Annotated in this window: 46 protein-coding genes, 2 tRNA genes, 3 rRNA genes and 4 pseudogenes (1 of these 55 running past the window's edge); 28 read left to right on the forward strand and 27 right to left on the reverse strand. The window is 59.1% G+C overall.

The genetic code is table 11. From position 1 onward, the window contains the following. Positions 1-36: 36 nt before the first annotated feature. The 7 genes from rrf to ABH909_RS00035 all read right to left on the reverse strand — a co-directional run bounded on the left by rrf (position 37) and on the right by ABH909_RS00035 (position 8,805). A 5S ribosomal RNA gene (gene rrf, locus ABH909_RS00005) occupies positions 37-152 on the reverse strand. Between the two features lie 154 nt (positions 153-306). Then, positions 307-3,198: ribosomal RNA gene (locus ABH909_RS00010) — 23S ribosomal RNA — on the reverse strand. Between the two features lie 249 nt (positions 3,199-3,447). Next, positions 3,448-3,523, reverse strand: a tRNA-Ala gene (locus ABH909_RS00015). Positions 3,524-3,553: 30 nt separating this feature from the next. Further along, positions 3,554-3,630 (reverse strand) — tRNA-Ile (locus tag ABH909_RS00020). A gap of 82 nt (positions 3,631-3,712) precedes the next feature. Beyond that, positions 3,713-5,249: ribosomal RNA gene (locus ABH909_RS00025) — 16S ribosomal RNA — on the reverse strand. Together the 16S, 23S and 5S rRNA genes with 2 tRNA genes alongside form the textbook arrangement of a ribosomal RNA operon. A gap of 636 nt (positions 5,250-5,885) precedes the next feature. Beyond that, complete coding sequence (locus ABH909_RS00030; protein WP_429429520.1) at positions 5,886-7,379, reverse strand: CoA-acylating methylmalonate-semialdehyde dehydrogenase; 1,494 nt, start codon at positions 7,377-7,379, stop codon at positions 5,886-5,888. 76 nt (positions 7,380-7,455) lie between these two features. Then, positions 7,456-8,805 (reverse strand): aspartate aminotransferase family protein, encoded by a 1,350-nt coding sequence (locus ABH909_RS00035; RefSeq protein WP_429429522.1) that lies wholly within the window; start codon positions 8,803-8,805, stop codon positions 7,456-7,458. Between the two features lie 139 nt (positions 8,806-8,944). Here ABH909_RS00035 and ABH909_RS00040 point away from each other — a divergent pair, with 139 nt between their 5' ends. The 3 genes from ABH909_RS00040 to ABH909_RS00050 all read left to right on the forward strand — a co-directional run bounded on the left by ABH909_RS00040 (position 8,945) and on the right by ABH909_RS00050 (position 11,301). After that, entirely contained in the window at positions 8,945-9,865 is a 921-nt protein-coding gene (locus ABH909_RS00040; protein ID WP_008006295.1) for a LysR family transcriptional regulator, read from the forward strand. Positions 9,866-10,061: 196 nt separating this feature from the next. After that, positions 10,062-10,712, forward strand: coding sequence for a TetR/AcrR family transcriptional regulator (locus tag ABH909_RS00045; RefSeq protein ID WP_429375370.1), 651 nt, complete (start codon positions 10,062-10,064; stop codon positions 10,710-10,712). Positions 10,713-10,719: 7 nt separating this feature from the next. Continuing rightward, positions 10,720-11,301: an IMPACT family protein gene (locus ABH909_RS00050; RefSeq protein WP_429429525.1), complete on the forward strand. Its 582-nt coding sequence runs from the start codon at positions 10,720-10,722 to the stop codon at positions 11,299-11,301. Positions 11,302-11,711: 410 nt separating this feature from the next. On the opposite strand, the gene ABH909_RS00055 is transcribed toward ABH909_RS00050, so the two are convergent. After that, positions 11,712-11,888: a hypothetical protein gene (locus tag ABH909_RS00055; protein ID WP_429429527.1), complete on the reverse strand. Its 177-nt coding sequence runs from the start codon at positions 11,886-11,888 to the stop codon at positions 11,712-11,714. A 30-nt stretch (positions 11,889-11,918) separates the two neighbouring features. Here ABH909_RS00055 and ABH909_RS00060 point away from each other — a divergent pair, with 30 nt between their 5' ends. The 3 genes from ABH909_RS00060 to ABH909_RS00070 are packed head-to-tail and all read left to right on the forward strand — an operon-like array spanning position 11,919 to position 15,528. Further along, entirely contained in the window at positions 11,919-13,484 is a 1,566-nt protein-coding gene (locus tag ABH909_RS00060) for an ABC transporter ATP-binding protein (protein WP_429429529.1), read from the forward strand. Positions 13,485-13,495: 11 nt separating this feature from the next. Further along, on the forward strand, positions 13,496-14,602 hold the full coding sequence (locus ABH909_RS00065) for an ABC transporter permease (protein ID WP_429429531.1): 1,107 nt from the start codon (positions 13,496-13,498) through the stop codon (positions 14,600-14,602). Beyond that, the gene (locus ABH909_RS00070; RefSeq protein ID WP_429429533.1) at positions 14,602-15,528 is read left to right on the forward strand and encodes an ABC transporter permease; all 927 of its coding nucleotides are present in this window, start codon (positions 14,602-14,604) and stop codon (positions 15,526-15,528) included. Before ABH909_RS00065 ends, ABH909_RS00070 begins: the two co-directional genes overlap by 1 nt. An 80-nt stretch (positions 15,529-15,608) precedes the next feature. Here the strand turns inward: ABH909_RS00070 and ABH909_RS00075 are convergent, their stop codons facing one another. Beyond that, complete coding sequence (locus ABH909_RS00075; RefSeq protein ID WP_429429535.1) at positions 15,609-16,031, reverse strand: hypothetical protein; 423 nt, start codon at positions 16,029-16,031, stop codon at positions 15,609-15,611. 82 nt (positions 16,032-16,113) lie between these two features. Here ABH909_RS00075 and ABH909_RS00080 point away from each other — a divergent pair, with 82 nt between their 5' ends. The 6 genes from ABH909_RS00080 to ABH909_RS00105 all read left to right on the forward strand — a co-directional run bounded on the left by ABH909_RS00080 (position 16,114) and on the right by ABH909_RS00105 (position 22,446). Further along, the gene (locus tag ABH909_RS00080) at positions 16,114-16,479 is read left to right on the forward strand and encodes a MerR family transcriptional regulator (protein ID WP_429429537.1); all 366 of its coding nucleotides are present in this window, start codon (positions 16,114-16,116) and stop codon (positions 16,477-16,479) included. 25 nt (positions 16,480-16,504) lie between these two features. Further along, entirely contained in the window at positions 16,505-17,191 is a 687-nt protein-coding gene (locus ABH909_RS00085; RefSeq protein WP_429429538.1) for an SDR family oxidoreductase, read from the forward strand. A gap of 303 nt (positions 17,192-17,494) precedes the next feature. Next, positions 17,495-18,853, forward strand: a complete 1,359-nt coding sequence (locus tag ABH909_RS00090; protein ID WP_429429539.1) for an 8-oxoguanine deaminase — start codon at positions 17,495-17,497, stop codon at positions 18,851-18,853. A 357-nt stretch (positions 18,854-19,210) separates the two neighbouring features. Then, positions 19,211-20,293: a BMP family ABC transporter substrate-binding protein gene (locus ABH909_RS00095; RefSeq protein ID WP_429429541.1), complete on the forward strand. Its 1,083-nt coding sequence runs from the start codon at positions 19,211-19,213 to the stop codon at positions 20,291-20,293. Positions 20,294-20,445: 152 nt separating this feature from the next. Beyond that, positions 20,446-21,411, forward strand: coding sequence for a 2-oxoglutarate and iron-dependent oxygenase domain-containing protein (locus ABH909_RS00100; protein WP_429429543.1), 966 nt, complete (start codon positions 20,446-20,448; stop codon positions 21,409-21,411). 81 nt (positions 21,412-21,492) lie between these two features. After that, the gene (locus tag ABH909_RS00105; protein ID WP_429429545.1) at positions 21,493-22,446 is read left to right on the forward strand and encodes an adenosine deaminase; all 954 of its coding nucleotides are present in this window, start codon (positions 21,493-21,495) and stop codon (positions 22,444-22,446) included. Between the two features lie 104 nt (positions 22,447-22,550). Here the strand turns inward: ABH909_RS00105 and ABH909_RS00110 are convergent, their stop codons facing one another. The 4 genes and pseudogenes from ABH909_RS00110 to ABH909_RS00125 all read right to left on the reverse strand — a co-directional run bounded on the left by ABH909_RS00110 (position 22,551) and on the right by ABH909_RS00125 (position 26,049). After that, a complete protein-coding gene (locus tag ABH909_RS00110; RefSeq protein WP_429429547.1) occupies positions 22,551-23,123 on the reverse strand; it encodes an MFS transporter in 573 nt (190 codons plus the stop codon). Continuing rightward, positions 23,063-23,935 (reverse strand): annotated as a pseudogene (locus ABH909_RS00115) (MFS transporter); the annotation flags it as partial. The pseudogene ABH909_RS00115 and the gene ABH909_RS00110, both read right to left, overlap by 61 nt. Positions 23,936-24,068: 133 nt before the next feature. After that, a complete protein-coding gene (locus ABH909_RS00120) occupies positions 24,069-24,803 on the reverse strand; it encodes an ArsR/SmtB family transcription factor (RefSeq protein ID WP_429429549.1) in 735 nt (244 codons plus the stop codon). Positions 24,804-25,119: 316 nt separating this feature from the next. Beyond that, a complete protein-coding gene (locus ABH909_RS00125) occupies positions 25,120-26,049 on the reverse strand; it encodes a LysR family transcriptional regulator (protein ID WP_429439690.1) in 930 nt (309 codons plus the stop codon). A 117-nt stretch (positions 26,050-26,166) separates the two neighbouring features. Between ABH909_RS00125 and ABH909_RS00130 the strand changes: the two genes are divergently transcribed. Then, positions 26,167-27,180 (forward strand): zinc-binding alcohol dehydrogenase family protein, encoded by a 1,014-nt coding sequence (locus ABH909_RS00130; protein ID WP_429429551.1) that lies wholly within the window; start codon positions 26,167-26,169, stop codon positions 27,178-27,180. Positions 27,181-27,465: 285 nt separating this feature from the next. Then, a complete protein-coding gene (locus ABH909_RS00135; protein WP_168185126.1) occupies positions 27,466-27,636 on the forward strand; it encodes a hypothetical protein in 171 nt (56 codons plus the stop codon). 8 nt (positions 27,637-27,644) lie between these two features. Here ABH909_RS00135 and ABH909_RS00140 read toward each other — a convergent pair whose 3' ends face one another. Together ABH909_RS00140 and ABH909_RS00145 are read right to left on the reverse strand one after the other, a co-directional pair. Beyond that, the gene (locus tag ABH909_RS00140; protein ID WP_429429553.1) at positions 27,645-28,841 is read right to left on the reverse strand and encodes a multidrug effflux MFS transporter; all 1,197 of its coding nucleotides are present in this window, start codon (positions 28,839-28,841) and stop codon (positions 27,645-27,647) included. 106 nt (positions 28,842-28,947) lie between these two features. Next, positions 28,948-29,145 carry a heavy-metal-associated domain-containing protein gene (locus ABH909_RS00145; RefSeq protein ID WP_429429555.1) on the reverse strand — a complete coding sequence of 66 codons (198 nt, stop codon included), beginning with the start codon at positions 29,143-29,145 and terminating at the stop codon, positions 28,948-28,950. Positions 29,146-29,306: 161 nt separating this feature from the next. Between ABH909_RS00145 and ABH909_RS00150 the strand changes: the two genes are divergently transcribed. The 3 genes from ABH909_RS00150 to cueR all read left to right on the forward strand — a co-directional run bounded on the left by ABH909_RS00150 (position 29,307) and on the right by cueR (position 32,664). Next, on the forward strand, positions 29,307-29,690 hold the full coding sequence (locus ABH909_RS00150) for a hypothetical protein (protein WP_429429557.1): 384 nt from the start codon (positions 29,307-29,309) through the stop codon (positions 29,688-29,690). A gap of 170 nt (positions 29,691-29,860) precedes the next feature. Beyond that, positions 29,861-32,254 carry a heavy metal translocating P-type ATPase gene (locus ABH909_RS00155; protein ID WP_429429559.1) on the forward strand — a complete coding sequence of 798 codons (2,394 nt, stop codon included), beginning with the start codon at positions 29,861-29,863 and terminating at the stop codon, positions 32,252-32,254. After that, positions 32,251-32,664, forward strand: a complete 414-nt coding sequence (gene cueR / locus ABH909_RS00160; protein WP_007907120.1) for a Cu(I)-responsive transcriptional regulator — start codon at positions 32,251-32,253, stop codon at positions 32,662-32,664. The genes ABH909_RS00155 and cueR overlap by 4 nt, the downstream gene beginning before the upstream one ends. Here the strand turns inward: cueR and ABH909_RS00165 are convergent. Together ABH909_RS00165 and ABH909_RS00170 are read right to left on the reverse strand one after the other, a co-directional pair. After that, positions 32,618-32,839: pseudogene (locus ABH909_RS00165) on the reverse strand (MFS transporter); the annotation flags it as partial. The gene cueR and the pseudogene ABH909_RS00165 overlap by 47 nt on opposite strands. Positions 32,840-33,661: 822 nt before the next feature. Continuing rightward, a complete protein-coding gene (locus tag ABH909_RS00170; RefSeq protein WP_429429562.1) occupies positions 33,662-34,555 on the reverse strand; it encodes a PA4780 family RIO1-like protein kinase in 894 nt (297 codons plus the stop codon). Between the two features lie 446 nt (positions 34,556-35,001). Here ABH909_RS00170 and ABH909_RS00175 point away from each other — a divergent pair. Together ABH909_RS00175 and ABH909_RS00180 are read left to right on the forward strand one after the other, a co-directional pair. Continuing rightward, positions 35,002-36,090 (forward strand): annotated as a pseudogene (locus ABH909_RS00175) (HAMP domain-containing protein); the annotation flags it as partial. A gap of 129 nt (positions 36,091-36,219) precedes the next feature. Continuing rightward, a complete protein-coding gene (locus ABH909_RS00180; RefSeq protein WP_429439693.1) occupies positions 36,220-36,948 on the forward strand; it encodes a methyl-accepting chemotaxis protein in 729 nt (242 codons plus the stop codon). Between the two features lie 164 nt (positions 36,949-37,112). On the opposite strand, the pseudogene ABH909_RS00185 reads toward ABH909_RS00180, so the two are convergent. Together ABH909_RS00185 and ABH909_RS00190 are read right to left on the reverse strand one after the other, a co-directional pair. After that, positions 37,113-37,271: pseudogene (locus tag ABH909_RS00185) on the reverse strand (helix-turn-helix domain-containing protein); the annotation flags it as partial. Positions 37,272-37,356: 85 nt separating this feature from the next. Beyond that, entirely contained in the window at positions 37,357-38,634 is a 1,278-nt protein-coding gene (locus ABH909_RS00190) for an acetyl-CoA C-acetyltransferase (RefSeq protein WP_429429564.1), read from the reverse strand. A 277-nt stretch (positions 38,635-38,911) separates the two neighbouring features. Here ABH909_RS00190 and ABH909_RS00195 point away from each other — a divergent pair, with 277 nt between their 5' ends. Both ABH909_RS00195 and ABH909_RS00200 read left to right on the forward strand, forming a co-directional pair. Then, positions 38,912-40,264, forward strand: coding sequence for a 3-oxoacyl-ACP reductase (locus ABH909_RS00195; RefSeq protein WP_429429566.1), 1,353 nt, complete (start codon positions 38,912-38,914; stop codon positions 40,262-40,264). 2 nt (positions 40,265-40,266) lie between these two features. Then, positions 40,267-41,121: a MaoC family dehydratase gene (locus ABH909_RS00200; protein ID WP_429429568.1), complete on the forward strand. Its 855-nt coding sequence runs from the start codon at positions 40,267-40,269 to the stop codon at positions 41,119-41,121. A gap of 122 nt (positions 41,122-41,243) precedes the next feature. Here ABH909_RS00200 and ABH909_RS00205 read toward each other — a convergent pair whose 3' ends face one another. Together ABH909_RS00205 and ABH909_RS00210 are read right to left on the reverse strand one after the other, a co-directional pair. Next, positions 41,244-41,654, reverse strand: a complete 411-nt coding sequence (locus ABH909_RS00205) for a response regulator (protein WP_429429569.1) — start codon at positions 41,652-41,654, stop codon at positions 41,244-41,246. A gap of 70 nt (positions 41,655-41,724) precedes the next feature. Continuing rightward, a complete protein-coding gene (locus ABH909_RS00210) occupies positions 41,725-41,943 on the reverse strand; it encodes a Flp family type IVb pilin (RefSeq protein ID WP_429429571.1) in 219 nt (72 codons plus the stop codon). Between the two features lie 323 nt (positions 41,944-42,266). On the opposite strand from ABH909_RS00210, the gene cpaB reads away from it, so the two are divergent. The 5 genes from cpaB (at position 42,267) to ABH909_RS00235 (ending at position 47,554) form a co-directional block, all read left to right on the forward strand. Then, on the forward strand, positions 42,267-43,196 hold the full coding sequence (cpaB, locus tag ABH909_RS00215; protein WP_429429573.1) for a Flp pilus assembly protein CpaB: 930 nt from the start codon (positions 42,267-42,269) through the stop codon (positions 43,194-43,196). Between the two features lie 89 nt (positions 43,197-43,285). Next, on the forward strand, positions 43,286-44,491 hold the full coding sequence (locus ABH909_RS00220) for an AAA family ATPase (protein WP_429429574.1): 1,206 nt from the start codon (positions 43,286-43,288) through the stop codon (positions 44,489-44,491). Then, the gene (locus ABH909_RS00225; RefSeq protein WP_429429576.1) at positions 44,488-45,768 is read left to right on the forward strand and encodes a CpaF family protein; all 1,281 of its coding nucleotides are present in this window, start codon (positions 44,488-44,490) and stop codon (positions 45,766-45,768) included. Before ABH909_RS00220 ends, ABH909_RS00225 begins: the two co-directional genes overlap by 4 nt. 11 nt (positions 45,769-45,779) lie before the next feature. Beyond that, the gene (locus ABH909_RS00230; protein ID WP_429429578.1) at positions 45,780-46,664 is read left to right on the forward strand and encodes a type II secretion system F family protein; all 885 of its coding nucleotides are present in this window, start codon (positions 45,780-45,782) and stop codon (positions 46,662-46,664) included. Beyond that, complete coding sequence (locus ABH909_RS00235) at positions 46,661-47,554, forward strand: type II secretion system F family protein (protein WP_429429580.1); 894 nt, start codon at positions 46,661-46,663, stop codon at positions 47,552-47,554. The genes ABH909_RS00230 and ABH909_RS00235 overlap by 4 nt, the downstream gene beginning before the upstream one ends. Positions 47,555-47,693: 139 nt before the next feature. On the opposite strand, the gene ABH909_RS00240 is transcribed toward ABH909_RS00235, so the two are convergent. From ABH909_RS00240 to ABH909_RS00250, 3 genes are all read right to left on the reverse strand, one after another. Continuing rightward, positions 47,694-48,071: a DUF6124 family protein gene (locus ABH909_RS00240; protein WP_429429582.1), complete on the reverse strand. Its 378-nt coding sequence runs from the start codon at positions 48,069-48,071 to the stop codon at positions 47,694-47,696. Between the two features lie 1,024 nt (positions 48,072-49,095). After that, positions 49,096-49,884 (reverse strand): response regulator transcription factor, encoded by a 789-nt coding sequence (locus ABH909_RS00245; RefSeq protein WP_429429584.1) that lies wholly within the window; start codon positions 49,882-49,884, stop codon positions 49,096-49,098. A 113-nt stretch (positions 49,885-49,997) separates the two neighbouring features. Next, complete coding sequence (locus ABH909_RS00250; RefSeq protein ID WP_429429586.1) at positions 49,998-50,468, reverse strand: prepilin peptidase; 471 nt, start codon at positions 50,466-50,468, stop codon at positions 49,998-50,000. Between the two features lie 75 nt (positions 50,469-50,543). Between ABH909_RS00250 and ABH909_RS00255 the strand changes: the two genes are divergently transcribed. Both ABH909_RS00255 and ABH909_RS00260 read left to right on the forward strand, forming a co-directional pair. After that, positions 50,544-50,984, forward strand: coding sequence for a TadE/TadG family type IV pilus assembly protein (locus ABH909_RS00255; RefSeq protein ID WP_429429588.1), 441 nt, complete (start codon positions 50,544-50,546; stop codon positions 50,982-50,984). Then, positions 50,981-53,749 carry an ATP-binding protein gene (locus tag ABH909_RS00260; protein ID WP_429429590.1) on the forward strand — a complete coding sequence of 923 codons (2,769 nt, stop codon included), beginning with the start codon at positions 50,981-50,983 and terminating at the stop codon, positions 53,747-53,749. The genes ABH909_RS00255 and ABH909_RS00260 overlap by 4 nt, the downstream gene beginning before the upstream one ends. Here ABH909_RS00260 and ABH909_RS00265 read toward each other — a convergent pair. The 3 genes from ABH909_RS00265 to ABH909_RS00275 form a co-directional block, all read right to left on the reverse strand. Beyond that, on the reverse strand, positions 53,719-55,701 hold the full coding sequence (locus tag ABH909_RS00265; protein ID WP_429429592.1) for a pilus assembly protein TadG-related protein: 1,983 nt from the start codon (positions 55,699-55,701) through the stop codon (positions 53,719-53,721). The genes ABH909_RS00260 and ABH909_RS00265 overlap by 31 nt on opposite strands. A gap of 311 nt (positions 55,702-56,012) precedes the next feature. Further along, entirely contained in the window at positions 56,013-56,570 is a 558-nt protein-coding gene (locus ABH909_RS00270) for a DUF4136 domain-containing protein (RefSeq protein ID WP_429429594.1), read from the reverse strand. A 53-nt stretch (positions 56,571-56,623) separates the two neighbouring features. Next, positions 56,624-57,083, reverse strand: the 3' portion of a protein-coding gene (locus tag ABH909_RS00275) for a DUF4136 domain-containing protein (RefSeq protein WP_429429596.1). It continues 167 nt past the right edge of the window; only the last 460 of its 627 coding nucleotides appear in the window; its start codon lies beyond the right edge, outside the window; its stop codon occupies positions 56,624-56,626.

The raw sequence follows: 57,083 nt of genomic DNA on the forward strand, positions 1-57,083 counted from the left end.
CTACCTGCATCTGCAGATAGGGGTTTCGGAATTTGATCTTGACGATGACCTACTCTCACATGGGGAAACCCCACACTACCATCGGCGATGCATCGTTTCACTGCTGAGTTCGGGATGGGATCAGGTGGTTCCAATGCTCTATGGTCGTCAAGAAATTCGGGTACCGAGTCGTGGCCTGGTGGCCGCGCTTCAGCAAATTGGGTAGGTGATAGCCTGGTGTTTTGTGAATATCGAACTTTCGGTTCTTGCGTCTTCACACACCGCAATCTGGTGCCTCTTCAGGTCAGCAAATTGCTTGGGTGTTATATGGTCAAGCCTCACGGGCAATTAGTATTGGTTAGCTCAACGCCTCACAGCGCTTACACACCCAACCTATCAACGTCGTAGTCTTCGACGGCCCTTCAGGGGACTCAAGGTCCCAGTGAGATCTCATCTTGAGGCTAGTTTCCCGCTTAGATGCTTTCAGCGGTTATCTATTCCGAACATAGCTACCCGGCAATGCCACTGGCGTGACAACCGGAACACCAGAGGTTCGTCCACTCCGGTCCTCTCGTACTAGGAGCAGCCCCTCTCAAATCTCAAACGTCCACGGCAGATAGGGACCGAACTGTCTCACGACGTTCTAAACCCAGCTCGCGTACCACTTTAAATGGCGAACAGCCATACCCTTGGGACCGGCTTCAGCCCCAGGATGTGATGAGCCGACATCGAGGTGCCAAACACCGCCGTCGATATGAACTCTTGGGCGGTATCAGCCTGTTATCCCCGGAGTACCTTTTATCCGTTGAGCGATGGCCCTTCCATACAGAACCACCGGATCACTAAGACCTACTTTCGTACCTGCTCGACGTGTCTGTCTCGCAGTCAAGCGCGCTTTTGCCTTTATACTCTACGACCGATTTCCGACCGGTCTGAGCGCACCTTCGTACTCCTCCGTTACTCTTTAGGAGGAGACCGCCCCAGTCAAACTACCCACCATACACTGTCCTCGATCCGGATAACGGACCTGAGTTAGAACCTCAAAGTTGCCAGGGTGGTATTTCAAGGTTGGCTCCACGCGAACTGGCGTCCACGCTTCAAAGCCTCCCACCTATCCTACACAAGCAAATTCAAAGTCCAGTGCAAAGCTATAGTAAAGGTTCACGGGGTCTTTCCGTCTAGCCGCGGATACACTGCATCTTCACAGCGATTTCAATTTCACTGAGTCTCGGGTGGAGACAGCGCCGCCATCGTTACGCCATTCGTGCAGGTCGGAACTTACCCGACAAGGAATTTCGCTACCTTAGGACCGTTATAGTTACGGCCGCCGTTTACCGGGGCTTCGATCAAGAGCTTCGCGTTAGCTAACCCCATCAATTAACCTTCCGGCACCGGGCAGGCGTCACACCCTATACGTCCACTTTCGTGTTTGCAGAGTGCTGTGTTTTTAATAAACAGTCGCAGCGGCCTGGTATCTTCGACCGGCGTGGGCTTACGCAGTAAATGCTTCACCCTCACCGGCGCACCTTCTCCCGAAGTTACGGTGCCATTTTGCCTAGTTCCTTCACCCGAGTTCTCTCAAGCGCCTTGGTATTCTCTACCCAACCACCTGTGTCGGTTTGGGGTACGGTTCCTGGTTACCTGAAGCTTAGAAGCTTTTCTTGGAAGCATGGCATCAACCACTTCGTGTTCTAAAAGAACACTCGTCATCAGCTCTCGGCCTTGGAATCCCGGATTTACCTAAGATTCCAGCCTACCACCTTAAACTTGGACAACCAACGCCAAGCTGGCCTAGCCTTCTCCGTCCCTCCATCGCAATAACCAGAAGTACAGGAATATTAACCTGTTTTCCATCGACTACGCTTTTCAGCCTCGCCTTAGGGACCGACTAACCCTGCGTCGATTAACGTTGCGCAGGAAACCTTGGTCTTTCGGCGTGGGTGTTTTTCACACCCATTGTCGTTACTCATGTCAGCATTCGCACTTCTGATACCTCCAGCAAGCTTCTCAACTCACCTTCACAGGCTTACAGAACGCTCCTCTACCGCATCACCTAAGTGATACCCGTAGCTTCGGTGTATGGTTTGAGCCCCGTTACATCTTCCGCGCAGGCCGACTCGACTAGTGAGCTATTACGCTTTCTTTAAAGGGTGGCTGCTTCTAAGCCAACCTCCTAGCTGTCTAAGCCTTCCCACATCGTTTCCCACTTAACCATAACTTTGGGACCTTAGCTGACGGTCTGGGTTGTTTCCCTTTTCACGACGGACGTTAGCACCCGCCGTGTGTCTCCCATGCTCGGCACTTGTAGGTATTCGGAGTTTGCATCGGTTTGGTAAGTCGGGATGACCCCCTAGCCGAAACAGTGCTCTACCCCCTACAGTGATACATGAGGCGCTACCTAAATAGCTTTCGAGGAGAACCAGCTATCTCCGAGCTTGATTAGCCTTTCACTCCGATCCACAGGTCATCCGCTAACTTTTCAACGGTAGTCGGTTCGGTCCTCCAGTTAGTGTTACCCAACCTTCAACCTGCCCATGGATAGATCGCCCGGTTTCGGGTCTATTCCCAGCGACTAGACGCCCTATTAAGACTCGCTTTCGCTACGCCTCCCCTATTCGGTTAAGCTCGCCACTGAAAATAAGTCGCTGACCCATTATACAAAAGGTACGCAGTCACCCAACAAAGTGGGCTCCCACTGCTTGTACGCATACGGTTTCAGGATCTATTTCACTCCCCTCTCCGGGGTTCTTTTCGCCTTTCCCTCACGGTACTAGTTCACTATCGGTCAGTCAGTAGTATTTAGCCTTGGAGGATGGTCCCCCCATATTCAGACAAAGTTTCTCGTGCTCCGTCCTACTCGATTTCATGGCCAAGAGATTTTCGCGTACAGGGCTATCACCCACTATGGCCGCACTTTCCAGAGCGTTCCGCTAATCTCAAAGCCACTTAAGGGCTAGTCCCCGTTCGCTCGCCACTACTAAGGGAATCTCGGTTGATTTCTTTTCCTCAGGGTACTTAGATGTTTCAGTTCCCCTGGTTCGCTTCTTAAGCCTATGTATTCAGCTTAAGATACCTAACTTATGTTAGGTGGGTTCCCCCATTCAGACATCTCCGGATCAAAGTCTGTTTGCCGACTCCCCGAAGCTTTTCGCAGGCTACCACGTCTTTCATCGCCTCTGACTGCCAAGGCATCCACCGTATGCGCTTCTTCACTTGACCATATAACCCCAAGCAATCTGGTTATACTGTGAAGACGACATTCGCCGAAAATTCGATGCTTGCTCATAAAGAGCAACTCACAAATTTTACCTTAGCCTGATCCACTACCAGTGAAAGTAGTGTTCAGTCTATCTTTCTATCACATACCCAAATTTTTAAAGAACGATCTAGCCAAAGACTAGAAATCAACATTCACCATCACCAGGATGGAATGCTCATTTCTAAGCTTTCAACAAACAGAAGCAGTAGTGGTGGAGCCAAACGGGATCGAACCGTTGACCTCCTGCGTGCAAGGCAGGCGCTCTCCCAGCTGAGCTATGGCCCCGTATTTCTACAGGCGTTTCCCACACAAAATTGGTGGGTCTGGGCAGATTCGAACTGCCGACCTCACCCTTATCAGGGGTGCGCTCTAACCAACTGAGCTACAGACCCAATTTCGGGCTGCTTCTTATCGTCTTCTTCAATGAATCAAGCAATTCGTGTGGGAACTTATGGAGCAGCTGATGTCGTCGATTAAGGAGGTGATCCAGCCGCAGGTTCCCCTACGGCTACCTTGTTACGACTTCACCCCAGTCATGAATCACACCGTGGTAACCGTCCTCCCGAAGGTTAGACTAGCTACTTCTGGTGCAACCCACTCCCATGGTGTGACGGGCGGTGTGTACAAGGCCCGGGAACGTATTCACCGCGACATTCTGATTCGCGATTACTAGCGATTCCGACTTCACGCAGTCGAGTTGCAGACTGCGATCCGGACTACGATCGGTTTTCTGGGATTAGCTCCACCTCGCGGCTTGGCAACCCTCTGTACCGACCATTGTAGCACGTGTGTAGCCCAGGCCGTAAGGGCCATGATGACTTGACGTCATCCCCACCTTCCTCCGGTTTGTCACCGGCAGTCTCCTTAGAGTGCCCACCATGACGTGCTGGTAACTAAGGACAAGGGTTGCGCTCGTTACGGGACTTAACCCAACATCTCACGACACGAGCTGACGACAGCCATGCAGCACCTGTCTCAATGTTCCCGAAGGCACCCATCCATCTCTGGAAAGTTCATTGGATGTCAAGGCCTGGTAAGGTTCTTCGCGTTGCTTCGAATTAAACCACATGCTCCACCGCTTGTGCGGGCCCCCGTCAATTCATTTGAGTTTTAACCTTGCGGCCGTACTCCCCAGGCGGTCAACTTAATGCGTTAGCTGCGCCACTAAGAGCTCAAGGCTCCCAACGGCTAGTTGACATCGTTTACGGCGTGGACTACCAGGGTATCTAATCCTGTTTGCTCCCCACGCTTTCGCACCTCAGTGTCAGTATCAGTCCAGGTGGTCGCCTTCGCCACTGGTGTTCCTTCCTATATCTACGCATTTCACCGCTACACAGGAAATTCCACCACCCTCTACCATACTCTAGCTCGTCAGTTTTGAATGCAGTTCCCAGGTTGAGCCCGGGGCTTTCACATCCAACTTAACGAACCACCTACGCGCGCTTTACGCCCAGTAATTCCGATTAACGCTTGCACCCTCTGTATTACCGCGGCTGCTGGCACAGAGTTAGCCGGTGCTTATTCTGTCGGTAACGTCAAAACAATTACGTATTAGGTAACTGCCCTTCCTCCCAACTTAAAGTGCTTTACAATCCGAAGACCTTCTTCACACACGCGGCATGGCTGGATCAGGCTTTCGCCCATTGTCCAATATTCCCCACTGCTGCCTCCCGTAGGAGTCTGGACCGTGTCTCAGTTCCAGTGTGACTGATCATCCTCTCAGACCAGTTACGGATCGTCGCCTTGGTGAGCCATTACCTCACCAACTAGCTAATCCGACCTAGGCTCATCTGATAGCGCAAGGCCCGAAGGTCCCCTGCTTTCTCCCGTAGGACGTATGCGGTATTAGCGTCCGTTTCCGAGCGTTATCCCCCACTACCAGGCAGATTCCTAGGCATTACTCACCCGTCCGCCGCTCTCAAGAGGTGCAAGCACCTCTCTACCGCTCGACTTGCATGTGTTAGGCCTGCCGCCAGCGTTCAATCTGAGCCATGATCAAACTCTTCAGTTCAAACATCTTTGGGTTTTTAAGAAACCCTAAACTTGGCTCAGCAATCGTTGGTTACATCTTTGATTTCTCGCGGAGCAACTTGTGATGCTGATAATCTTGTTGACTATCAGTCTGACTCCACAAGCACCCACACGAATTGCTTGATTCAGTTGTTAAAGAGCGGTTGGTTAAGATCTTTCGTCTCAACCGAGGCGCGCATTCTACAGCAGCCTCTGTTGCTGTCAAGCGGTTATTTTCGGAAGTTTTCAAAGTTTCGCTTGGGAATCTTCAACAACTTCAACCACTTGCGCTTCCGATCTCTCGTTAGCGGGAGGCGAATTCTACAGCGTTACTCGCTGCTGTCAACACCTCTTTTTCTCCGCTTTCGACCGAGAAGATCGAACCGTCAAAAGAGCCAAACATCACTGCCCTTTCAACTCCTTCTGGCTTCGATGAACTGAAGCGTAACCGCTGCCGAAAACCGCATAACTCATTGTTTAGCAAGGAGTTTTCCGTTTCGACTGCGCCGGAAGTGGGGCGAATTATAGGCTTTCAGAATCTGCCGTCAACACCAATTTTCACATTTCCGTCATATAAATCCAAAAAGCCCGAAAACACGAAGGCCGACCTCTACAGGTCGGCCTTCTGCCCTTCTATTTACAAGCTAGGAAATGCGAATTGCGAAGCCTCATGGCTCGCCCGTTGCGGCCAGCGCTGGGTAATCGCCTTGCGACGGGTATAGAACCGTACGCCATCCGGACCATACGCATGCAGATCGCCAAACAGCGAACGCTTCCAGCCGCCAAAGCTGTGATAAGCCACTGGCACCGGCAATGGCACGTTGACGCCAACCATACCCACTTCAATCTCATCGCAGAACAACCGCGCCGCTTCCCCATCACGCGTGAAGATACAGGTGCCATTGCCATACTCGTGATCGTTGATCAGTTGCATTGCCTCCTCCAGGCTATTGACCCGAACGACGCACAGCACCGGCCCGAAGATCTCTTCTTTATAGATGCGCATCTCTGGCGTGACGTTATCGAACAGGCAACCGCCCAGGAAGAACCCTTCCTCATGACCGGTCACGCTCAGGCCACGACCATCCACCACCAACGTCGCACCCGCTGAAACACCGTCTTCTATATAGCCACTGACTTTATCGCGAGCCTGACCGGAAACCAGCGGCCCCATGTCCAGGCCACAGGTCGTACCGGCACCGATTTTCAACGCTTTGACCTGCGGTACCAGTTTGGCCACCAACGCATCGGCCACTTGATCGCCGACGCATACAGCCACCGAGATCGCCATGCAGCGCTCACCGCACGAACCGTACGCCGCGCCCATCAGTGCGCTGACTGCGTTATCCAGATCCGCATCCGGCATCAATACCGCGTGGTTCTTCGCCCCGCCCAGCGCCTGGACGCGTTTGCCGCGCTTGGTGCCTTCGGCGTAAATGTATTCGGCAATTGGCGTTGAACCGACGAAACTCAGCGCTTTGACTTCCGGCGCTTCAATCAAGGCATCCACCGCAGCCTTATCGCCATGCACCACACTCAGCACGCCTTTCGGCAGGCCGGCTTCCAACAGCAACTGAGCAATCAGCAGCGTCGAGCTTGGATCGCGCTCGGAAGGCTTGAGAATAAAGCAGTTGCCGCAGACGATCGCCAGCGGATACATCCACAGCGGCACCATGGCCGGGAAGTTGAACGGGGTAATACCGGCCACCACGCCCAATGGCTGGAAATCCGACCAGGCATCGATGTTCGGGCCGACATTACGGCTGTACTCGCCCTTGAGAATTTCCGGTGCAGCACAGGCGAACTCGACGTTCTCGATCCCGCGCTTCAATTCACCGGCCGCATCTTCCAGGGTCTTGCCGTGTTCTTCACTGATCAGTTGAGCGATGCGAGCTTCGTTCTGCTCCAGCAATTGCTTGAAGCGGAACATCACCTGAGCGCGCTTGGCCGGCGGAGTGTTACGCCAGGCCGGGAACGCAGCTTTGGCCGCGTCGATGGCTTTTTGAATGGTTTCACGGCTGGCCAATGGCAGCTTGTGGATCGCCTGACCGGTGGACGGGTTGAACACGTCGGCCGTACGACCGTCTTCGGTCACCAGTTCGCCATTGATCAAATGCGGGATAAGGCTCATGCAGGGCTCCTGAAAAAGTTGTCCACAGGCGCCCTTCAAAGGACGCCTTTCTTTCTATTAGAGGGAGAGGGAAAAATCAGTCGATCTTGTTCAGCACTTCGCCGACCGCGTCGAACAGACGATCAAGGTCTTGCGGCTTGCTGTTGAAGGTTGGGCCAAACTGCAGAGTGTCGCCGCCGAAGCGCACGTAGAACCCGGCTTTCCACAAGGCCATGCCGGCCTCGAACGGACGCACGATGGCATCGCCGTCGCGAGGCGCAATCTGGATGGCACCGGCCAACCCGTAGTTACGAATGTCGATTACGTTTTTCGAACCCTTCAAACCATGCAACGCATTTTCGAAATGCGGCGCCACTTCCGCCACGCTCTGCACCAGATTTTCCTTTTGCAGCAGGTCGAGCGCCGCCAGGCCCGCAGCACAAGCTACCGGGTGCGCGGAATAGGTGTAGCCGTGCGGGAACTCCACCGCGTACTCAGGCGTCGCCTGATTCATGAAGGTTTGGTAGATCTCGGAGCTGGCAATCACCGCGCCCATCGGGATTGCGCCGTTGGTGACTTGCTTGGCAATGCACATCAGGTCTGGCGTCACGCCAAAGCTGTCGGCGCCGAACATCGAACCGGTACGACCAAAACCGGTGATCACTTCGTCAAACACCAACAGGATGTTGTGCTGATCGCAGATCTCGCGCAGGCGCTTGAGGTAACCCTGCGGCGGAACCAGCACGCCAGCGGAACCAGCCAATGGCTCGACGAATACCGCTGCGATGTTCGAGGCATCGTGCAGCTCGATCAACTTGAGCAATTCATCCGCCAGCGGGATACCCCCCTGCTCCGGCATGCCACGAGTGAAAGCATTGCTCGTCAGCAAGGTGTGCGGCAGGTGATCGACGTCCATCATCGCCTGACCGAACAGTTTGCGGTTGCCGTTCACGCCGCCGAGGCTGGTGCCGGCGATGTTCACGCCGTGATAGCCACGAGCGCGGCCGATCATTTTGGTCTTGGTCGCCTGGCCTTTCAGGCGCCAGTAAGCACGTACCATTTTCACCGCCGTGTCTGCGCACTCGGAACCCGAGTCGGTGAAGAACACGTGATTCAGATTGCCCGGGGTCAAATCGGTGATTTTCTCGGCTAACTGAAACGACAACGGGTGACCGTACTGAAAGCCCGGCGAGTAATCCAGGGTACCCAACTGCTTGGCCACCGCTTCCTGGATTTCCTTGCGAGTGTGTCCGGCGCCGCAGGTCCACAGGCCTGAGAGCGAATCGTAGACCTTGCGGCCCTTGTCGTCTGTCAGCCAACTGCCCTCGGCGGCCACGATCAGTCGCGGGTCGCGCTGGAAATTGCGGTTCGCGGTGTAGGGCATCCAGTGAGCATCGAGCTTGAGCTGGCTGGCCAGGGAAGTCGGGGCGTTTTCAGGCACGTTCATGGGCAAAACCTCGCAGGGCAATAAGCGGCGTGGAGATGAAAAGCGTTGTTGCAGCTAAATTGCCACGGAGATAAAGTCGGTGAAATCCAACTTTTCTAACCTTCAGTCAGCCCGCCACTAAACTTTGAGTAAACAAAGCATGAGCAGCCGTCGTCCCGATCCGCTGGCGCAAGTCAGTGACTTTGATATCCGCCTGCTGCGAATTTTTCGCAGCGTCGTGGAATGCGGCGGCTTCTCTGCGGCGGAATCGGTGCTGGGCATCGGTCGCTCGGCGATCAGCCAGCAGATGAGCGATCTGGAGCAACGCCTCGGCCTGCGTCTGTGCCAACGCGGTCGCGCCGGTTTTTCCCTGACCGAAGAAGGCCGCGAGGTCTACCAATCTGCGCTGCAGCTATTAAGTGCGCTGGAAAGTTTCCGCACCGAGGTCAACGGCCTCCACCAACATTTGCGCGGTGAGTTGACCATCGGCCTGACCGACAACCTGGTCACCCTGCCCCACATGCGCATCACCCATGCCTTGGCTCAGTTGAAGGAGCGCGGCCCGGACGTACAGATCCAGATCCGCATGATCGCGCCCAATGAAGTCGAACAAGGCGTGCTCGACGGGCGCTTGCATGTCGGCGTAGTGCCGCAGGCCAGTGCGCTGTCGGGGCTGGAATATCAGCCGCTCTACAGCGAACGTTCGCTGCTGTATTGCGCAGTCGGGCATCCGTTATTTTATGTCGACGACAAACAACTGGACGATGAGCGTCTCAATAGCCAGGACGCCATCGCCCCGACCTTCCGTTTGCCTGCCGAGATTCAGGCCCACTATCAGGCGCTCAACTGCACCGCTAGTGCATCGGATCGCGAAGGCATGGCATTTCTGATTCTGACCGGGCGCTACATCGGTTACCTGCCGGATCATTACGCCAGCCTCTGGGTGCAGCAAGGCCGATTGCGCGCGCTGAAACCCAAGGCACGTTTTTATGACCTGAGCCTGGCATCGGTCACACGCAAGGGCCGTCGACCCCACTTGGTGCTGGAGAGTTTTTTGGAGAGCCTGGCGGCAACACGCTGAAACCTGTGGGAGCGGGCTTGCTCGCGAAGAGGGAGTATCAGTCGACATTAATGCAACTGACACACCGCCTTCGCGAGCAAGCCCGCACCCACAGGGATTATGGTGTTCAGGTTTTATCGCAACAGGACTTGTCTGCGACCTGCGGGTGCGCTATCAACGCATCTGGTTGCACCCATCTACCTGTTCGGAAGTGCCTATGACCTTTGAAGTCCCAGCCCACGGCGGCAAACCCGCCAGCCGCATTCGTCAGAAAAACGAAGAGACCATCATCAAAGCCGCTGAAGACGAATTCGCCCGTCACGGATTCAAAGGCACCAGCATGAACACCATCGCGCAGAAGGCCGGGTTGCCCAAAGCGAACCTGCATTACTACTTCACCAACAAACTCGGTTTGTACGTGGCGGTGCTGAGCAACATCCTTGAACTCTGGGACAGTACTTTCAATACCCTGACCGTCGAGGATGATCCGGCAGAAGCATTGACGCGATACATTCGCGCAAAAATGGAATTCTCCCGGCGCCAGCCACAAGCTTCGCGGGTCTTCGCCATGGAGGTCATCAGCGGCGGCGAATGCCTGAGCGCGCATTTCAACCAGGACTATCGCATCTGGTTTCAGGGCCGGGCCGCAGTGTTTCAGGCGTGGATCGACGCCGGCAAAATGGACCCGGTCGACCCGGTGCACCTGATCTTCCTGCTGTGGGGCAGCACCCAGCATTACGCCGATTTTGCCACGCAGATCTGCCGTGTCACCGGGCGCACCAAGTTGACCAAGCAAGACATGGAAGACGCCGGTAACAACCTGATCCGCATCATTCTCAAAGGCTGCGGCCTGACGCCTGCTATCTAAGACACCTATGCCTTTTACCCTCAGCGGTTTTTGCGAATACCGCGAAGAGATTCGCAAAAGCCGCTTCATCGCCCTCGCCGGACCAATCACTAGCGCATCTGATGCCCAAGCGTTCATCGAGCAGCACAGTGATTTGAACGCCTCGCACAATTGCTGGGCCTGGAAACTCGGTGATCAATATCGCAGCAGCGATGATGGCGAACCCGGCGGCACCGCTGGCCGGCCGATTCTGGCAGCGATCGAAGCGCAAGATTGCGATCAGGTCGCGGTGTTGGTGATCCGCTGGTATGGCGGCATTCAACTGGGCACCGGCGGCCTCGCCCGGGCCTATGGCGGCGGTGCCAACAAATGCCTGCAAGGGGCGCCGAAGGTCGAGCTGATCAGTCGGGTGCCGGTGAGTTGTGCCTGCGCATTTAGTGAACTGGCGCTGGTGAAGCTTCGGGTCGCGGAACTGGGCGGTTTGGTCGTTGAGGAAACCTTCACGGCCAATGGCGTGGAACTGCGATTGGCGATCGGCCCGGGGCAAATGCAGACCTTGCAAACGCAGCTGGCGGATTTGAGTCGTGGGCGCATTTTGTTGCGGCGTTAGAAGATCAAAAGATCGCAGCCTGCGGCAGCTCCTACGCCGACCGTGTACACCGTAAGGAATGCAATCTCGTAGGAGCTGCCGAAGGCTGCGATCTTTTGGGGCAACCCGGTTTTCTTTATTCTCGATACTTGCCCACATCTGCTGTGCACCCGGCTGTGGATAACCTGAGCACATTGCGCTGTAACCCTTCTGTCATGCGGCTTTGCTGGCTTTGTTCATTTTTCATCCAAATCTTCAACCACAATATTTATCCCATCTAAAAACAATCAGTTAGAGCGGTTTATCGCCTTTAGAAGATAGCCCTTCAGTGCTTATGCCTCTGCGGTCGGCTTGCGCACAAATACTGTGGAGCAACCTGTGGATAACCCGTTCATGGCTGGCGCAGCCCCATGTCCGACATAGCTTGCAGGTTATTGCTCGTTTTTTGACCAATCAATTGCGCGCAAAAGCGGAGCCTGATCAAAGAAGGTGCTCTCAAATGGTGCCTGATTTGCAATTCGAATAAGGCAAGGCACCGTCCACAGCCCCGATGCCAGCAAAGCCTTGCCGATTTCCTGACTCAATGGCCAGGAAATTGCTTTATCCACGGGTATACCTTCTGTCGACCCGAGCCTGTCATGTCCAACCCCTTGCCGATCCCCGATCAAATACCCCGCCTGCAATTGCGCAGCATCAGCAAACGTTATCCCGGTTGCCTGGCCAACGATGCCATCGACTTGAGCATTGCGCCCGGTGAAATCCACGCCCTGCTCGGCGAAAACGGTGCGGGAAAAAGTACCCTGATGAAGATCATCTACGGCGTCACTCACGCCGACTCAGGGGAAATGATCTGGCAGGGCCAGTGCGTGACCATGCGCAATCCGGCCCAGGCTCGTAGCCTGGGGATTGGCATGGTGTTCCAGCATTTCTCGCTGTTCGAAACCCTGAGCGTGGCGCAGAACATCGCGCTGGCCATGGGCGCGGCGGCGGGTACGCCGAAGCAGCTCGAACCGAAGATTCGTGAAGTGTCCCAACGCTACGGCATGGCGCTGGAACCGGAGCGACTTGTCCACAGCCTGTCCATCGGCGAGCGTCAACGGGTGGAAATCATTCGCTGCCTGATGCAGGACATCCGCCTGCTGATTCTCGATGAGCCGACGTCGGTATTGACCCCGCAAGAAGCCGACGAATTGTTCGTCACGTTGCGCCGACTGGCCGCCGAGGGCTGCAGCATTCTTTTTATCAGCCACAAGCTCGGCGAAGTACGTGCGTTGTGCCACAGCGCTACGGTGTTGCGCGGCGGTCGGGTGGCTGGCCATTGCGTGCCGGCACAGTGCTCGGATCGGCAACTGGCGCAATTGATGGTCGGTGAAGCCGCCGAGCTGATCACCGACTATCCAAAGGTCATGGGCGCTGATGCGTTTTTGAGTGTGACGGGATTGTCCTGGCATAACCCGGACCCATTCGGCTGCTCGCTGAAGAATATTGATCTGGACGTGCGCAGCGGCGAAATCGTGGGAGTCGCCGGGGTGGCCGGCAATGGTCAGGATGAGTTGCTGGCCTTGCTCAGTGGTGAAGAACGGTTGCCCCGCGAGATCAGCGCGACGATCAGTTTCGGCGGGCAACCGGTGGCGCATCTGCGGCCGGATGCTCGACGTAAACTTGGCCTGGCGTTCGTCCCCGCCGAGCGTCTGGGACATGGCGCGGTGCCTGAGCTGAGCCTGGCGGACAACGCCCTGCTCACTGCGTTTCAACAGGGGCTGATTAGCAACGGACTGATCCAGCGCGGCAAGGTCGAAGCGCTGGCCGAAGACATCATTCGCCGCTTCGGGGTCAAGACACCCAATGCCCACGCACCGGCTCGCAGCCTGTCCGGCGGCAACTTGCAAAAATTCATCCTCGGCCGGGAGATCCTTCAACAGCCTGAATTGCTAGTGGCCGCGCACCCGACCTGGGGTGTGGATGTCGGCGCCGCCGCGACCATTCACCGGGCGTTGATTGCCTTGCGCGATGCTGGCGCAGCGATCCTGGTGATCTCTGAAGACCTCGAGGAATTGTTCCAGATCAGCGACCGCCTCGGCGCCCTGTGCGGCGGTCGGCTGTCACCATTGCAGGCCACTGTCGACACCGATCTGAGCGACGTCGGCGGCTGGATGGCTGGCCAGTTCAACGCCCCTCAATCCCCTGCCGCCGTAGCGCTTTAACGGAGTTTCACATGCTGCTTTCTCTCGAACCCCGTGGTCAGCAATCGCGCCTGATGTTGTGGTGCTCGCCCTTGTTGGCGGCTGTGTTGACGCTGGGCTGTGGCTCATTGCTGTTTATCGCGCTGGGTCACGATCCGTTGCTGACCTTGCACACGTTGCTGATTGCACCGATCAGCGACTTGTACGGCGTCTCCGAATGGTTGGTCAAAGCGTTGCCGATTCTGCTTTGCGCATTGGGTCTGGCGGTGGCGTATCAGGCGCGGATCTGGAACATCGGCGCCGAAGGTCAGTTGCTGCTCGGCGCCCTCGCCGGCAGTGCGTTGGCAGTGAACATCATTGGCTGGCAAAACCGCTGGGCGCTGGTGTTGATCCTGCTCACAGGCACCCTGGCCGGCGCCGCATGGGCCGGGCTGACGGCGTGGTTGCGCACGCGCTTCAACGCCAATGAAATCCTTACCAGCATCATGCTCAATTACATCGCCCTGAACCTGCTGCTGTTCTGCGTCCACGGGCCGCTGAAGGACCCGGCGGGGTTCAACTTTCCAGAGTCGGCAATGTTCGGCGATGCCAGTCGACTGCCACTGTTGATGGAGGACGGCCGGGTTCATGCCGGGGTGTACTTCGCCTTGCTCGCGCTGGTGGCGGTGTGGGTGTTGCTGCAGAAAAGCTTTGTCGGCTTCCAGATCAAAGTGCTCGGGCTGGACACGCGCGCCGCCGGTTTCGTCGGCTTTCGCGAGAAGCGGCTGATCTGGCTGGCGTTGTTGATCAGCGGCGGCCTCGCGGGACTGGCCGGAGTGTGCGAAGTCACCGGGCCGATCGGCCAACTGGTGCCGCAAGTCTCGCCGGGTTACGGCTATGCGGCGATCACCGTGGCGTTTCTCGGGCGGCTGAATCCCATCGGCATTCTGTTTTCCAGCCTGCTAATGGCGCTGCTGTACATCGGTGGCGAAAGCGCACAGATGAGCATGAACCTCCCGCAAGCGATCACTCAATTGTTCCAGGGGATGATGCTGTTTTTCCTGTTGGCCAGTGACGTACTGATTCTCTACCGACCGCGTTTGAACCTGCGCTGGGCTCGCCGTGCACCAACCACCGCCGTACACGCAGGAGCCTTGTGATGGATATCGATCTGCTGAGCAACATTTTCTACGCCATGATTCGCTGCGGTACGCCGTTGTTGCTGGTGGCGCTGGGCGAGCTGATCTGCGAGAAGAGTGGCGTCCTCAATCTCGGGCAAGAAGGCATGATGTTGTTTGGGGCGGTGATCGGCTTCATCGTCGCGCTGAACAGCGGCAACCTCTGGCTTGGCGTGTTGCTGGCGATGCTCGCCGGGATGCTGCTGTCGTCGCTGTTTGCCTTGGTGGCACTGGTGTTCAACGCCAATCAGGTGGCAACCGGGTTGGCGTTGACGATCTTCGGCGTAGGCCTGTCGACCTTTGTCGGCGCCGCGTGGGTTGGCAAACCGTTGGCGGGTTTCGAGCCGGTGGCGATTCCGCTGTTGAGTGAAATCCCGCTGATCGGGCGGATGATGTTTGCCCAGGACTTGCTGGTGTACTTGTCGTTCGCGCTGTTCACGTTAGTGGCCTGGGTGATTCTGAAAAGTCGCGTCGGGTTGATCATTCAGGCCGTCGGCGAAAACCCGGACGCGGCCAGTGCCATGGGCTTGCCGGTGTTGCGCGTGCGCATGCTGGCGGTGCTGTTCGGCGGGGCCATGGCGGGGTTGGCCGGGGCTTATCTGTCCCTGGCGTACACGCCGATGTGGGCGGAAAACATGAGCGCCGGTCGCGGCTGGATTGCCTTGGCACTGGTGGTGTTTGCCAGTTGGCGGGTGTGGCGATTGCTGCTCGGGGCGTATCTGTTCGGTCTCGCCAGCATCCTTCATTTGGTGGCGCAGGGGTTGGGGCTGGCGATTCCATCGAGCCTGCTGGCGATGCTGCCGTATGTCGCGACCATTGTGGTGTTGGTGCTGCTGTCCCAGGATGCCGTGCGCATACGGTTGTATGCGCCGGTGTCGTTGGGGCAGCCGTGGCAGGCCGGGCATTAGGGTCGGCTTCAAGGGCCTCTTCGCGGGCAAGCCCGCTCCCACAAGTTTTGTGTCGTTCGAAAATTCCGTGTTCGCCAAAATCACTGTGGGAGCGGGCTTGCCCGCGAAGGCGCCCGAACAGGCAACACTTGAACAACGCCCCACGCCAATTCAAAGACCAGGAAAATAACCAGCAATGAACTGGCGCCGTGGAGCAAGGCATATAGCTGCCAAGCCGAAAACAGAAACCGCCCCACCGCGTCATACCGCCCAAACACCTGCTGCGGATCACGAATCCGCAGCACCGCCCACACGCACACAATTGAACCCAACAGATTCGCCATCAGCATATGCATTGGCTCGAACGGCGGTAGCTCGCCAGGCAAATTTAACGTCTGGCTCAGGCTCGAAAACAGGCCATGCAACGCCACAAAACTCCATGGCGTCACAAAAGCAGCGGTCACGATCAGGTCGTACCACGCACTGCCAAGCACCACTTGACGATATTGCGTTGAAGTCCACATCCGTTTTGCTCCATAAATTCAGGGAGCAACAAGGCTAAAGCCTGGAGTATGCTCCAGGGTCAAGCCCTTTCGAGACAGCAAAATGCGCATCGGTGAATTAGCCCAGGCCAGCGCCGTCAGCCGCGACACGTTACGTTTTTACGAGCAACGCGGATTGATCGCCGCGCAACGCAGCGCCAATGGTTATCGCGACTATCCGCAGGAGATGGTGCAACTGGTGCTGTACATCAAGACGGCTCAACGACTGGGCTTTACCCTTGGCGAAATCGGCAACAGTGTCGCGGCGCTACGTCAGGCGCCCGACCCAGCCGATGCCGTGACCCAGTTGCTGCAAGACAAACTGAACCTGATTGAAACCCGCATCGCCGAACTCGATGTCTTGCGTCAGGAATTGCAACATCGGCTCGGTCAACAGTGTCCTTTGAGTCAGTATCCTTTAAATCCGTGATTTTCATCCATCAAGGAAGCCATTCATGTCCAAGGCAAAAACCGCACTCATCATCGGTGCATCCCGAGGCTTGGGCCTCGGTCTGGTGAAAACCCTGCTGGCCGACGGCTGGCAAGTCACCGCCACCGTGCGCAACCCGCAGGGCGCTGAAGCCTTGCAAGCGCTGGGTAAGGTGCGGATCGAAAAACTCGACATGGACGATCAGCAAGCGGTCATTGCCCTGAGCCAAAAACTCAAGGGCGAAGTGTTCGACCTGTTGTTCGTGAATGCCGGGGTCAAGGGACCAGAGGTCCAGACGCCGGGCGGCGCGACGTTGGCCGAGGTGGGCCAGCTGTTCTTCACCAACGCCGTGGCGCCGATCAATCTGGCCCAGCGTTTTGTCGGGCAGATTCGCGATGGCAGCGGCGTGCTGGCGTTCATGAGTTCGGTGCTGGGCAGCGTGACCATGCCCGATGCGCCGGAACTGGCGCTGTACAAAGCCAGCAAAGCGGCGCTGAACTCCATGACTAACAGCTTCGTCACGCAATTGGGCGAACAGAAACTCACCGTGCTGTCGCTGCATCCGGGTTGGGTGAAAACTGATATGGGCGGTGAAGGCGCGGACATTGATGTGGATACCAGTACGCGTGGGTTGGTCGATCAGGTGAATGCGTATACCGGCAAGGGCGGGCATCATTTTGTGAACTACAGGGGTGAGACCATTCCCTGGTAACACCACAGATCGAGTGTGGGAGCGGGCTGTGGCGAGGGGGCTTGCCCCCGTTGGGCTGCGAAGCAGTCCCCAAATCTCTGATGTACCAAAAATTTTGTGAGTGCTACGCACTCAAACGGGGGCAAGCCCCCTCGCCACAGCCCGCTCCCACAGGGGGTTTACGTTGCCCTGTCGGGCGAGGCTTGCCCGCAAAGCTTTTTTGTTCGAAACTCCGCACCTCGCCCCCGCGGCGACCCTGGATCAGCAGACAGGGCAACACTGAGCTGGCAACCCTGAACCCAATTTTCAGAGGAGCCGGCCAACATGCCTGCGACCCGTACCTGGTTAAAAAATCCCCTCGCCATTTTCACGGCCAACGCGCTCGATGCCCGTGGCGGTCTGGTGCTGCAAGACGGTTTGATCGTCGAAGTGCTCGGCGCCGGCCAGCAACCGTCCGCGCCCTGTGGACAAGTCTTCGATGCCCGCGAACATGTGATCCTGCCAGGGCTGATCAACACCCATCATCACTTCTATCAAACCCTGACCCGTGCCTGGGCGCCGGTGGTCAATCAGCCGTTGTTCCCGTGGTTGAAAACCCTCTATCCGGTCTGGGCTCGTCTCACCCCTGAAAAACTCGCCCTCGCCACCCAAGTCGCGTTGGCCGAATTGCTGCTGTCCGGTTGCACCACCGCGGCCGATCACCATTACCTGTTTCCTGAAGGCCTGGAAAATGCGATCGACGTGCAGGTCCAGAGTGTTCGCGAACTGGGCATGCGCGCCATGCTCACTCGCGGTTCGATGAGCCTTGGTGAAAAGGACGGAGGGCTGCCACCGCAGCAAACTGTCCAGGAAGGTGAAGTGATCCTCGATGACAGCCAACGTTTGATTGCCGCGTACCACGAACGTGGGGACGGCGCGCAAATCCAGATCGCGTTGGCACCCTGCTCACCGTTTTCCGTAACCCCGCACATCATGTCCGCCAGCGCCGAACTGGCTAACACCCTCGACGTGCGCCTGCACACGCACCTGGCGGAAACCCTCGATGAAGAAGACTTCTGCCTGCAACGTTTCGGCCTGCGCACCGTCGATTATCTGGACAGCGTCGGCTGGCTCGGCCCGCGTACCTGGCTGGCTCATGGCATTCATTTCAACCCCGACGAAATCGCCCGTCTCGGCGCAGCCGGCACGGGTATCTGCCATTGCCCGAGTTCGAATATGCGCCTGGCCTCCGGCATTTGTCCGACGCTGGACCTGACCGCTGCAGGCGCGTTGCTGGGTCTGGGCGTGGACGGCTCGGCATCCAACGATGCGTCGAACATGATCCTCGAAACCCGTCAGGCGCTGTACATCCAGCGGCTGCGCTATGGCGCGGAAAAAATCACACCGGAGTTGGTACTGGGCTGGGCGACCAAGGGCTCGGCGAGTTTGCTCGGACGCAGCGATATCGGTGAATTGGCGGTAGGCAAGCAGGCGGATCTGGCACTGTTCAAACTGGATGAACTGCGCTTCTCCGGCAGCCATGATCCGGTATCCGCGCTGCTGCTGTGCGGCGCCGATCGGGCAGACCGGGTGATGATCGGCGGAAAGTGGCGGGTGATCGACGGGCAGGTTGAGGGGCTGGATCTGAAAGGGTTGATTGCCGACCACAGCCAGGCGGCTCGGCAGTTGATCGCCGGCATTTGACACAACATCAATCAAAATGTGGGAGCGGGCTTGCTCGCGAAAGCGGTGTGTCATGCAACATTGATGTCGGCTGACACACCGTCTTCGCGAGCAAGTCGAATCGTCGCACCGCCGCTCCCACAGTTTTGTGCGCGTCCGCACCAGTGGATGGCGTGGATTCGAGACGGTGCACCGGGATGGTTCTGTGGTGGTCGTCAGGGACTCTTCGCGGGCAAGCCTCGCTCCTACGGGATTTGCGCAGGTCTTGTGCGGGCTTGCCCGCGATGGCCGTTACGCGATTTCGATCCATTTGTTGTCCTGTTGGTCAGCAATTTGCATTGCCCTCCTCCATCTCACAACAAAATGGAGTTCCCGTTCATGCGTATACGTCCGTTGAAGCAGCTGATCTGCGCTGTCGCCGCAGCCATCGGTCTGAGCGCCAGCCTGAGCGCCAGTGCCGCCGATCCGCTGAAAGTCGGCTTCGTCTATATCGGCCCGATCGGTGACCACGGCTGGACGTATCAGCATGAACAGGGACGCAAGATGCTGGCAGAAAAATTCGGCGACCAAATCACCACCCACTACGTGGAGAACGTCGCCGAAGGCGCCGATGCCGAACGGGTGATCCGCAACATGGCCAAGGACAAGTACGACCTGATTTTCACCACATCCTTTGGCTACATGAACCCGACCCTGAAAGTCGCCAGGCAATTTCCCAAAGTGACCTTCGAACATGCCACCGGCTACAAGCAGGACAAGAATCTCGGCACTTACCTCGCACGCACTTATGAAGGCCGCTACGTCGGCGGATTCCTCGCGGCGAAGATGACCAAGACCAAAAAAGTCGGCTACGTCGCCTCGTTCCCGATTCCGGAAGTGATCCGCGACATCAATGCCATTCAACTGGCCCTGAACAAGTACAACCCGGGCACCGAGATCAAAGTGGTGTGGGTCAATTCCTGGTTCGATCCGGGCAAGGAAGCCGACGCCGCCAATGCGCTGATCGATCAGGGCGTGGACGTGGTGTTCCAGCACACCGACAGCCCGGCACCGATCCAGGCGGCCGAACGGCGTGGTGTCTATGCCGTCGGTTATGCATCGGATATGGCGCATTTCGGGCCGAAAGCGGTGCTGACGTCTATCGTCAACGACTGGGGCCCGCACTACATTCAGGCGACTCAGAGCGTGCTCGGCCACACGTGGAAATCCCAGGATTACTGGGGCGGCCTGAAGGAAGGCACGGTTGAGCTGCCGATCAGCGACCTGGTGCCGGCTGCCGTGAAAACCGAAGCCGAGCAGATCATTGCCGACATCAAGAGCGGGACCTTGCAGCCATTTACCGGGCCAATCAAGGACCAGGCCGGCGTGGAGAAAATCCCGGCGGGCGCGACGGCAACCAATGCGCAACTGGCGTCGATGAACTACTACGTCGAAGGCATGAAGGCCGAGATGCCGAAGTAATTCCGGCGCGAACACAAAACCCTGTGGGAGCGGGCTTGCTCGCGAAGGCGGTGTGTCATGCGATATTGATGTCGACTGACACACTGCCTTCGCGAGCAAGCCCGCTCCCACAATGGATCTTCGGTACTCTTCAGCCAGTGTAGGACAGCAACATGAACCAACTCCCGATCATCGACATCGCCCCGCTCTACAACGCTGATCAAAACGCCTGGCAATCGGTCGCCACACAAATCGACCATGCCTGCCGCGAATGGGGCTTTTTCTATATCAAGGGCCACCCGATTGCCCCGTCGCGTATCGATGCCGTGCTCGAGCATGCCCAACGCTTCTTCTCCCAGCCCACTGCCGAAAAACTCAAGATCGACATCACCCAGACCCGCCACCACCGGGGCTATGGCGCTATTGCCACCGAGCAACTCGACCCGAGCAAACCCAGCGATCTGAAAGAAACCTTCGACATGGGCCTGCACCTGCCGGCGGATCATCCCGAGGTGATTGCAGAAAAACCTTTGCGCGGGCCTAACCGTCATCCGTCGTTGCCCGGCTGGGAGTCGCTGATGGAGCAGCACTACGTCGACATGCAGGCGCTCGCCCAAACCCTGTTGCGGGCCATGACCCTGGCGCTGGGCATCGAGCGCGATTTCTTCGATACCCGCTTCAAAGAACCGGTCAGCGTGCTGCGGATGATTCATTACCCGCCGCGCCATACTGCCAGCACCGAAGATCAGCAAGGTGCCGGCGCTCACACCGATTATGGCTGCATCACCCTGCTCTATCAGGATGCCGCTGGCGGTCTGCAAGTTCGCAATGTGCGGGGCGAATGGATCGATGCGCCGCCGATCGAAGGCACGTTCGTGGTCAACCTCGGCGACATGATGGCGCGCTGGAGCAACGACCGTTACCTGTCGACGCCGCATCGAGTGATCAGCCCGTTGGGAGTGGATCGTTACTCGATGCCGTTCTTTGCCGAACCGCACCCCGACACGCCTATCGAATGCCTGTCCGGCTGCCAGGATGAACGCCATCCGGCAAAGTATCCGGCCACCACCTGCGCCGAATTCCTGTTGTCGCGTTTCGCCGATACCTACGCTTATCGACGGCAACAGAAAGCCGTGTAATGAACCGGCTGGTCAGGTTTTGCTCATTGTTTCTGCGGGCATCTGTAGAATGCCCTCATTGCACCTGATGAGATTTCAAAAATGTACGACTGGCTGAACGCTCTGCCCAAGGCAGAATTGCACTTGCACCTGGAAGGTTCGCTGGAGCCTGAGCTGCTGTTCGCCCTGGCCGAACGCAACAAGATCACCCTGCCGTGGAGCGACGTTGAAACGCTGCGCAAGGCTTACGCCTTCAATAACCTGCAAGAATTTCTCGACCTGTATTACCAGGGCGCTGACGTGTTGCGCACCTCTCAGGATTTCTACGACCTGACCTGGGCCTACCTGTTGCGCTGCAAGGCGCAGAACGTGATTCACACCGAACCGTTCTTCGACCCGCAAACCCATACCGACCGTGGCATCCCGTTCGAAGTCGTGCTCAACGGCATCGCCGCCGCACTGAAGGATGGCGAGCAGCAACTGGGCATCACCAGCGGTTTGATCCTCAGTTTCCTGCGTCACTTGAGCGAAGACGAAGCGCAGAAAACCCTCGACCAGGCGCTGCCGTTCCGCGATGCGTTTGTCGCCGTGGGCCTGGACAGTTCGGAGATGGGCCACCCACCGAGCAAGTTCCAGCGGGTATTCGATCGTGCACGCAGCGAAGGCTTTCTGACCGTGGCGCATGCCGGTGAAGAGGGCCCGCCCGAGTACATCTGGGAAGCCCTCGACCTGCTGAAAATCCAGCGGATCGACCATGGTGTGCGCGCCATCGAAGATGAACGCTTGATGCAGCGGATCATCGATGAGCAGATCCCGCTGACCGTGTGCCCGTTGTCGAACACCAAACTCTGCGTGTTCGATCACATGTCCCAGCACAACATCCTCGACATGCTCGAGCGCGGTGTGAAAGTCACGGTGAACTCCGATGACCCGGCGTATTTCGGCGGGTATGTCACCGAGAACTTCCACGCGCTGTACACCGATCTGGGCATGACCCAGGATCAGGCCAAGCGCCTGGCGCAGAACAGCCTGGATGCCAGATTGGTCAAACCTTAAAGTCAAAAGATCGCAGCCTTCGGCAGCTCCTACAGGTGTACACATAACCCTGTAGGAGCTGCCGAAGGCTGCGATCTTTTTTGCTCGTAAAAAGTTACCGGTGATTACCTGACGATCACCGGCTCACTCAACTCTTCCAACGTCTTGCCCCGGGTCTCCATCCCGAATATCCACACCACCCCCGCCGCAATCGCAAAACACATTGCCCCCAGCGCAAACACCCCGCCCTGCCCGGTCATCGGGAACACCAGCCCGGTCACCAACGGCCCGAGCAACGACCCAACGCGGCCGATGGCTGATGCGAACCCCGAGCCCGTGGCGCGTGCAGACGTCGGGTACAACTCAGGGGTGTAGGTGTAGAGCACCGCCCACATGCCGAACAGGAAAAACTGCATCAGCAGCCCCGAGGTAATCAACAGACTGACGTTGCCGCCGAACACTGCACTCTGACCATAAAGAAACGCCATGACGCCGCCGCCGAGCAATGTCACGACGCATACCGGTTTACGCCCCCAACGCTCCACCAGCCAGGCGGCCATGAGGAAACCGGGAATTTTCCGCCAAGGGAAATCAGCACCGTGTAATACACCGACTGAGTCACGGCGAAACCCGATTGTTGCAACAGCGCACTGAGCCAGGACGTCAGGCCGTAGAAACCCAGCAAGGCGAAGAACCACACGCTCCAGATCATCATCGTGCGCTGGCGATACAGCGGCGACCAGATTTCCCCTAGCGCAGAGAAGAACGTGCCCGGTTGACTCGCCACCCGGGGCAGACGAATCGGTTCAGGCAAATCCGCACGGCCCAATGAAGCCCGGACCCGATCTTCGATGCCGAGCAAGACCTTGTCCGCCGCGTCATGATGTCCGGCCTGCTCCAGCCAGCGCGGTGACTCGGGAATGAAAAAACGAATCGCCAGGACGAACACCGCCGGCACCGCCAACACCAGAAAGATGTCGCGCCAGCCAATCACCGGCAACAGGAAGTACGACAGCACCCCGGCCGCCACGAAGCCGAGCGGCCAAAAACCATCCATCAAGGCAATGTAACGCCCACGTCGCTTTGCCGGAATCAGCTCCGACAGCATCGACTGCGCAATCGGGAACTCCATGCCCATGCCGATCCCCAGCAGGATTCGGAACAGCGTCAGCGTTTCAACGTTCTGCGCCGTGGAGCACAGGTAGCTGGCGATGCCCCATAGCACAATGCTCCACTGGAACACTGGTTTGCGCCCGAAGCGGTCGGCCAGCATGCCCGACAGCGATGCGCCCAGGACCATGCCGAAAAAACTCGAACTGGCCAGCAACCCGGCCTGCGCCGTGCTCAGGCCAAACTCGGCTTTGATCGAGCCGAGCAGAAAAGTCATCATCGCCAGGTCCATGGAGTCGAAGAAAAACGCCAGGGCAATGATGATGAAAATGAGGCGGTGATAACCGCTGATGGGCAGCCGCTCCAATCGTTCTGCCGCGCTGAAGCTTCGTGTGTCCATGCCACATTCCCCCAATCCTGAAAGTCCCCGGATCGAGTGTGCGCGATAGCGGCTGGGGATTATTGCTGAATGCGACCTGTCCACAGCTCTGAACGACGCCTGAAACAAATCCGGACGTCGCACCTCAATGACTCTAAAGCGACACTTCCAGCTCGCTTTCCTTGGCGAAGCGATGGATTTCCCGCTGCCCCGCCGGGGTGATTTGCAACGCTCGCGAATCGTTGGGCAGGCTCAACCAGCCCGATTGCATGAACAGCTGCAACAACGCCGCGCCCAATGAACCGCCCATATGCGGGCGTCTTTCGCTCCAGTCCGGGCAAGCGCAGGCGACTCTGCTGTTGCGATGAGCCAACGCCTGGATGAACACACCGCGCGTGGCCAATTGTGTGGAGCCCTTGTGAGTGATCATGACCCGCTGATCGAATTGCTCGATCCAGCCCGCATCCAGCAGACGCTGGTAAAGGTCGGCGGCCAGGGTGCCGCCCAGATGGTTGTCGCAGAGCCTGGCTCGCAGCAATGACGAAGGCGCCGCCTGAGGTTTGACGATAGGGCTCGTGCGTTTGAAAACCTCTGGAATGTTCCCAGGCGTACTGGCCAGTGTCGCGCTGGCCAGGGCCTCTATCGCGGCGCCGACTTCGGGCGCGGCAAGCCGGAAAAACCGTTTGCGGCCACGGGTTTCAACTTTCAACAGACCTCCGGCGGACAAACGCCCTAAATGCGCACTGGCTGAAGACGGCGACAGGCCGGCCAGCAACGCCAACTCTTCGGTTTGCCGCGCCGAGCCGTCCATCAAGGCCCACATCATCGCGCTGCGCTTGGGGTCAGCCAGCAATGTGGCGATCTGGCTGATGCAAGGTGCATATTCCATGTATTCACTCCCTGTTGAATCGTTTCGTCTACTGCTCAGAGACATCTTGACCAGTAATGTGTCGTCGGCCAAGACGCGAAAACCGCCATGGACCGGGCAAAGCCACCCACTCACCCAAGCCATTGCTTCGTGGGTGCAACGAAGGTCTGGTGATGACCATCGGGTATGACCGAATCGAACCTGAGCTCGCCATTGCGAGGTCGACGGTGCGTACATGAGGCGGGCGCTAGTATAAGCGGGTTAACCGCCGCTTCCTGCCCTCGGGGATCCATGGATGGTGATAGTTCCTGAGAGAAATTTCGCTATTTGCCTGCGACTAATGATCGACATCCGATTTCGTCGGAAATTGACTGCTTATGCGAGCGCATCGGCTGGCAAGCATTTCCCGCAAAAGGTTCACCGGCTTACTCAATTGTGCGCGATGGGCGCACAGCAAATTCAGCGGTGCGCGCTCACAGAGCAGCTCCGGCATCAGCACTTTCAGCCGACCGGCCAACACATCGGCGGCGACATCGAGCCAGGACTTATACGCAATCCCCGCCCCCGCGATGGCCCACAGACGCACAACATCGGCGTCGTCGCTGAAGCGATCGCCACTGACCGTCAGGCTCATTTCGCGTTTGCCATCGTGGAAACTCCAGTGATCGTGAACCCGACTACCGAGCATGAATAACAGGCAATTGTGCTGAGCCAATTGCTCCAGATACCGAGGTTCGCCATGCAGGGCCAGGTAACTCGGCGCCGCGCAGAGCACGCGACGATTCTGCGGGGCGATGGGCAACGCCACCAGGCTTGAGTCTTCCGGCTCGCCATACCGCAGGGCAATGTCCACCGGTTGGCGGAACAGGTCGGCGATGCGGTCGCCCAGCAACAACCGGACCGTGAGCTTCGGATGCTCGCGCTGAAACTCGTCGAGCCATGGCAATAGCAGGTTGCGACCGAAATCCGAAGGCGCCGACAGCTGCAAAATTCCACTGACCTGATCCTGCCCGCTGGCCAGCAAGCGGCGGCCTTCATCGAGATTACTCAAGGCTGCCCGGGCATATTCCAGAAAGCCCTCGCCTTCCGCGGTCAGGCGCAGACTGCGGGTGGAACGGGCGAGCAAGCGGGCACCGAGTTGCTGTTCGATGCGCTTCAACGCCGCACTGGCCACCGCCGCCGACATGTCCATTACCCGCGCCGCCGCCGACAGACTGCCCAGATCTGCAGCCCGAACGAACAACTGCAAGTCATCGAAACGCAACATCATCAGCCTCGATTATCAAAAAAATATTGAAAGAGACTGCTCTTTTAGCGGGTTTTATCTTGCCGGGAAATAACCAATCATCTGCCCCATCGAAATTATTCCCGCTCAGGAACCCACATGAAAGCCATCGCCTACTACGACTCCCTGCCCATCAGCGACGAAAAATCCCTGCAAGACATCGAACTGCCAGAACCGGTCGCCGGCCCGCGCGACCTGTTGGTGGAGGTCAAAGCCATCTCGGTCAACCCGGTGGATACCAAGGTTCGCCAGAACGTCCAGCCGGAAGGTGGCGCGGCAAAGGTGCTGGGCTGGGACGTGGCCGGTGTGGTCAAGGCAGTCGGCAGCGAAGTGACCTTGTTCAAGGCTGGCGACAAGGTGTTCTACGCCGGCTCCATCGCCCGTGCCGGCGGCAATAGCGAGTTGCATGTGGTGGATGAGCGAATCGTCGGCCATATGCCGAAAACCCTCGATTTCGCCGAAGCGGCCGCCCTGCCGCTGACCGCCATTACTGCGTGGGAATTGCTGTTCGAACGCCTGCAAATGCGCGAAGGCAAAACCGATGAGGGCCAGAGCCTGCTGATCGTCGGTGCCGCTGGCGGCGTGGGTTCGATCCTCACGCAATTGGCCAGCCGGCTCACCGCGCTGAAGGTCATCGGCACCGCTTCCCGGCCACAAACCCAGAGCTGGGTACGTGACCTGGGCGCCGACCATGTGATCGATCACAGCCAGCCGCTGAGCGAAGAACTCAAACGTGCCGGGTTCGAGCAGGTGACTCATGTCGCCAGCCTGACCCAGACCGATCAACATCTGGATCAATTGGTGGAGGCGTTGGCGCCGCAAGGCAAGCTGGCGCTGATCGATGATCCGAAGTCGCTGGACGTGACCAAGCTCAAGCGCAAGAGCCTGTCGTTGCACTGGGAGTTCATGTATACCCGCTCGCTGTTCCAAACCGCAGACATGATCGAGCAACACAACCTGCTCAACCGCATCGCTGGGCTGATCGATGCGGGCACGCTGAAAACCACGGTCGGCGAGCACTTCGGGACCATCAACGCGGCCAACCTGCGACGCGCCCATGCTCTGCTGGAGAGCGGCAAGTCCAAAGGCAAAATTGTGCTTGAAGGGTTCTGATCGCGCCTTTGTAGGAGCTGCCGAAGGCTGCGATCTTTTGATCTTGTGTTTTAAAAGCAAAATCAAAAGATCGCAGCCTTCGGCAGCTCCTACGTGGATCGGCGTACATCCCGGATGTTTCGGTCTGGTAGGAGCCGATGATTTTTTGCCGTCAGTCAGAGAATTGACCGTTGTCACAATTGCGATCGTATTCGGGTCTACAATCGAAACCGCTGCGAATAATCGTTTGTGTGATGTCTTTTAAGACGTCTTTTACCAGACGTCTTTTACCAGAGGAGCTCAGCAATGAAGATCCTGATACAAGAAGTGGCAAAATCCCGCTGGCAGGTCCGCCTGGATCAACACGCTGTGACGTTCCGCAGTGAAGCCGAAGCGCTGGCCTTCACTAAAACCCTTGAAGCGCGCTTGCACGCGCCCCATCAGATTCCCGACCGTCAGCATCGCGCGGCTGGCTGAGTCCGTCATCAAACCTGGGCTTGCGTCAGCGCCCGGGCATTTTGCAAATGTCGAGTGAGCATCGCCGCGCTCACTACCAGAATCCCGCACAGGCTGATGACCATGGCCATCGGCATGGCGCTGCCATCATGTAAAACCCCCACTAATGCTGCGGCCCCGGCGGCAACGCTGAACTGCAGGCAACCGAGCATCGCCGAGGCACTGCCCGCCCGCGCCCCCTGACCGTTCATGGCGCAGGCCGAGGCGTTGGGCACGATGCAACCCAGGCTAGCGATGCAGAGGAAAAGCGGAATCAGCAACGGCCACAACTGCGCGGTGTGCAACGCGCTGACCGCCAACAGGGCCAGACCGCCCGCCAGATAAAGCCAGACGGTACGCGCCAGCAAAAAGGCCGGGCCGCGCTTGGCCAGCATCCGAGCATTGACCTGGGCCACCAGAATGAAACCCGCCGCGTTGATGCCGAACAGCCAGCCGAAATGCTCGGCCGGCACGCCATAGAGTTTGATGAAGACGAACGGTGAACCGGCGATGTAGGCAAACATCCCGGCGATGGCGATGCCACCGGTCAGAGCATGGCCGAGGAAAATCGGGTCCGCCAATAACCGAGCGTACTGACGCAGCGCGCCCGACAACGGTTGGCGCGGCACATGGGCCGGCAGACTTTCCGGCAGCCCCAGGGCCACTGCCAAGCCTGCCAGCGCACTGAAACCGGTCAGCACCAGAAAGATCGATTGCCAGCCCGTCGTATTGACCAGCAACCCGCCCAGCATCGGCGCAAGAATCGGCGCCAGGCCCATCACCAGCATCAACTGCGAAAAGACCTTCGCCGAACCCACCGCATCGCATTTATCGCTGACCACCGCCCGCGAAATCACCATGCCCGCGCAACCGCCCAGCGCCTGGACGAAACGTGCACCGATCAGCCACTCCAGCGTCGGCGCATAAGCACAGGCCAATGAAGCGACGGTGAACAAGCCGACACCTGTCAGTAAGGGAATCCGTCGCCCAAAGCGATCAGCCACCGGGCCATACGCCAGTTGGCCGATGGACAGGCCGAAAAAATAGGCCGCCAGGGTCAGTTGAACGTGTTTTTCGTCGGTACCGAAAGCGAGCGCCATCGCCGGGAAGGCCGGCAGATAGAAATCGATCGCCAGCGGACCGAAAGCGCTCAAGGCGCCGAGAATCAGGATTGCGCGGAAGTTCATCAGGCGTCCAGGTTAGGCATGCAGGTTGGCCATGGATCGGCAGGCCGACAGTCTAGCCTTGCGTGGACGCCTTGAACATTCCGTTAGGTCGCTAACTATTAAAAAGTTAGATTTGTTTTACCCCGTAACCCTCTTCGCTGATCGCGGCGATCACCTGATCGGCCGTCAGCGCACTTTCCACGCCGACTTCTTTTGCCGCCAGATCAACGCGCACGCTGGCCGCGGGATCCTTGGCTTGCAGCGCCTGGGTGATGGCCTTGACGCAATGACCGCAGGACATGCCTTCAACATTAAACACTTGCATGGGACAACTCCTTGAATGAAGCCCTTTAATGAGGGTTGAGGTCAGTCTCGAGCTTGTCACCATGGCAAGGTCAAGTTCTCAAGCAAGCTGCCGGGCTGGCAATCGGCGTCGTGCTCGGCCAAGCTGCGTCCATCTATGACTCGACATCAGGAGATTCAGCCATGCGCTGGTCAGCTTTCAGCCTGTTTGGCTTCCTCAGCCTATTTGCCGCGACACCTTCGGTCCAAGCCGCCGGGGAGGACTACGGCGTGCTGATCATTTCCCGCGAGCGCCTGGAAGTGTCGACTTCCTGCGAGATCGGCGTGTACATCCACGATCAGCTATCGGCGCGACTGTTCCAGGAACAGAGCACCTCGTTCAACCTGGCGCCGGGCAATGTGTCCCTGCGCCTCAAACTGCTGCCAGGCCAGGCGCCGGGTTGCAACCCGGGCATGCTCGCGCCGGGTTCGCAGAACATCACGCTCAAGGCCGGGGATGTGTTGAAGTTCCGGATTGCGATGACGCAGGAAGGGATGTACCTCAAGCCTGCGGCCCTCGAATATTGAGTCGTCCGTAAAAAGATCGCAGCCTGCGGGAGCTCCTACGGGATCGGGCTAACACGCGGTCAATGTAGGAGCTGCCGCAGGCTGCGATCTTTTGATCTGAGACATGGCGCTTGACCTTGCCCGCATGGCAAGGTTGATCCTGTAGGCAATTTCTACAGGGAGCGTGACCGATGTCCGAATCCACCACCTTCGATCTGCCGATTGCCGGCATGACCTGCGCCAGTTGCGCGGGACGTGTTGAGCGTGCCTTGAGCAAAGTCATCGGCGCCACGGCCGTCAGCGTCAACCTGGCCACCGAACAGGCCCGGGTTCAAGCGCCCCGTGACAGCCTGCCGGCCTTGGTGGACGCGGTGCAGCAGGCCGGTTACAGCGTGCCGCAGCAAACCCTGGAATTGAGCATCGACGGCATGACCTGCGCGTCCTGTATCGGCCGCGTCGAACGGGCGCTGGCCAAGGTGCCGGGCGTGAAGAGTGTCAGCGTTAACCTGGCCAACGAACGTGCGCACCTCGAACTGCTCGGCCTGGTCGATCCGCAAACCCTGATCGACGCCGTGACCAAGGCCGGTTACTCCGCCAGCGTCTGGGAAGTCGAACACCCGCAAGCCGACGTCCAACAGCAACGCCTGCATCGCGAACGCTGGGCCTTGCTGGCGGCCATCGCCCTCGCTTTGCCGCTGGTGCTGCCGATGGTGCTGCAACCTTTCGGTGTGCACTGGATGCTCCCGGCGTGGGTGCAGTTTGCGTTGGCCACCCCGGTGCAGTTCATCTTCGGCGCGCGTTTCTATGTCGCTGCGTGGAAAGCCGTGCGCGTCGGTGCCGGCAACATGGATTTGCTGGTCGCCTTGGGCACCAGCGCCGGCTATGGCCTAAGCGTTTACGAGTGGGCCACCGCTGCCGCTCGCATGCCGCACCTGTATTTCGAAGCCTCGGCGGTGGTGATCGCGCTGGTGCTGTTGGGCAAATACCTGGAAAGCCGCGCCAAGCGCCAGACCGCCAGCGCCATCCGCGCCCTTGAAGCCTTGCGTCCAGAGCGAGCCATTCAGGTGATCGATGGCCGCGAGCAAGACGTTGCGATCAGCGCTTTGCGCCTCAACGATCTGGTCATGGTCAAGCCCGGCGAACGCTTCCCGGTGGATGGCATCGTTGTGCAAGGCCAGAGCCACGCCGATGAAGCACTGATCAGCGGCGAGAGCCTGCCGGTGCCAAAGCAGCCGGGGGACAAAGTCACCGGCGGCGCGATCAATGGCGAAGGTCGGTTGCTGGTTCGGACTTTGGCGCTCGGCGCAGAAACCGTGCTGGCGCGGATCATCCGCCTGGTCGAAGACGCGCAGGCGGCAAAAGCGCCGATCCAGAAATTGGTGGATAAAGTCAGCCAGGTGTTCGTGCCTGTGGTTCTGCTGATCGCCCTGGCGACCCTGCTCGGTTGGTGGCTGTACGGCGCGCCACTGGAAACCGCATTGATCAACGCGGTTGCGGTACTGGTGATCGCCTGCCCTTGCGCACTGGGGCTGGCCACACCGACGGCAATCATGGCCGGCACCGGTGTGGCGGCGCGCTACGGGATTCTGATCAAGGACGCCGAAGCGTTGGAGCGTGCCCATGAAGTCAGCGCGGTGGTGTTCGACAAGACCGGCACGCTGACGTCGGGCACGCCGCGCATTGCACATCTGAGCGCCCTCGAAGGTGACGAAGCTGCCTTGCTGCAAATGGCTGGTGCGCTACAACGCGGCAGTGAACACCCGCTGGCCAAGGCGGTGCTGGATGCCTGCGCCGAGCGCGGCCTGACTGTGGCTGATGTCAGCGACAGTCAATCGCTGACCGGGCGCGGCATCGCCGGTAGTCTCGATGGTCGGCGATTGGCGTTGGGCAATCGGCGTCTGCTGGAAGAAAGTGGCCTGAGCGCTGGGCCATTGGCCGACTCCGCAACCGCCTGGGAAGCCGAAGGCCGGACCCTGTCCTGGCTGATCGCACAACGCCCTGAACCGCTAGTGCTCGGCCTGTTCGCCTTCGGTGACACGCTCAAACCCGGTGCCTTGCAAGCGGTGCAACGCTTAAGCGCACGGAACATCAGCAGCCACCTGCTGACCGGCGATAACCGTGGCAGTGCCAAAGTGGTCGCCGAGGCACTGGGCATCAGCGATGTCCACGCCGAAGTATTGCCGGCGGACAAAGCCGCCACCGTCGCGGCCCTGAAAAAAACCGGTGTGGTAGCGATGGTCGGCGACGGCATCAACGACGCACCGGCCCTTGCCGCGGCAGACATCGGCATCGCCATGGGCGGCGGCACCGACGTCGCCATGCACGCGGCAGGAATCACCCTGATGCGCGGCGATCCACGGCTGGTGCCGGCGGCGCTGGAGATCAGCCGTAAGACCTACGCGAAGATTCGCCAAAACCTGTTCTGGGCCTTCGTCTACAACCTGATTGGCCTGCCACTGGCGGCATTCGGCTTCCTCAACCCGGTGCTGGCCGGCGCGGCCATGGCGTTGTCGAGCGTCAGCGTAGTGAGCAATGCGTTACTGTTGAAAACCTGGAAACCCAAAGACCTGGAGGACAACCGATGAACATTGGCCAAGCGGCCCGCCAGAGCGGTCTGAGCGCAAAGATGATTCGCTATTACGAATCCATCGGCCTGCTCAAGGCGGCCCATCGCACCGACAGTGGCTATCGGGTCTATGGCGACGACGATCTGCACACCCTGGCATTCATCAAGCGCTCTCGGGATTTGGGTTTCTCACTGGAAGAGGTCGGCAAACTGCTGACCCTCTGGCAGGACCGTCAGCGCGCCAGTGCCGATGTGAAGGCGCTGGCCCGCCAGCACATCGACGAGCTGAACCAGAAGATTCGCGAACTCGGCCAACTGCGCGACACCCTGCAAGACCTGGTAGAACATTGCCACGGCGACCACCGCCCGGACTGCCCGATCCTCAAGGAGCTGGCGTCGGGCTGCTGCGCCGAACCCGCCCATTCCTGAGCGCCAACCCCTTCGCCACCAGCAACGTGGTGAGGGGAATGCCGTGGAACAACAACACCACTGCGCCGGGCGTCCACCACGAATAGAACGGCGCGGCGATCAACATGCCGATGCCGAACCCGGTCATTTGCAGCAGCGTCAGAACGCTGAAAATCGGCAGGCGCAGGTTGTCCGGTGAGAGTCACTGCCGGGGCTTGCTGTTTTTGGCGTACATATCCGTTTCTGCGGTCACGGCCGCTGGCGGTTTCGCTTTTACAGCGAGTCACTTTCGAAAAGCCTGCGCGGCCCGGCGGAAAGTAACCAAAGCGCTTTTTGCCCCGCCATTCGGTGCCTCGCTTAGGCTCGGCATGCCCTCACTCCGGCATTGCTCCGGGGGCCCCCTGCGCAATACCTGCGTTCGGCCTCTGGGAATGGGGCGGCAGATCCAAAGCCAAGGCCAAAAAGCAACAGCAGAGGCAGACGCCAACATCAAAAGATCGCAGCCTCGCTTCGCTCGACAGCTCCTACAGTCAGGCCGAGCGTTAGCTCGCCTGCAGCTGTTGATGTTGATGCACCGCCACCTCGTGAGGCCGAGTGGAGGTTCTGCGTAGTGGGCAACCCGGCATGGATGCCGGGTTAGCCGCGCACGGCCATGGATGGCCGATCGCGGCGGGCCCACGGAGCAGGACCGGAGCGAGGGCATGCCGAGCCTGGGCGAGGCACCGAACGACAGGGGCAAAAGCCTTGGTTACTTGGGGCTTTTCCAAGTAACCCGCCGTAAGGGCGGAACCCTAAGTGGCCATGACAGCGGCAACGGATATGTACACCGAATCGGGAAGATGTGTAGATGCCCATGCCCATCGCGGGCAAGCCACGCTCCCACAGGTCAGATGTCGATCATAGAATCCGGGGGCGACACAAAACCTGTGGGAGCGGGCTTGCCCGCGATGCAGACGACGCGGTCCCCAAAAAAGCATCTGCAAAAAACCCGGCCGAAGCCGGGTTTGGGGTCAACCGATCACTGCATCCATGGCGGAGGCGGTTCTTCGGTTTTGCTCGATGGCGCGTCGTCCGCAGCGCGGATCGCTTGCTTACGCTCTTCATCGAGACGGGCCGCCTCGATTTCGCGCATGATCCCGCCGACGTCCGCCAGCTCTTCCGGCTCGTCGAACTCGCCGGTCAACACACTGGCCGGGTGCAAGGTGCCGGCTTCGTATAACGCCCACATTTCCTTGGCGTACTTGGTGCGTTTCAACTCCGGTGCAAAGCGACCGAAGTACGACGCCATGTTGCCCACGTCACGTTCCAGCATGTTGAACGCGTGGTTGTTGCCCGCCGCATCCACTGCTTGCGGCAGGTCGATGATGACCGGGCCGGTTGGCGTCAGCAGCACGTTGAACTCGGACAGGTCACCGTGCACCAGACCGGTACACAACATCAGCACGATCTGGGAAATCAGAAACGCGTGATATTCACGCGCCTGGTCCGGCTCCAGCACCACATCGTTCAGACGCGGCGCGGCATCGCCGTACTCGTCGGCCACCAGTTCCATCAGCAGCACGCCTTCGAGGAAGTCGTACGGTTTGGGGACGCGCACACCGGCACCGGCCAAGCGGAACAACGCCGCTACCTCGGCATTCTGCCAGGCGTCTTCGGTTTCTTTCTTGCCGAACTTGGAGCCCTTGGCCATCGCTCGAGCCTGCCGGCTGTTGCGCACCTTACGGCCTTCCTGATACTCGGCCGCCTGACGAAAACTGCGTTTATTCGCCTCCTTGTAGACCTTGGCACAACGCAGCTCGTTGCCGCAGCGCACCACATAAACAGCTGCTTCTTTACCACTCATGAGTGGGCGCAGCACCTCGTCGACCAGACCGTCCTCGATCAGGGGTTCAATGCGTTTTGGAGTCTTCATCAGCTTTTATTGTGGGTCCTTTATTACCAAACACGCGAAAGTCATTCGTTATACGGCAATCCACTCATTCGCGGGAGGGGTTGCCGACCTATGAACGTTCCCATGAACCTCGAGAAGCACACAATGTGCCGGATTAATCGCGCACCACTCATTGACCGCCCGGGATCATAGCTGAGCGTGCGCCACTTGTTGACGAAGGGCTACAGGGGCATTTGCGACAGAATCTGACACGTAGCCCCTACCCTTCGCCGGATTTTTATCGACAGGCCTCAATTTCCACGTTCTTCAGCCGAAGTCATTAGAGAGAAAAGGAATTGTCCGACAATAGCCCCCGACAATGATAACGAGGGCGCACTCAGGGATCGGGGTATCTAACGTTTTCGGCTGCCAATAATCCGCGAGTCATCTGCACTGCGTGGGCCTACAAGAAAAAAACTGGAGCGCGGATGAACATCAAACAGAAGTTGACCTGGGCGTTTGCAATCATCGCCTGCTTGCCCGTGGTACTGGTCGCCACCCTCGTCGTGCTGAATTTGCGCAGCGATGCCAAGGATAATTTTGTCGACGGCAGCGGCCGCGAGATTCGTCAGGTCAGCAATGCCATGCAGTTGTTTTTTGACGGCATCAGCCAGAACGTCGATTACCTGGCCACCCAACCGCTGATCAAGCACTCCGACGACAGCCTCAAGACTTACATGAGCGCCACTGCCGAGAGCATTCCCCAAGGCGAGTCGGACAAAAAGATCTTCGCTCTCCTCCAGGACCTGGGCAATAGCCACCCGGCCTACGCCTATGCCATCCTCGGTACGGCGGCGGGCGGTTACGTGTCCTGGCCGGACGATGCGAAGCTGAACAATTACGACCCGCGCCAGCGCCCTTGGTATAAAGCCGCGCAAGCCAAACCCGGCAAGCCATTGCGTACCGAGGCCTATTACTGGGCTCAGGATGATGCGACTTACGTCAGCACCGTGCGCACCATCGATAACAAACTGGGCAGCAATGGCGGCGTGGTCAGCATCGACGTGACGCTCAAGCAGCTCACCGAAATCGTCAAACAGATCAAACTCGGCGAAAGCGGCTACCTGATGCTGGTGGAAAACACCGGCAAAGTGCTGGTCGATCCGAAGCAACCGGAACACAACTTCAAAGCCCTGACCAGTCTCGGCGACGGCTATGCGCAACTGGCCAAGGCGGGTAAAGGGCTGGTAGAAGTCGAGCTCAATGGCGAGCGCTACATGGCCAACGTCTGGCCGTCAGAACAACTGGGCTGGACCTTTATCGGCCTGATCAAGCAGACCGACGTAATGAGCTCGGCCACTCAACTGACCTGGCTGATCGCGATCATCGCGGCGTTACTGGCAGTGTTCTTCGCCATCGTCGGCGCCAGTTTCGCCAGCCTGATCGTGCGGCCGATCCGCAGCGTGGCCAGCGGTCTGGAAGGCATCGCCCAAGGTGAAGGCGACCTGACCAAGAACCTGCACATCCGTGGCAGCGATGAAACGGCGCAACTGGCCAGCTGGTTCAACCAGTTTCTGGCGGCGATTCGCAATCTGATTCAAAGCATTGGCGGCGCCGCGACCAAGATCCTCGCCACCTCTCAGAGCTCGACGCAGGTCTCCAGCAATATGGCTGAAGCCGCCGGGCGCCAGCGTGAAGCGGTGGACATGGTGTCCACGGCGTTCCACCAAATGGTCGCCACCGCCAACGAAGTCGCACGCTCTTGCAGCCAGGCCGCCGAGTCGGCCGACAGCGGCCAGCGTCAGGCGCGCGAAGGTCAGCAGCAGATCGATGCCGCAGTGAGCAGTGTCGATCGCTTGAGCCAGGAAATCGAACAGTCGGCGCAATCGATGCAACAGCTTGAGCGCGATAGCAATGACATTCAGTCGATCCTGGGGACCATTCGCTCCATTGCTGAACAGACCAACCTGCTGGCGCTGAACGCCGCCATCGAAGCGGCCCGGGCCGGTGAACAGGGTCGTGGTTTTGCGGTAGTGGCGGATGAGGTTCGCGCCCTGGCCAAACGGACGGCCGATTCCACGGCGGAAATCGACGGGCTGCTGGGCAACCTGGCCAAGCGCACCAGCCAGGTGACGCAGCAGATGCATGCGAGCCTGGAAGTCTCCCAGCAATCGGTGACCCGCATCGGCGAAGCGCGCAGCAGCTTTGGGCAAATTCGTGAATCGGTGGATGTGATTCGCGACATGAACACCCAAATCGCTACCGCGGCTGAGGAGCAGCACCAAGTGGCAGAAGACATCAATCGCCACATCAGCCAGATTCATGGCGATGCGCAGTTGGTGGCAGAACTGGCGAACTCGGCGCGGCTCGATTCTCAGAGCCTGGCGGGATTGTCGAATGAACTGGATGGGTTGGTTCGGCGGTTCAGGACCTGAAGTCGCTGATCTAACTGGTCGAAATCGATACCTGTGGCGAGGGAGCTTGCTCCCGCTCGGCTGCGAAGCAGTCGCAAACCGGCACACGCGGAATATCTAAAGCACCGCGTTGGCTGAATTGGGACCGCTTCGCGCTCCAGCGGGAGCAAGCTCCCTCGCCACAATTACTGCTTGAACAACTCCCCGGGGGTAAACCCGAACAACCCCTTGAGCGCCGCTATAAATGCCGACGTCGAGTCATACCCGCAAGACAGCGCAGCATGGGTCACGCTGTTCTCATCCTCCAGCAAACTCAGCGACGACAGCAGCCGCATGCGCTGGCGCACCGCGGAAGCTCCGGGGCAGTGGCAGGAAAAACCCCACCTCCCGCGCGGCACTGCTCAACCCCCAGTAATCAGAAATCAGCAATCAGCGCTCGATAATCGCCGTCACGCCCTGACCGCCGGCGGCGCAGATCGAGATCAATCCTCGGCCCTTGCCCGCCGCGGCTAGCAGCTTCGCCAGGTTGGCGACGATGCGCGCACCGGTGGCGGCAAACGGATGCCCGGCGGCCAGTGAGCTGCCCTTGACGTTGAGCCGGCTGCGATCGATGACGCCCAACGGTGCGTCGAGCCCGAGGCGGGTTTTGCAGAACTCCGGATCTTCCCAGGCTTTCAATGTGCACAGCACTTGCGCGGCAAACGCTTCATGGATTTCGTAGTAATCGAAGTCCTGCAAGGTCAGGCCATTGCGCGCCAGTAACCGCGGCACGGCATATGCCGGCGCCATCAACAGGCCTTCGGCCCCGTTGACGAAATCCACCGCTGCCGCCTCGCCGTCACGCCAATAGGCGAGGATCGGCAAGCCGCGCTCTTTCGCCCATTCCTCACTGCCCAGCAGCACCACCGACGCGCCATCGGTGAGTGGCGTGGAGTTGCCTGCGGTCAAGGTGCCCTTGGCGCTTTTCTCGAAGGCCGGTTTCAGTGAGGCGAGTTTTTCCAGGGTCAGGTCCGGGCGCAGGTTGTTGTCCCGGGTCAGGCCGAGGAACGGCGTCATCAAATCGTTGTGCCAGCCTTCGGCGTAGGATGCGGCCAGTTTCTGATGGCTTTGCTGGGTCAGCTGATCCTGCTCGTCACGCGGGATGCTCCAGGTTTGGGCCATCATTTCACAGTGTTCGCCCATCGACCGGCCGGTGCGCGGCTCGCCGATGCTTGGAAAGTCGGGCATCAAATGGCGGGGGCGCAGTTGCAGAAAGGTTTTCAGTTTGTCGGCGGTGCTTCGGGCGCGGTTGGCTTGCAAGAGGAGCTTGCGCAGGCTTTCGTTGACCCCGATCGGCACGTCCGAGGCGGTGTCGACGCCGCCGGCAATGCCACATTCGATCTGACCCAGGGCGATTTTATTCGCCACCAGCAACGTCGCCTCCAGCCCCGTGCCGCAGGCTTGCTGGATGTCGTAGGCCGGCGTCATCGGCGACAACCGCGAGCCCAGCACGCATTCGCGGGTCAGGCCGTAATCGCGCAAATACTTGAGCAGCGCACCAGCCGCCACTTCGCCCATGCGCACACCGTGCAGGTTATAGCGCTCGATCAGGCCTTCCAGCGCTGCGGTGAACATCGCCTGGTTACTGGCAGTGGCGTACGGCCCGTTGGACCGGGCAAAGGGAATACGGTTACCACCGATAATCGCGACGCGGCGCAGCTGAGTCATGAAAAAGCTCTCCTTCCTGATATTCAATTGTGAACACATACCCCTGTGGGAGCGGGCTTGCTCGCGAAGGGGCCGGCCCATTCAACATCTCCGTTGACTGACACACCGCTTTCGCGAGCAAGCCCGCTCCCACAGGGGGCTGCATTTGCTGAAAGTCCTGCTAAACCCAATCTCAAACTAACCTGCAATGATCAAGCGTAGGCCGTATCTCGTGGGTTGAGCGACTAATTGCCATTCATGGTCCACACTTTTAACCCCAACTACCGGAGCGTGATCCATGTCTGACCGCTATATCGACTTCGCCAATTCGTCCATCGGCCATCGTGTGGTCGGTGCCCTGGGTCTGCCGTCGCCGGTACGACTGGAACGCTGGCAAGCAGGCCGGCTGCGGCCTATCGAGGGGGCGCTATTGATTGGCGGTGGCCCGCTGGCGGAAAAAGTCAGTACTCTCGCCAACCGCCTGACCGACACGATCTACAGCTATGGCGCCGATCCGACCCTGGCCACCGCGTGGATTCCCGGCCACGGCCAGAAACTCAAAGCCGTGGTGTACGACGCCAGTGACCTGGTGCAGGTCGATCAGCTAAAACAGCTGCGCGAGTTCTTCCAGCCACTGATCAAAAACCTCGATCACCATGCCCATCTGGTGATTCTTGGCCGGGCGCCAGAGACCTTGAGCGACCCGTTCGCCGCCAGCGCACAGCGTGCGTTGGAAGGTTTCAGCCGTTCGCTGGCCAAGGAACTGCGCAGCGGCGGCACGTTGCAGCTGATCTATGTCGGCGAAGGCGCCGAAGATCAACTGGAAGGCCCATTACGGTTTTTCCTCTCGCCCAAAAGCGCGTTCATTTCCGGACAAGTCATTCGCTTGAAGGCATGCGAGGCGCAGGTGATGGACTGGAGTCGCCCCTTGTCGGGACGCAAGGCACTGGTGACGGGCGCCGCTCGCGGCATCGGCGCCTCGATCGCCGAGACCCTGGCCCGCGACGGCGCCGAGGTGATCCTGCTCGACGTGCCACCGGCCAAGAACGATCTCGAGGCCCTGGCCGCACGCCTCGGCGGGCGCGGCATCACCCTGGACATTTGCGCCGAAGACGCCGCCGCACAATTGATCGAACACTTACCCGACGGCATCGACATCGTGATCCACAACGCAGGCATTACGCGGGACAAAACCCTGGCCAACATGACCCCGGAATTCTGGGACGCGGTGCTGGCGGTCAACCTCAACGCGCCGCAAGTGCTGACCAAAGCGTTGCTCGACAGCGGCACCTTGCGCGACAACGGCCGAGTGATTTTGCTGGCGTCCATCAGCGGCATCGCCGGCAATCGCGGGCAAACCAACTATGCCGCGAGCAAGGCCGGGCTGATCGGCCTGGCCCAGGCCTGGGCGCCGCTGCTGAGTGAGCGCGGCATCAGCATCAATGCCGTGGCGCCAGGGTTCATCGAAACCCAAATGACCGCGAAGCTGCCGTTCGGCTTGCGCGAAGCCGGGCGGCGCATGAGTTCGCTGGGCCAGGGCGGCCTGCCCCAAGACGTCGCCGAAGCCGTGGCCTGGCTGGCACAACCGGGCACCGGAGCGTTTACCGGGCAAGCGTTGCGCGTGTGCGGGCAAAGCGTTTTGGGAGCCTGACCATGACCACCCACTGGCAAACACTCGATAGCGAACCGGGCCTGCAAACGCTGTATGTGAAAGCGGCAACGCGCCGAAAAATCACCGGCACCACACTGCCCGACCTGGGTTATCACTGCTGGGTCAATGTCGATCCGAAACGCCTTGAGGCGTATCGCAAGGTCTGCGGTTTTGCCGACAACGGGCTGCTACCACCGACGTATCCACACATCCTGGCGTTTGCCTTGCAGATGCAATTGCTCACGGCTAAAGCGTTTCCGTTCCCGTTGCTGGGGCTGATTCACTTGAGCAATCGCATCCGCGTCTTGCGCCCCATGGGCGGCGTACACCGGGTGCGGGTCAGCGTAAACGTGCAGAACCTGCAACCCCATGCCAAGGGGGCGACGTTCGATTTGGTGACGACGCTCGACGATCAATTGGGGCCGCTGTGGGAGGCGGAAAGCCAGATGCTTTGTCGCGGCGTCAAACTGGAAGGCGAGCCGGTCGAGGAAGCGTTGGCATCGACGCTGTCGTTGACCGAAGTGGCCCACTGGAAAGCACCCGCGGACATTGGCCGCCGATACGCCAAGGTGTCCGGAGACTACAACCCGATTCACCTGAGTGCGATCAGCGCGAAACTTTTCGGTTTCCCTTCTGCCATCGCCCATGGCCTGTGGAACAAGGCCCGCACGCTGGCAGCCCTGAGCGATCACTTACCGACGACCAATGTCGAGATTGCAGTGCACTTCAGGAAACCGGTGCGCCTTCCCAGTGAAGTGACGCTGATGTCCAGCGCGCCGGGGTCCAGCGGGGATTTTCAGTTGGTGGGCGTGGGGGAGTTGGAACATATGGTGGGGCAGTGGTGGCCCATTGCCTGATGGAACGATCAAATATTGCCTGACACATCAAAAGATCGCAGCCTTCGGCAGCTCCTACACGGACGACGCGTTGCGCCTGTAGGAGCTGCCGAAGGCTGCGATCTTTTGATCTGGACCGTAAATCAGGAACTGACCAGATCCCGAGGCTGCGGAAACAAATTATTCAACGTCTCCAACAACCGCACGTGATAAATCGGCTTGCGAAACAAATCCAGCACCTGCAACCGCAACATATCACTCACATCATCCATATCCGCATGACCCGATGTCACGATCACCGGTAAATGCTGGCGAGCCGTATGCTCACGCAACCGCTTGATCAACGACATGCCACTCTCCTCCGGCATCCGCAAATCAGTAATCACCAGCGCAATATCAGGGTGACAAGTCAAATGATGAAGGGCGAGTTTGACCGACGTTGCCGTAAAACAAGTAAAGCCCTCGCCCTCCAGCAACTCGGCCAGTTCCAGTAACGCATCCTCCTCATCGTCGACCAGAAGAAGCTGTTGGCGTGGGAGCGCGGGAGCCTTCATGGGTAAACCACCTGCAATGGACTAAGCGTTGACGTTAGAACCGCCCTGGCAGGTTAGCAAGCTGTCGGCATCAAGGAACAGGAGTAGGAGGCACCAGCGAATCCTGGAGCACGGTAAAAATATCGCTTACCGCTCCCGAAATAGGTTCCATGAATACCACCAACGCAACCGCTGCCATACCCGCAATAATCGCGTATTCGATACCCGACGCACCCTCGGTATCTTTGGCCAGGTATTTGAACAAAATGATTTCAGTTTTGATCTTCTGAATAACTTCAGTAAAGGACATGACATGTCTCCTATGACAGCAGGTGTTGCACGGCCGCAACATGATTCCCCTATGCCAGCATCAGCATTGTCGGCAAACCCCAGACCAACAACTGTAAGAACCTATTAATACTTAAGTAGTAACCGGCTCACTGACGTCATAAAACAGTGCATTTGGCTTCAGCCCGTTACTTTCGTCCGATATTTGCTGCCCTGTAATGGCTTTTTGCTCTACCTGCGCTACCGTCAAATAGCGAAATAGTTCGATGTTCATAGCTGCCTGATTGCGAAGTCATCTCATTAAAACTCTTGGGGGCGTTACGCAGCAGGAAAGGGAGAGCCGTCATGAACAGTCGCGTCACCATGGGCCTGGCCGGGCTGTTTCTGGTAGGCGCCATCATTGCCGGTTACTGGGGGCTGGCGCTGAGTCGCCAACCGGCACCCGCATCCGTCGCGCAACCCGGCGCGTCATCGGCGCCGATATTGGCGCCGGCAGACGACCCGACTCGCCAGCCAGTGGTTGTGCTGTTGCGTGACATCGCGCCGTTCGAGCAAATCAGCGCCGCCGACGTGACGCTGGAAAAACTCCGCACCGTCCCGGCCGGCAGCCTGTCCCGTCTCGATCAAGCCATTGGTCGTACGCCCTGGCGCACGCTGACTGCCGGCAGCTGGCTCAATGATGAAAGTTTCGAAGCCGGCGGTGCGCTGGCGCGAATGATCCACCCCGATGAGCGTGCCCTCGCCGTGGCGGCGGATGACGTGGTCAATGTCGGTGGTCAACTGAGCCCAGGCGACTATGTCGACGTCTTGCTGTTTCTGCGTATGGACACCAACAACCTTCAGCAATCGGCCCAAGTGGTGATTCCGGCGTTGCGGGTGCTCGGTGTCGGCGACCAGTTGGGGCTGATGAACGATGGTCTGCCTGCCCACCCGGCGCGCAGTCACGAGGAGCGACTCAAGCAAGACCAACTGCGTGCCAACGCTCGCACCGTTTTGCTTGCCGTCCCCGAACCCCTGTTGAGTCGCCTGATGCTCGCGGCTCAGGTCGGGGTTTTGCGCCTGGCTGTGCGCAGCGCCGAAGAAAGACGTCTGAACCAATACTGGGCCGGCAACCGCGATTCAAAGGCGAGCCTGGCCAGTGTCAATCGCGAACTGGTGCAATTCAGTCAACTGGCCCTGGTCGGCACACCCAAACCCGCCACCGGCGGCGCAGCACCGCGCAAGTCGAGCGTGGAAGTCATCCGCGGCAATGAAGTCACCCAACAAACGCCCTGAATCCAGCGAGGACGCTTCTCCATGCGCAGACGCTTCACGCGGTACTTTCTCGTCAACGGCCACTTCGATAAACGCGGCGGATTATCGCTATGAGCCAACCCCAAAACCTGAGCCAGACGTTCCTGGCGATCACACGCAACAGCACCGACTTCGAGTGGCTGCAAGGTGCGCTTGCCCCTTTGGGCCGGGTGATCAGCGCCGGTGGCGGCAACCTCGATGAACTCTTGACGCTGGTGGACGTGACCTTCGCCAACCTGGTGTTCGTGGGTCTGGACCGGGAGCATGTGGTGGCCCAGAGCGCGTTGATCGAGGGAGCCCTGGAAGCCAAACCGATGCTGGCAATCGTTGCCTTGGGCGACGGCATGGACAACCAACTCGTGCTCAATGCCATGCGCGCCGGTGCGCGGGATTTCGTCTCTTACGGCTCGCGTTCCAGTGAAGTTGCCGGGCTGGTGCGACGCCTGAGCAAACGCCTGCCGACCGTGACGCCGAATATGCAACAGAGCCAACAGGGTGGCCTGACCGTGCTTTACGGTGCGCAGAGCAATGCCGACGGCGCGTTGCTCGCCAATCACCTGGCGCACGTGGTGCAAAAGAGCGGTCAGCAGACACTGTTGCTGGACCTGGGCCTGCCACGTGGCGACAGCCTTGCGTTGCTGGGGCTGGAGAGCTCGTTTCATTTTGGCGATGCATTGCGCCATCTGCGGCGCCTGGACGCGACGCTGATCGACAGTGCCTTCACTACCTGTGATGCCGGGCTGCGGATTCTCGCCTACGCCAGCAACGACGAACCGCTGGAACAGACCAGCGCCGCCGAGCTGTACATGCTGCTCAGCGCCTTGCGTCAGCATTTCCAGCACATCGTGGTGAACCTCACTGGCCAGTCGGATAGCGAAGCGTTGCGTACCTTCGTCAGCCATTGCGACAAGTTGCTGTGGTACACCGATCAGAATGTGCTCGACTGCCGACGCAACCTTGAGGTGCTCGGCCGCTGGCGCGAAAAAGGCCTCAAGCTCGACCACGCCAGGTTGCTGGTGGACCGCTATCTGCGCAATGTCGCGCCAGACTCCGATACCTTGAGCAAAAGCTTCGGCATGGAGGTCATGGCGGTCCTGGTCTACAGCCCGGAAGTGCGCCTCAACGCCAAGAATCAGGGGCTGAGCCTGTTCGAACTGGCCCCGCGCGAAAACCTGACCCAAAGCCTGCGCGCCCTCGGCGAACGCCTGGCCAAACGCTCCGAAGACCTGGACAAACCCAAGGCTGGCTGGTTCGACCGATTGAGGGGCGCGCCATGAGCGGGGAAAAACTTTTCGGCGCGCCCTCCCACGGGCCGGTCGGCAATACCGACCACGAAGGCCTGAAACTGGTGCTGCACCGCTACATCATCGACACCATCGAAGAGTCCGGAAAAAACCTGCTGGAAGGTTCGCGGCAATTGCTGTCGCAGTTCGTCATCGACAAAGTCGCTGAATACATCGCCCGTCTGCACCTGGCGATTTCCCGTTACGAGATGGAGCGACTGGCCGAGGAACTTGTCGACGAGCTCACCGGTTTCGGTCCGCTGGAAGTGTTGCTGCGTGATTCGACGGTGACCGAAATTCTGGTCAACGGCCCGCACCGGGTGTTCGTCGAACGCGAGGGGGTGTTGCACCTGAGTGACCTGCGATTCATCGACGACCACCACGTCGAACGGGTGATGCAACGGATTCTCGCGCCCCTGGGCCGACGGCTCGACGAGTCTTCACCGATGGTCGATGCGCGCCTGCCCGATGGCAGCCGGGTCAACGCGATCATCCCGCCCATTGCCCTCGATGGCCCGTGCCTGTCGATTCGAAAATTCCGCAAGGACATGCTCAAAAGTTCCGACCTGATGGCGATGCAAACCATCGATCAGGCGATCTTCGAGTTTATTCAGGAGGCCGTGGGCAAGCGCTGCAACATCCTTGTCAGCGGCGGTACCGGCACCGGCAAGACCACACTGCTGAACATTCTCAGCCAGTTGATCGCCCCTCACGAACGCCTGGTCACCATTGAAGACGTCGCCGAGCTGCAACTGGGCCATCCTCACGTGGTACGCCTGGAAACCCGACCGCCGAATGCCGAAGGCCACGGCGAAGTGAAGGCCAGCGACCTGATTCGCAACGCGCTGCGGATGCGCCCGGACCGGATCATCCTCGGCGAAATTCGCGGTGTCGAAGTGGTCGACGTGCTCACCGCGATGAACACCGGGCATGACGGTTCCATGAGCACCGTGCACGCCAACAATGCCCAGGATGCGCTGTTGCGCCTGGAGACCCTGGTGGGCCTGACCGGCCGCACCATCGCCGAACGCACCCTGCGACAAATGATCTGTGCGGCTCTGGACGTGGTGATCCAGTTGACGCGCCTGCCCGATGGCCGTCGCTGCGTCAGCGAAGTGGTGGAGGTTGTGGGTATTCGTGATGACATCTATGTGACCAATACGCTGTTCCGCTTCGACCGACGCACCGGTTTCGGTTTTCTGCGCGAGGCGGTCAACCCCGCCGGCGAAAAGCTGCGTCGCGAATCGGCGCTTTCTCCCTTATCGCACTAAAGGATCACGGCATGCTCAAACCGGCGCTGCTCATCCTGATTTGCCTGACATTGCTGGGCCTGTCGATCCGGTTGTTCTACAACGGCTTGCGCCAGACCGGCATCGATCGAACCCTCGCTCGCTTGATGCAGGGGCAACCGCAACTGGCGGTGGCGAAATCATCCTGGGCGGGCCTGGAGCGGGCATTTCTACGCGCCGGCCTCGGTCGTCCCACCGAGCGCCTGAGGTTGTGGCTGTTGCTCTGGGCTGTGGGCATTTTGCTCGGGGTTGCCCTCGCCAGCTGGATCGGTTTGCTGGTGTTTTTGCTGGCACCGCCCCTGGCTCTGCGGTTGTACATCAGTTGGTGCTACCAGCGCCGGCTCAAGCGCATGATCGAACAACTGCCCCCATTGCTCGATCACACCGTGCGCAGTCTGAAGTCTGGACGAACCCTGGCCGATGCAGTGCTGGTCGCCATCGACGCCGCCGAAGACCCACTGAAAAACGCCATGGGCCGGGTTCAGCGCAACGTGCACCTGGGCGTCAGCCTGCCTGACGCTGTAACGGACTTCGCCGAACTGTACGAGAAAGACGAGTTTCGCTTGTTCGCCCTGGGCCTGAAGGTCAATCACCGCTACGGCGGTAATGCCAGTGAGCTGTTTGAGAACCTGATCAAAATGGTCCGTGAACGCGACCTGGCTGCGCGCCAACTGCGCGCCATGACGGGCGAAACGCGCATCACGGCGGTGGTGCTGGCCCTGATGCCTGTGGGGCTCGCCGGCTACTTCTTGCTGTCCAATCCGAAATACCTGCTCGCCATGTGGAACAGCAGCTCGGGGCAAATGATGCTTGCGACCGCGTTTGGCCTGCAGGTGGTGGGTTGCCTGGCGCTGTGGCGCATGTTGCGCAGCGTATGAAAATAGCCCTGCTGATCAGCGCACTGTTGTTTCTGGCCGCCACGCTGTTGCTGCTCAGTGGGCTGCTGGACCAACATCGGCGTGCTCGCCAAGTGGCTCAACGACTGGACGGCAGCAAACCGCTGAATGACCATCGCGTTCGTCACTGGTTGCAAGTGCTGGGTGACAGCCGCATCGGTCAGCGCTCTGTCAAACTGGACAACGAAACCCAAATATTGCTCAACCGCCTCGGCTGGCGCAGCGCCCGGCAACGCTCGCTGTTCGCCGCCTGCCAGATCGGCATACCGGTGCTGGCGTTGATTCTGAGTCTATTGATCCAGAGCGTGTTCTTCCCGCAGGTGAACAACCACTGGATTACTCCAGCCTTCGCCACCGCGCTTGGTTACTTGCTGCCCAAACGCTTGCTGGCCGCTGCCGCGTATCGTCGGCAAAGACAACTGGCGATCGAGATTTCGACCTTCATTCCACTGCTGCGCATCCTGTTCGAATCCGGCATGGCGGTGGAGCAGTCGCTGCGAGTGCTGAGCATCGAAGGCAAACAATTACTGCCGGCCCTGACCCATGAACTGCGCCTGATACTGACCCGGGTCGATTCCGGGCTGGAACTGGGCGAAGAACTGAACAAGGCCACCCAGTTACTGGCAGTGGACGAATTCACCGACACCTGCGTGATTCTTCAGCAATTGATCCACCAGGGCGGCGGCGCCATGAAATCACTGCTGGGGCTCAAAATGCTGCTCGATGACCGGCGCCTGACACGCTTGCAGGAATACATCTCCAAGATGTCCGCAAAAATGTCCGTGGTGATGATGTTGTTTCTGTTCCCGGCATTGCTGATCGTCCTGGCCGGCCCCAGCTTCACCGCGTTGGCCCGGGCTTTTGGTCGTTGAAAGTTCATCTGTGGCGAGCGAGCTTGCTCGCGCTGGGCTGCGTAGCGGCCCCAAAATCTCTGATATACCAAAGATCTTGTGAGTGCTGCGCACTCAAGCGGGAGCAAGCTCCCTCGCCACAGTTCGCGTCGACAGGGAATCAGCTGTGTGGCGCGGGTTTGGGTATGGCAACGTTATCCAGCATCCGGTTCACCGCCAGTTCAGCCAGCATGACAATCTGTTGAATCGCCATCGCCGTGTGCCGGTGCGGTCCTTCCAGATACCCCGCAAAATCACCCGCCATCACACTGGCCTGGGCCAACGATTCGCAGGTGTGGGCCAACAGGTCTTCGTCTTTGATATCTGGCGCGACCATGTACATCGTGCTCGGCTTGCGCGCCACGGGGGACTTGAGGGCGGATGGGTTGAGGTAGTGATCGAGGGCGCGGTTAGCGGCGTCGTGGAGTTTTTTTGAATCAGCAGATTCGTAAGGGGAAACGTTGTCAGTTTCTGGGGGATTCGGGGTTGCTTTGAACATGATTACACCTCTGGGATGAAATGGAGCCACTTCCAAATTGCCGCGACGCAATTTGGGGTGGCAGCTGTACGCGGGTTCGCGGACCGATCCCCGAGGCAGCTCGGCATACCCGAAGGTATCCCGCGCACAGTCGCCATGACACGAAACGACAGACACCCAAAAGTGTTGTGGTTTGGTGGAGCGATTATGCCTCAAGAATCGAGCCGCGACGCCCGGTCGCTGAATTGTCAGCGACGGACAAAGGCTAGAGACGCAGCGTCCGACGGGCAACCTGAAAAACATGTGGGAAGGTTCTGATGTTTTTATCGATCGATAAACATCATTGCCTGTGAGGCAGCCATCGCGAGCAGGGTCGCTCCCACAGTGGGTCAGCGTACATCTGAAGGAGATTGGTCGGCTGTCAGGCCGCCAAGATCAAAAGATCGCAGCCTTCGGCAGCTCCTACGTGGGGTTGTGTACACCCGCGAGAGATTGGTCGGCTGTCAGGCCGCCATCGCGGGCAAGCCCGCTCCCACAGTGGAGCGACGTACACCCGCCCCTCACCACTCAACAGGCCGAGCGTTAGCTCGCCTGCAGCTTTTGATCTGGCTTTTGATTTTGATCCACCCGCCCCTTCGGGAGGCCTCGTTCCGGTGTTCATCTGGGGATTGGCGCGTAGCGCCGTTCGACGCAGTCGAACCCATCGCATGTAGGTCGTAGCGAAGCAGACCGTAGGGCGATGCCCCCAGATGGATACCGGAGCGAAGGAACGCCGAGCCTTAGCGAGGGGCCGGACGCTTGGGGCGAGACCTTTTGGTTCCTTTTGGCTGGGCCGGCATTCCGGGCGTTTGCCAAAAGGGACTCGCCGTAAGGGCGAAACCATAAGCGGCCGTTACCGCAGAAATGAATATGTACTCAGTCAACAAAATACAGGTCGGCTGTCAGGCCGCCTTCGCGGGCAAGCCCGCTCCCACAGTTGAACGGTGTATATCAGAGAAAGATTGGTCGGCTATAAGGCCGCCAAGATCAAAAGCCTTCAAAAAACTCAGTGCGCAGTAAGCCGCCGCACACCAGCATTACCCGGCGACAACGCCAACGCCACTTGCGTGCGGTTATGCATGTGCGTCAACCGCAACACCTGCGACACATAAAGCTTCACCGTGTTCTCGGTAATCCCCAACTCACAGGCAATCTGATAATTGGTCTGCCCCTTGCCCACCAACCGCGCCACCTCCAGCTGCCGCGGCGACAGCTGATTGAAAACCGCCGGCATCTCCACCCGCTCCGCCTCACTGAATGTACCGTCAGCCGAATCCGACAACGGCACAGAAGACGGTCCCCGACGAACCTTGTCCAGATCCTGGTACAACTCGTCGATCGACTCGCAAAGGTATTGCAGCTTCTGACTCAAATGCCCCAACTGCAGGTTTTTCTGCCGCTCCTGCAACACCACTTCCTGACGCTGCAAACCTTCGAGCAACTCAGTCAGATCAATCGGTTTTTGATAGTAGTCGGCGAACCCGGCGCGCAAGGCCTTGATCACATCCTGCTTGTCGGCGCGACCGGTGAGCATGATCGCCTCGAACGCCCGATGCTTGCCGGACAACTGTTGCAGTGTCTGAACGAGCTGAATGCCATCCATGTCAGGCATCTGCAAATCGCAGAGCACCAGGCCAATATTTTCGTGTTCAGTGAAATGCTCGATCGCCTGCTTGCCGGACTGACAAGGAACACAGCGGTAACCATTACGCTCGATGAACTCGCACAGTTCTTCGACAACCAATGGCTCGTCATCGACCACAAGGACCTTTATTGCCGAGATAAGCTTGTTCACGTGTCACTCCAGGCTTGACCGTTCCTGTACCCACTTCCAAAGGCTGTACAACAACTGTTTTGAAAGTAGACGCACTTTCCAACTATGTACATAGAACGAGTGGCGCCCGGCGACTAATGCATCCAGACCAAAGTAAGCAACATGCCCACCAATACGAATGGCGCAAAGGGCTGCTTTTTTGACGTTCCTGGTCCCAGGTAACGAAGACGTTCCCTAAGCCCTTGCCCCATATACAGCCAGAGTCTTGGCGCCAACAGCAGCCAGAATGCACTGGCCAACCCGGCGCCGATGAAGCCGCCGAGCAAATGCATACCGTCCGTCGCAAGCCCCAGCGCCGCCATCAGTTTCACGTCGCCCGCCCCCAAGCGTTTCAATGCATAACCGGGCAAGGTGAAGGCCAGTGCCAGCAACAAAGCCCAGCCGCCCTGCACCGCCTCGGCCCCCAGCCACGTGGTGCCCGTCCACAACAGATACGTCAGCGCCAAACCACCTGCGCCAAGGGTCAGGCCATTGGCGATGTGCCGCTCCCGGACATCCTGTGCTGCGCAGAGCGTTAGCCAGATAAGTAGGACAAAGTTCTGCATCCGGTAAAAAACGTCCGTTTTGGCTGAATGATTCTATGCTGATACTACGTCGTGATGGTCAGGGTAGACGCACTCATGAAAACAGGCCTCCCCCGCAAACAAAAAGGTGCCGTAGCGATTGAGTTCGCCTTGGTGTTCATCATCTTTTTCGCCGTGTTTTATGGGCTGGTGAGTTACAGCCTGCCGCTGTTGCTGATGCAATCGTTCAATCAATCGACGGCCGAAGCGGTGCGCCGCAGTGTGGCGCTGGACCCGGCCACCGCCAATTACGACACCGCCGTGCAAAACGTGGCCAAAACCGAACTGACCCGGCAACTGGCCTGGATTCCCGCCGCGCTGAACTTCAATGTGGCCACCGATGCCAGTGCCACCTACATCGGTGGCGTGCTGACGGTCACCATCAATTACCCCACCAGCAAATTGAATCAGGTCCTGCCGTTCCTGGTGCTGCCGGGGATCGGTTCGGTGCCCAATCTGCCGGCGACCCTTACTGCCCGCTCGAGCCTGCAATTTTGAGTTCCGCAGACAAGCTCTTCGGGCGCCTGCTCAACCGCCAACCGCCACAGCCCTCGACCAGTGCTGACCCTGCGAGCGTGCAACGTGTCGGTTTGCAGCTGCATCTGGATGACGAAGGCCGAGTGACTCAGCTGACCGGCCCGCTGCGGCATTTGCTGGCGCAACAAATGCCCGGCGCACAGGCACCGCACCTGCTCGATTACCTCATGCCCCATAGTGCCCTGTCGGTCGAAGGTGCACCCGCCGACTGGCAAGGACAAAGCCTGGACCTGGATTTTTTCAGCCTCGGCGAACAACCGTTGCACCTGCGTGGCTGGGTGCAGCCGTTGGGCGAAAACTGGCTGTTGCAGTTGATCGACATCGGCGACCTGCTGCTCGAACGTCGACAAGCGCGCAGCCGCGAACAGTGCCAATTAATCGCGGCGCAGATCAGCGAACAGTTGCGCCTGTGCAGCCTGACGCGCTTGCCCGAGGTGCTGGCGGAGCAACTGCAAGGTCTGGCCCAGCGCTTTCAGATCCCATGCATCGCCATGGCTTTGCTTGATGAACAGGCCGAGGGTTGGCTGATCCACCAGCATTACGCGGCCTTCGATGCGCCTCTATTGTGGGAAATCGATCAACGCCTGGGCACCGGTCTCGACAGTTTGAATGGTTCTGCCCCTCAGCAACTGATCCCCAGCGAACACCCGCGCCTGCAAGGCATTTTCGGCAATGCCGAAGGGTTCGCGGTGCCTTACCACAATGCCCAGGGCGTGGTGGCCTGGTTGCTCTGTGGTTTCTACCCGGTGCAACAGCGTGCCCCGGATCTGAGCGAGCGCGATTGGTTGCAACTCACCGCCGCCCTGGCCGGCCCGCTACTTGAGCGCTTGCGCGAGCATCAGCACCACCTGCAACTGGAGCGGCTGGAGTCTCTGCAAGCCTTGCTCGGCACCGGCTGGTGGGAGGTCTTCAGCGACACCGCCGAGGTGCAATTGGCGCCGTCGCTGGCAAGCATGCTGAACTTTGCGAGTACTCGTTTGCCGCTGCACGACTGGCTCGAACAAATCCACCCCGCCGACCGTGAAGAGCTGACGATACGCCTGCAAACTTTGCAGGATGAAGGCGCGCCGTTGCTGCTGTGCGTACGCCTGCATCGTCCCGACGCGACACAAACGCCGATCTGGTATCGACTGCAAGGTCAGGCCCTGGGCATCGGCAGAAACCGGCGGCTGGTGGGTTTCATGCTCGACATCAGCGACATCAAGAATCAGGAGCAGAACGCCGCTGCCGCCCATGCCCGGCTGGACAACCTGATCGCCAGTTCACCGGCGGTGATCTACGTGCAGCGCTATGTCGAAGGTGCGTTGCAACCGACATTTTTCAGCGACAGCCTGTTGCCGCTGCTCGGTTGGTCGCTCGCTGATTGCGCCACCGGCGCGTTGGTGGAACGTGTCCACCCCGAGGACCGCGACGGCTATTTCGAGCGCACCCGGCAACTGCTGCGCGAAGGTTCAGTGCGTGCCCGTTATCGGTTGCGCGACAGTCGTGGCGATTACCATTGGCTGCTCGACGAAGCCAAACTGCTGCGCGATGACCTTGGGCTGCCGGTAGAAGCTGTGGGGCTGTGGCTGGATGTCACCGAAGCGACCCTGGCCGCGGAGAAAGTGAAACAGAGTGAAGAGCGCTATCGGATCCTGGTGGAAGATTCCCCGGCGATGATCTGCCGCTACCTTCCAGACCTGACGCTGACCTTTGGCAACCGACCGCTGGCGACCTACCTGGAATGCCAGCCCGAGCAACTGCCGGGGGTGAATCTGGGCAGCTGGATGTCGCCGGAACAGCGCGAAGCGTTCCTCCAGCGCCTCAGTCGACTGAGCCCGGAGTTCCCGGTCAGCACCGCGGAAATCAACCTGCAACTGCCGGGACGGGAACATGCGTGGTGGGTTTGGTCGGATCGCGGGGTGTTCGACGAGCAAGGGCGCTTGCTGGAGATTCAAGCCGTGGGCCGTGACAACACCGAAGTCCGGCGCGCCCAACAACAGCTGACCCAGAGTGCGAAAATGGCCACCCTCGGCGAAATGGCCACCGGGCTGGCCCATGAAATCAATCAGCCGCTGAACGTGATGCGCATGGCCATCGTCAATGTGCTCAAGCGCCTGAGCAATGGTGACGCGCAAATCGATTACCTGACCGACAAGCTCAACCGCATCGACGCGCAAGTCCAGCGCGCCGCGCGGGTGGTGGATCACATGCGGGTATTCGGTCGGCGTTCGGAAATCGAACAACACCCGTTCAATCCGGCGCTAGCCATCGAGGGCACGCTCGCGCTGCTGTCCGAAGGCATGCGTGGCAAAGGGGTCGAGCTGCGGGTCAGCCAGAGCGGATTCGAAGTGCAAGTGCGCGGTTATGTCGATCAGCTGGAACAGGTGCTGATCAATCTGATGGTCAATGCAAGGGATGCGCTGCTGAGCAAGCGCGAAGCCGACCGGGAGTTCAAACCGTGGATTTCGGTGTACGCCGAACGCGATGAAGATTCGGTGCGACTGTGGGTCGAGGACAATGGCGGTGGTATCGACCCAAGGCTGCTGGAGCGGATTTTCGAACCCTTCTTCACCACCAAACCGGTGGGGGTCGGCACCGGGCTCGGGTTGTCGGTGAGTTACGGCATCGTCGCAAACATGGGCGGTCATTTGACTGTAAGAAACTCGACCGAGGGCGCGCGGTTCTGTATCGAGTTGCCGATTGCCACGGACGATCAGATCACCAGCGTCGCGCGCCCCGAATGACAACTGAGATTGGCGCCGACGTCGACCTTGTTCAAGTCGATCCCAAGGCTTAACAGCAAGGTGTTGATCAAGCTGTCGAGCAACGGGCTGAGCACGCTGTCGATCGCGCTGACCAGCAAGGTAGTGACGCTGCTCAGGATCGTCCCCAGACCGCTGACGAGACTGCCCGACGGGCCATACATGTCCACGTGAATATTAAGCGGGGTATTAAGCAGACTGCTGACGATGCTGCTGGTGGTAAACGAGTAGTAGAACGGTGGCTGATTGATTTCCGGCAGGCTGGTGGCGGGTGGTGCGGAGTACACGTGGGAAATGTTGGCGTTCGCCGCCACGCTGGTGTCGGCCACGATATCGATGCCGCCACCGACGCCGGGCACACGCGGATCGCAAGTGATGGGCAGAAAGAGAAGCCTGCGACAGGTTATGATCCCGATATCGATCACCTTCAACGGCTGCACCGTGACTGTCGGCGGTGTGGTATTGCTGCCGAACATGCTGGCCGCATCGATCCGGCCGATTTTCAGGTTCACCAGCGACGTACTGGTGCTGGTGGTCAGGGTTTTGTTGGTGTTACTGACGCAGCTGTAGGCCGTGACATGACTGCTGGCGCTGGCGACGTCCAGCGCCACGTCGAGCCGTATTGGCCCCGGCAACACCTTGATGTCGGGCGTCTGGCAGGGCACGCCCAAAGCACAGGTCAGTGAGTTGAGCACCGCCACCAGGTTGAGATTGAGCAAGGCATTGAGGGTGTTGGTCAGCGGTCCTGCCAGATCGGCTACCGCATTGACCAGCGCCGCAATGGCGTCGAGTGCCGGCAAGTCGATCGACAGCAAGGTGCGCACCTGCGCGGTTCTCACGTAAATCCGGTCAGGTCCCAATGGGTTCAGTGCAGCCTTTTTCGGATTGCCGATCGCTGAGAGTTGCGGCGGTTCCAGTACCTGCACCCGAGCCGTGATTTGCGCCAGCCCCGCCAGATCGATCGGCAGCGTTGCCACCAGACCGTTTTCCTTGTTGGCCAGTTGTACGATGCCCTCGATCAGGTTGAACACGCTCACGTTCGTCGCCAATGCCGACATGTTGCTGCCATTCTCGACGTACAACAAATTGCCCAGCACCACGGTCGTGGAACCCGCGGCAACCTTGAGTGCTTGCAGACCGACGATGGTCGCCGTCGCACCGAGAGCGCCGCTTGGGTCCAGCACATTGACGGCCGTCTGGATCAATTGGCTGACGGCCACCGAAGTACCCAACACCTGGCTATAACCGGCGGCATTGACGCCAAGGTCGACCTTCAGTCGATCGAGGTAACCGAGCAGGCTGATATCGGTGTTCAGCAACCCCTCCCAACCCGCCACGGAGAGGTTCAGGCTGCCGCCCAACAAACCGCCGAACAGCGCATTGAGGGTGGCCGATTTGCTGGTATCGATACTCAGCGCTGTAGTGCGCAAGGTCAGCGACGCCAGCGGTGGCGGCAACGCTGCGACGGCAGTCGCGGTCAGGTTGAGGGTCGCCCCGGCTGGAGCACCGCCGAACAGGGCGCCGATGCCGCCAGCGACACTTTGCTGGATCGAATGGCTGACACTCACCCGGATGGCTTCGCTGCTGCTCGGATCAGCCGTAAAAACCCGAAGATTATTGGCGTCCAGACTCAAGGTGCCACAGGCTACCGCCAGGCTGCGGGTGGCATCGGGAAGGGAGAAGTCGTTGCGGTTGGCACTGGCGGTGGCATAGGCGGTAGCGGTGGCACCCACGGCGCAATCACCGTTGCGCGTGGCAGCCTCCAGCGCAGCCATATCCGCCACCCGTTGCAAACTGCGTTTTTCCAGGTACAGGCGGCCACTGTCGACCACGACCAGCAAAAACACCAAGGCCATGCCCAGGGTCAGCACCGCCATCAAACCGATCGCTCCCCGTTGCCGGGCCGGGCTACGAAACTGCAAGCAGGGAGACATGGCACACTCCTTTGCCGGCGCACCGCCGAGGCTTACCTCCATTGGTGAGAAGCAGTGTAGACAAGGGTCTGCGAGATTGCTGGCAACTCGCCATCCACCACAACAAAAACCCAATGTCAGAGGGCAATGCTGTGCACAAAAGAGAGCCTTGAATCAGAGAAACCTGTGGCGAGGGAGCTTGCTCCCGCTTGAGTGCGTAGCACTCACAAAAATCGGCAGTGGTTGTCAGATTTTTGGGGCTGCTACGCAGCCCAACGCGAGCAAGCTCGCTCGCCACAGGTCCGCTGCCACAACGGATCTGTGGTGTCGGTTTAGCGCGGTGGATAGTTCGCCAATATCCGCCCGATCGTCTCGTGGATTCTATTGCTACGGTCCTGCGGGTTCGGTGTGCGGCTGAGCGTCTGCTCGTCGCTGCCGCGCCACACCAGTTTGCCGTCCTTGCCATCGAGCAGGTCGACCTGAATGGTCGCCACCTTGTAGCTGATATTGCGCGTTTCGTTGTACATCGGCCCGCCCCAGTAGCCGTACCATGGGCCACCATAACCACCGCCATAGTGAGTGGTCACCTGCTGCTGACGATCTTCGACGATCAGATAGGCCTGCACCCTCAGATCCGGACCGGCGCCAGCGGCGGCCGGCCGCAAACCGCGCTGATCCAGCTGATCGGCAACGGACTGGCGGATGCGTTGTTCGGTCAGGTCACTTTTGATCCGTGGGTCATCGGGACGGTATTGCACGGCGGGCTCTTTCCAGCTCCAGCTACGGTAGGCGGCAAAGTCGCGGCTGGCATCGAAGTCATGATTGACCTGGTTGGCGGCGCAGGCAGTGAGCAGCGCGGCCATGGCCAGTAAAGCGAGACGGCGGAACATGATTTTTCTCCGATAGAAGACATGCACCTGCGGGAGGCTTCCGGTAAAAGAAGCTAACTAGGAGGATACGCCGACATGGCCTTTTCGACAGCTTCGCGTATGGCATCGGCACGCTCGCTCTGGCTGCCCTGGCTGCTGGTTTCAGCACTGGCACTCCATACCGGCTGTCCGGTGCTCGCGTCGAACAGATCGACACGCACCACCACGACTTGCACTTGATAAGTGCGGATGACCGGCACCGTGTTGTACATGCCGTAACCGCTGCCGTAGCGGTTGTAACCGCCATAACCACCGCCGTAGTAACTCCCGCCGTAACCATAGTCGTCCCGGACCTGACGCCAGCGGGTTTCCAGATGCAAATCGGCGCTGACCCACAGGTCCGCCGGGCGATTGTCGTGCAGTGGGCGCAAGCCGCGTTGATCGAGAGCATTGCTGACCGCTTCGGCCACCTGCGCCGAGTCGGCCCAGGCAGTGTCCGGTGGCAGACGCCCGTTGAGCCAGGTCCAACTGCGA

Origin of the sequence: Pseudomonas sp. BS3782 TE3695 (assembly GCF_050435305.1) — a bacterium.
Taxonomy (GTDB): domain Bacteria; phylum Pseudomonadota; class Gammaproteobacteria; order Pseudomonadales; family Pseudomonadaceae; genus Aquipseudomonas.

What these genes read in the sequence shown, in the direction of transcription:
- ABH909_RS00030 (WP_429429520.1), bottom strand. Translation starts at nt 7,379, where the DNA reads ATGAGCCTTATCCCGCATTTGATCAATGGCGAACTGGTGACCGAAGAC.
- ABH909_RS00035 (WP_429429522.1), bottom strand. Translation starts at nt 8,805, where the DNA reads ATGAACGTGCCTGAAAACGCCCCGACTTCCCTGGCCAGCCAGCTCAAG.
- ABH909_RS00040 (WP_008006295.1), top strand. Translation starts at nt 8,945, where the DNA reads ATGAGCAGCCGTCGTCCCGATCCGCTGGCGCAAGTCAGTGACTTTGAT.
- ABH909_RS00045 (WP_429375370.1), top strand. Translation starts at nt 10,062, where the DNA reads ATGACCTTTGAAGTCCCAGCCCACGGCGGCAAACCCGCCAGCCGCATT.
- ABH909_RS00050 (WP_429429525.1), top strand. Translation starts at nt 10,720, where the DNA reads ATGCCTTTTACCCTCAGCGGTTTTTGCGAATACCGCGAAGAGATTCGC.
- ABH909_RS00060 (WP_429429529.1), top strand. Translation starts at nt 11,919, where the DNA reads ATGTCCAACCCCTTGCCGATCCCCGATCAAATACCCCGCCTGCAATTG.
- ABH909_RS00065 (WP_429429531.1), top strand. Translation starts at nt 13,496, where the DNA reads ATGCTGCTTTCTCTCGAACCCCGTGGTCAGCAATCGCGCCTGATGTTG.
- ABH909_RS00070 (WP_429429533.1), top strand. Translation starts at nt 14,602, where the DNA reads ATGGATATCGATCTGCTGAGCAACATTTTCTACGCCATGATTCGCTGC.
- ABH909_RS00075 (WP_429429535.1), bottom strand. Translation starts at nt 16,031, where the DNA reads ATGTGGACTTCAACGCAATATCGTCAAGTGGTGCTTGGCAGTGCGTGG.
- ABH909_RS00080 (WP_429429537.1), top strand. Translation starts at nt 16,114, where the DNA reads ATGCGCATCGGTGAATTAGCCCAGGCCAGCGCCGTCAGCCGCGACACG.
- ABH909_RS00085 (WP_429429538.1), top strand. Translation starts at nt 16,505, where the DNA reads ATGTCCAAGGCAAAAACCGCACTCATCATCGGTGCATCCCGAGGCTTG.
- ABH909_RS00090 (WP_429429539.1), top strand. Translation starts at nt 17,495, where the DNA reads ATGCCTGCGACCCGTACCTGGTTAAAAAATCCCCTCGCCATTTTCACG.
- ABH909_RS00095 (WP_429429541.1), top strand. Translation starts at nt 19,211, where the DNA reads ATGCGTATACGTCCGTTGAAGCAGCTGATCTGCGCTGTCGCCGCAGCC.
- ABH909_RS00100 (WP_429429543.1), top strand. Translation starts at nt 20,446, where the DNA reads ATGAACCAACTCCCGATCATCGACATCGCCCCGCTCTACAACGCTGAT.
- ABH909_RS00105 (WP_429429545.1), top strand. Translation starts at nt 21,493, where the DNA reads ATGTACGACTGGCTGAACGCTCTGCCCAAGGCAGAATTGCACTTGCAC.
- ABH909_RS00120 (WP_429429549.1), bottom strand. Translation starts at nt 24,803, where the DNA reads ATGGAATATGCACCTTGCATCAGCCAGATCGCCACATTGCTGGCTGAC.
- ABH909_RS00125 (WP_429439690.1), bottom strand. Translation starts at nt 26,049, where the DNA reads ATGTTGCGTTTCGATGACTTGCAGTTGTTCGTTCGGGCTGCAGATCTG.
- ABH909_RS00130 (WP_429429551.1), top strand. Translation starts at nt 26,167, where the DNA reads ATGAAAGCCATCGCCTACTACGACTCCCTGCCCATCAGCGACGAAAAA.
- ABH909_RS00135 (WP_168185126.1), top strand. Translation starts at nt 27,466, where the DNA reads ATGAAGATCCTGATACAAGAAGTGGCAAAATCCCGCTGGCAGGTCCGC.
- ABH909_RS00140 (WP_429429553.1), bottom strand. Translation starts at nt 28,841, where the DNA reads ATGAACTTCCGCGCAATCCTGATTCTCGGCGCCTTGAGCGCTTTCGGT.
- ABH909_RS00145 (WP_429429555.1), bottom strand. Translation starts at nt 29,145, where the DNA reads ATGCAAGTGTTTAATGTTGAAGGCATGTCCTGCGGTCATTGCGTCAAG.
- ABH909_RS00150 (WP_429429557.1), top strand. Translation starts at nt 29,307, where the DNA reads ATGCGCTGGTCAGCTTTCAGCCTGTTTGGCTTCCTCAGCCTATTTGCC.
- ABH909_RS00155 (WP_429429559.1), top strand. Translation starts at nt 29,861, where the DNA reads ATGTCCGAATCCACCACCTTCGATCTGCCGATTGCCGGCATGACCTGC.
- cueR (WP_007907120.1), top strand. Translation starts at nt 32,251, where the DNA reads ATGAACATTGGCCAAGCGGCCCGCCAGAGCGGTCTGAGCGCAAAGATG.
- ABH909_RS00170 (WP_429429562.1), bottom strand. Translation starts at nt 34,555, where the DNA reads ATGAAGACTCCAAAACGCATTGAACCCCTGATCGAGGACGGTCTGGTC.
- ABH909_RS00180 (WP_429439693.1), top strand. Translation starts at nt 36,220, where the DNA reads ATGGTGTCCACGGCGTTCCACCAAATGGTCGCCACCGCCAACGAAGTC.
- ABH909_RS00190 (WP_429429564.1), bottom strand. Translation starts at nt 38,634, where the DNA reads ATGACTCAGCTGCGCCGCGTCGCGATTATCGGTGGTAACCGTATTCCC.
- ABH909_RS00195 (WP_429429566.1), top strand. Translation starts at nt 38,912, where the DNA reads ATGTCTGACCGCTATATCGACTTCGCCAATTCGTCCATCGGCCATCGT.
- ABH909_RS00200 (WP_429429568.1), top strand. Translation starts at nt 40,267, where the DNA reads ATGACCACCCACTGGCAAACACTCGATAGCGAACCGGGCCTGCAAACG.
- ABH909_RS00205 (WP_429429569.1), bottom strand. Translation starts at nt 41,654, where the DNA reads ATGAAGGCTCCCGCGCTCCCACGCCAACAGCTTCTTCTGGTCGACGAT.
- ABH909_RS00210 (WP_429429571.1), bottom strand. Translation starts at nt 41,943, where the DNA reads ATGTCCTTTACTGAAGTTATTCAGAAGATCAAAACTGAAATCATTTTG.
- cpaB (WP_429429573.1), top strand. Translation starts at nt 42,267, where the DNA reads ATGAACAGTCGCGTCACCATGGGCCTGGCCGGGCTGTTTCTGGTAGGC.
- ABH909_RS00220 (WP_429429574.1), top strand. Translation starts at nt 43,286, where the DNA reads ATGAGCCAACCCCAAAACCTGAGCCAGACGTTCCTGGCGATCACACGC.
- ABH909_RS00225 (WP_429429576.1), top strand. Translation starts at nt 44,488, where the DNA reads ATGAGCGGGGAAAAACTTTTCGGCGCGCCCTCCCACGGGCCGGTCGGC.
- ABH909_RS00230 (WP_429429578.1), top strand. Translation starts at nt 45,780, where the DNA reads ATGCTCAAACCGGCGCTGCTCATCCTGATTTGCCTGACATTGCTGGGC.
- ABH909_RS00235 (WP_429429580.1), top strand. Translation starts at nt 46,661, where the DNA reads ATGAAAATAGCCCTGCTGATCAGCGCACTGTTGTTTCTGGCCGCCACG.
- ABH909_RS00240 (WP_429429582.1), bottom strand. Translation starts at nt 48,071, where the DNA reads ATGTTCAAAGCAACCCCGAATCCCCCAGAAACTGACAACGTTTCCCCT.
- ABH909_RS00250 (WP_429429586.1), bottom strand. Translation starts at nt 50,468, where the DNA reads ATGCAGAACTTTGTCCTACTTATCTGGCTAACGCTCTGCGCAGCACAG.
- ABH909_RS00255 (WP_429429588.1), top strand. Translation starts at nt 50,544, where the DNA reads ATGAAAACAGGCCTCCCCCGCAAACAAAAAGGTGCCGTAGCGATTGAG.
- ABH909_RS00265 (WP_429429592.1), bottom strand. Translation starts at nt 55,701, where the DNA reads ATGTCTCCCTGCTTGCAGTTTCGTAGCCCGGCCCGGCAACGGGGAGCG.
- ABH909_RS00270 (WP_429429594.1), bottom strand. Translation starts at nt 56,570, where the DNA reads ATGTTCCGCCGTCTCGCTTTACTGGCCATGGCCGCGCTGCTCACTGCC.